General features: G+C 53.7%; 40 protein-coding genes (1 of these 40 cut by a window edge). 9 read left to right on the top strand and 31 right to left on the bottom strand.

Annotated features, from left to right (window positions below):
• Window positions 1-168 precede the first annotated feature (168 nt).
• The gene (locus tag V5J35_RS00600; protein ID WP_354011528.1) at window positions 169-387 is read right to left on the bottom strand and encodes a hypothetical protein; all 219 of its coding nucleotides are present in this window, start codon (window positions 385-387) and stop codon (window positions 169-171) included.
• A gap of 212 nt (window positions 388-599) precedes the next feature.
• Here V5J35_RS00600 and V5J35_RS00595 point away from each other — a divergent pair, with 212 nt between their 5' ends.
• The 3 genes from V5J35_RS00595 (at window position 600) to V5J35_RS00585 (ending at window position 4,280) form a co-directional block, all read left to right on the top strand.
• On the top strand, window positions 600-794 hold the full coding sequence (locus V5J35_RS00595) for a hypothetical protein (RefSeq protein ID WP_354011527.1): 195 nt from the start codon (window positions 600-602) through the stop codon (window positions 792-794).
• A gap of 84 nt (window positions 795-878) precedes the next feature.
• Window positions 879-3,308 carry a TOMM precursor leader peptide-binding protein gene (locus V5J35_RS00590; RefSeq protein ID WP_354011526.1) on the top strand — a complete coding sequence of 810 codons (2,430 nt, stop codon included), beginning with the start codon at window positions 879-881 and terminating at the stop codon, window positions 3,306-3,308.
• A 15-nt stretch (window positions 3,309-3,323) separates the two neighbouring features.
• A complete protein-coding gene (locus V5J35_RS00585; protein WP_354011525.1) occupies window positions 3,324-4,280 on the top strand; it encodes a Gfo/Idh/MocA family oxidoreductase in 957 nt (318 codons plus the stop codon).
• A 40-nt stretch (window positions 4,281-4,320) separates the two neighbouring features.
• Here the strand turns inward: V5J35_RS00585 and V5J35_RS00580 are convergent, their stop codons facing one another.
• Entirely contained in the window at window positions 4,321-5,658 is a 1,338-nt protein-coding gene (locus V5J35_RS00580) for a hypothetical protein (RefSeq protein ID WP_354011524.1), read from the bottom strand.
• A gap of 224 nt (window positions 5,659-5,882) precedes the next feature.
• On the opposite strand from V5J35_RS00580, the gene V5J35_RS00575 reads away from it, so the two are divergent.
• Window positions 5,883-7,205 carry a replication protein gene (locus V5J35_RS00575; protein WP_354011523.1) on the top strand — a complete coding sequence of 441 codons (1,323 nt, stop codon included), beginning with the start codon at window positions 5,883-5,885 and terminating at the stop codon, window positions 7,203-7,205.
• A gap of 17 nt (window positions 7,206-7,222) precedes the next feature.
• Here V5J35_RS00575 and V5J35_RS00570 read toward each other — a convergent pair whose 3' ends face one another.
• The 26 genes from V5J35_RS00570 to V5J35_RS00445 all read right to left on the bottom strand — a co-directional run bounded on the left by V5J35_RS00570 (window position 7,223) and on the right by V5J35_RS00445 (window position 43,821).
• Window positions 7,223-8,683: a hypothetical protein gene (locus V5J35_RS00570; protein ID WP_354011522.1), complete on the bottom strand. Its 1,461-nt coding sequence runs from the start codon at window positions 8,681-8,683 to the stop codon at window positions 7,223-7,225.
• Window positions 8,684-8,713: 30 nt separating this feature from the next.
• Window positions 8,714-10,924 (bottom strand): hypothetical protein, encoded by a 2,211-nt coding sequence (locus V5J35_RS00565; RefSeq protein ID WP_354011521.1) that lies wholly within the window; start codon window positions 10,922-10,924, stop codon window positions 8,714-8,716.
• A 74-nt stretch (window positions 10,925-10,998) separates the two neighbouring features.
• Entirely contained in the window at window positions 10,999-11,475 is a 477-nt protein-coding gene (locus tag V5J35_RS00560; RefSeq protein ID WP_354011520.1) for a hypothetical protein, read from the bottom strand.
• A 95-nt stretch (window positions 11,476-11,570) separates the two neighbouring features.
• Entirely contained in the window at window positions 11,571-12,776 is a 1,206-nt protein-coding gene (locus V5J35_RS00555) for a hypothetical protein (protein ID WP_354011519.1), read from the bottom strand.
• A 218-nt stretch (window positions 12,777-12,994) separates the two neighbouring features.
• Window positions 12,995-13,387 carry an eCIS core domain-containing protein gene (locus tag V5J35_RS00550; RefSeq protein ID WP_354011518.1) on the bottom strand — a complete coding sequence of 131 codons (393 nt, stop codon included), beginning with the start codon at window positions 13,385-13,387 and terminating at the stop codon, window positions 12,995-12,997.
• Window positions 13,388-13,443: 56 nt separating this feature from the next.
• Entirely contained in the window at window positions 13,444-13,962 is a 519-nt protein-coding gene (locus V5J35_RS00545; protein ID WP_354011517.1) for a hypothetical protein, read from the bottom strand.
• Window positions 13,963-14,036: 74 nt separating this feature from the next.
• Complete coding sequence (locus tag V5J35_RS00540; protein WP_354011516.1) at window positions 14,037-14,594, bottom strand: hypothetical protein; 558 nt, start codon at window positions 14,592-14,594, stop codon at window positions 14,037-14,039.
• A 12-nt stretch (window positions 14,595-14,606) separates the two neighbouring features.
• On the bottom strand, window positions 14,607-14,834 hold the full coding sequence (locus V5J35_RS00535; protein ID WP_354011515.1) for a hypothetical protein: 228 nt from the start codon (window positions 14,832-14,834) through the stop codon (window positions 14,607-14,609).
• A 260-nt stretch (window positions 14,835-15,094) separates the two neighbouring features.
• On the bottom strand, window positions 15,095-16,033 hold the full coding sequence (locus V5J35_RS00530; RefSeq protein ID WP_354011514.1) for a Pvc16 family protein: 939 nt from the start codon (window positions 16,031-16,033) through the stop codon (window positions 15,095-15,097).
• A complete protein-coding gene (locus tag V5J35_RS00525; RefSeq protein WP_354011513.1) occupies window positions 16,026-18,095 on the bottom strand; it encodes an ATP-binding protein in 2,070 nt (689 codons plus the stop codon). The genes V5J35_RS00530 and V5J35_RS00525 overlap by 8 nt, the downstream gene beginning before the upstream one ends.
• The gene (locus tag V5J35_RS00520; RefSeq protein WP_354011512.1) at window positions 18,092-18,505 is read right to left on the bottom strand and encodes a glycoside hydrolase family protein; all 414 of its coding nucleotides are present in this window, start codon (window positions 18,503-18,505) and stop codon (window positions 18,092-18,094) included. The genes V5J35_RS00525 and V5J35_RS00520 overlap by 4 nt, the downstream gene beginning before the upstream one ends.
• A 173-nt stretch (window positions 18,506-18,678) precedes the next feature.
• The gene (locus V5J35_RS00515; RefSeq protein WP_354011511.1) at window positions 18,679-22,044 is read right to left on the bottom strand and encodes a contractile injection system tape measure protein; all 3,366 of its coding nucleotides are present in this window, start codon (window positions 22,042-22,044) and stop codon (window positions 18,679-18,681) included.
• Between the two features lie 3 nt (window positions 22,045-22,047).
• Window positions 22,048-22,518, bottom strand: a complete 471-nt coding sequence (locus tag V5J35_RS00510) for a hypothetical protein (RefSeq protein ID WP_354011510.1) — start codon at window positions 22,516-22,518, stop codon at window positions 22,048-22,050.
• Window positions 22,519-22,557: 39 nt separating this feature from the next.
• Window positions 22,558-29,817, bottom strand: coding sequence for a beta strand repeat-containing protein (locus V5J35_RS00505; protein WP_354011509.1), 7,260 nt, complete (start codon window positions 29,815-29,817; stop codon window positions 22,558-22,560).
• A gap of 69 nt (window positions 29,818-29,886) precedes the next feature.
• A complete protein-coding gene (locus tag V5J35_RS00500) occupies window positions 29,887-32,370 on the bottom strand; it encodes a hypothetical protein (RefSeq protein WP_354011508.1) in 2,484 nt (827 codons plus the stop codon).
• A 24-nt stretch (window positions 32,371-32,394) separates the two neighbouring features.
• Window positions 32,395-35,751: a baseplate J/gp47 family protein gene (locus V5J35_RS00495; protein WP_354016226.1), complete on the bottom strand. Its 3,357-nt coding sequence runs from the start codon at window positions 35,749-35,751 to the stop codon at window positions 32,395-32,397.
• Window positions 35,752-35,810: 59 nt separating this feature from the next.
• The gene (locus tag V5J35_RS00490) at window positions 35,811-36,236 is read right to left on the bottom strand and encodes a hypothetical protein (RefSeq protein WP_354011709.1); all 426 of its coding nucleotides are present in this window, start codon (window positions 36,234-36,236) and stop codon (window positions 35,811-35,813) included.
• Complete coding sequence (locus V5J35_RS00485; RefSeq protein WP_354011708.1) at window positions 36,236-36,640, bottom strand: GPW/gp25 family protein; 405 nt, start codon at window positions 36,638-36,640, stop codon at window positions 36,236-36,238. The genes V5J35_RS00490 and V5J35_RS00485 overlap by 1 nt, the downstream gene beginning before the upstream one ends.
• A gap of 40 nt (window positions 36,641-36,680) precedes the next feature.
• Complete coding sequence (locus tag V5J35_RS00480) at window positions 36,681-38,336, bottom strand: phage baseplate assembly protein V (RefSeq protein ID WP_354011707.1); 1,656 nt, start codon at window positions 38,334-38,336, stop codon at window positions 36,681-36,683.
• Between the two features lie 15 nt (window positions 38,337-38,351).
• Entirely contained in the window at window positions 38,352-39,098 is a 747-nt protein-coding gene (locus V5J35_RS00475; protein ID WP_354011706.1) for a CIS tube protein, read from the bottom strand.
• Window positions 39,098-39,262, bottom strand: a complete 165-nt coding sequence (locus V5J35_RS00470) for a hypothetical protein (RefSeq protein WP_354011705.1) — start codon at window positions 39,260-39,262, stop codon at window positions 39,098-39,100. Before V5J35_RS00470 ends, V5J35_RS00475 begins: the two co-directional genes overlap by 1 nt.
• Before the next feature lie 49 nt (window positions 39,263-39,311).
• On the bottom strand, window positions 39,312-39,809 hold the full coding sequence (locus V5J35_RS00465; protein WP_354011704.1) for a phage tail protein: 498 nt from the start codon (window positions 39,807-39,809) through the stop codon (window positions 39,312-39,314).
• Window positions 39,810-40,256 (bottom strand): phage tail protein, encoded by a 447-nt coding sequence (locus V5J35_RS00460; RefSeq protein WP_354011703.1) that lies wholly within the window; start codon window positions 40,254-40,256, stop codon window positions 39,810-39,812.
• A gap of 43 nt (window positions 40,257-40,299) precedes the next feature.
• Window positions 40,300-41,733, bottom strand: a complete 1,434-nt coding sequence (locus tag V5J35_RS00455; RefSeq protein WP_354011702.1) for a phage tail sheath family protein — start codon at window positions 41,731-41,733, stop codon at window positions 40,300-40,302.
• 86 nt (window positions 41,734-41,819) lie between these two features.
• Window positions 41,820-42,266, bottom strand: a complete 447-nt coding sequence (locus tag V5J35_RS00450; RefSeq protein ID WP_354011701.1) for a phage tail protein — start codon at window positions 42,264-42,266, stop codon at window positions 41,820-41,822.
• A gap of 43 nt (window positions 42,267-42,309) precedes the next feature.
• Window positions 42,310-43,821 carry a phage tail sheath family protein gene (locus V5J35_RS00445; protein ID WP_354011700.1) on the bottom strand — a complete coding sequence of 504 codons (1,512 nt, stop codon included), beginning with the start codon at window positions 43,819-43,821 and terminating at the stop codon, window positions 42,310-42,312.
• 1,631 nt (window positions 43,822-45,452) lie between these two features.
• Between V5J35_RS00445 and V5J35_RS00440 the strand changes: the two genes are divergently transcribed.
• The 3 genes from V5J35_RS00440 (at window position 45,453) to V5J35_RS00430 (ending at window position 49,897) form a co-directional block, all read left to right on the top strand.
• Entirely contained in the window at window positions 45,453-47,441 is a 1,989-nt protein-coding gene (locus tag V5J35_RS00440) for a hypothetical protein (RefSeq protein WP_354011699.1), read from the top strand.
• A 245-nt stretch (window positions 47,442-47,686) separates the two neighbouring features.
• Window positions 47,687-48,904 carry an AAA family ATPase gene (locus tag V5J35_RS00435; protein WP_354011698.1) on the top strand — a complete coding sequence of 406 codons (1,218 nt, stop codon included), beginning with the start codon at window positions 47,687-47,689 and terminating at the stop codon, window positions 48,902-48,904.
• A complete protein-coding gene (locus V5J35_RS00430) occupies window positions 48,905-49,897 on the top strand; it encodes a ParB family protein (RefSeq protein WP_354011697.1) in 993 nt (330 codons plus the stop codon).
• Between the two features lie 75 nt (window positions 49,898-49,972).
• Here V5J35_RS00430 and V5J35_RS00425 read toward each other — a convergent pair whose 3' ends face one another.
• Together V5J35_RS00425 and V5J35_RS00420 are read right to left on the bottom strand one after the other, a co-directional pair.
• Window positions 49,973-51,463 (bottom strand): hypothetical protein, encoded by a 1,491-nt coding sequence (locus V5J35_RS00425; protein WP_354011696.1) that lies wholly within the window; start codon window positions 51,461-51,463, stop codon window positions 49,973-49,975.
• Between the two features lie 359 nt (window positions 51,464-51,822).
• Complete coding sequence (locus V5J35_RS00420) at window positions 51,823-54,789, bottom strand: hypothetical protein (protein ID WP_354011695.1); 2,967 nt, start codon at window positions 54,787-54,789, stop codon at window positions 51,823-51,825.
• 388 nt (window positions 54,790-55,177) lie between these two features.
• Here V5J35_RS00420 and V5J35_RS00415 point away from each other — a divergent pair, with 388 nt between their 5' ends.
• Window positions 55,178-55,966, top strand: a complete 789-nt coding sequence (locus tag V5J35_RS00415; protein ID WP_354011694.1) for an oxalate:formate antiporter — start codon at window positions 55,178-55,180, stop codon at window positions 55,964-55,966.
• A gap of 92 nt (window positions 55,967-56,058) precedes the next feature.
• On the opposite strand, the gene V5J35_RS00410 is transcribed toward V5J35_RS00415, so the two are convergent.
• A complete protein-coding gene (locus V5J35_RS00410) occupies window positions 56,059-57,021 on the bottom strand; it encodes an OTU domain-containing protein (protein ID WP_354011693.1) in 963 nt (320 codons plus the stop codon).
• 221 nt (window positions 57,022-57,242) lie between these two features.
• Here V5J35_RS00410 and V5J35_RS00405 point away from each other — a divergent pair, with 221 nt between their 5' ends.
• Window positions 57,243-57,671, top strand: partial view of a hypothetical protein gene (locus V5J35_RS00405; RefSeq protein ID WP_354011692.1) — the 5' end (the start) only. It continues 885 nt past the right edge of the window; only the first 429 of its 1,314 coding nucleotides appear in the window; its start codon is at window positions 57,243-57,245; its stop codon lies beyond the right edge, outside the window.

Below are 57,671 nucleotides of genomic sequence, written 5' to 3'. Positions count from 1 at the left end.
GCCGGATTCCTGTGCATTTGCATGGTGAATACTCTCTGCGCCAATAAACCAGAATTTTTCTGATTTATTCAGCAGGGAACTTGTGCGCTTACGCGCACAGTCACCTGACCATCGCACTGTGTCGTGGAATTTGGTTGTAGACCTTTGTCTGGTCAGACATCTTACCGTTCAAGGATAGAAACAATGAGTGAAAAAAAACTTGAAGTCCAGGTGAGCCAGCTGACGTCTAAAGTCGAGCAGCTCGAACAGCAGGTGCAGGCTCTTGAAGCCAGGGGTGTTAGAAAGTGCGACACCTGCCAGCAGTGCAACTATCTGTGCCAGCAATACAGCTATCAGTGTGTTCAGTGCAACTATCAATGTCAGCAGTGCAGCTATCAGTGCGTGCAATGTTCATCGCTGCAGTGTACCCCTTGCATTGTGAATTTCTGCGCTGCGCCACAGTGTTCACCCTGTGTGATCAGTTTCTGTGTCCAGTGCAACCCGAATCCGGTCAGTTACTGTGTGCAGTGTAACCCCAACCCGGTCAGCTATTGTGTGCAGTGTAGCCCCTGTATCGTGCAGTGCCTGCAATGCCAGCCAGCTCCGGGACCGGTTTATTTATGCAATGCCGGACCATTGACCTGCAGCCCCTGCACACCCTGTCAGGCTGGCCAGCAAGGCAACCAACCGGTCCTCACCTGTGTGACCTGCCAGCCTGCACAACCATCGTCGTATTGCTGTGTCACCTGCTCGCCTTCTGCCACACCACCACCGGTGTATTACTGTCTGCTCAGCAGTTGCAGTTAACAGCATGAAAATTGGTTGATAAACACCGGCTTTTAGCTGAATCTGTTGTTTGGCTTCGCTAAAAGCCACCCATACATGCAAAGGAACTGGATGTGAGTACATTAAAATTAAGTCCGGCCGCTTCCATTTCAAAAAACGAACAGGGTTTATTGCTGCAATCCGATTTAGGCACCTTTCAACTGCATGGCAGGGATGTCGAAGCTTTTGTCTCTAACGTGATTCCGTTACTGAATGGCGAGCACTCCCTTGAATCACTCTGTCAGGCCCTAAAAGACTACGACAAAGAAAGTATCGCCAGCCTGATCGGCACATTGATGAACCAGGGCATCGTCGTTAAACAGGATGAATTAACCGTCTCTCAGCCACCCTGGCCTTCCCAGCAGCGCTTTCTGCAGGCATGGAACACGGCGGACAAAAAAGAGCTGTCCTCATTAGCCTCAGCCCATGTGCTGGTGATCGGTCTGGAACCCTGGTCCGTTCATCTGGTGGACGAGCTGGCCAGAACCGGGGTAGGGCATATTCATCTGGTCGATGGTTCATCCCTGAGCCTTGACGACCAGATCAATCACAGCGCCTTTCTTCCCGAAGATATCGACAGCCCACGGACGACAGTGGTTGCTGAACGCATTGGCGCGCTTGCCCCCTGGTGCAACCTTACGTCCGAGCCTTTTGCGACCGACGAGAAAGGTCATGTGGTCATCAATTACACCACCGATTACGCATTTGACCTGGCCATTGTCACCCTCGGGCCTGAAGCCCTGTATCATTCACAACAGGTGTCGCTGTCTCTGCAACAGCAACCGGTGCCGACCTTGTTTGGCACCATTGATGGCCTTGAGTCCTGGATTGGTCCGGTGGTGAAAGCCGGTCAGCCCGGTTGCTGGAACTGTATGCGCCTGCGCAGGCTCGGAGCTTCAGACAACCCCCAGCTCAGTCATGTGCTGGAACAAAGCACCCTCGACAGCCGGGAAAACAGCCGCTCACGCAGCCTGTTGGGAGGCATGGCACCCATGCATGGTCATGGTCTTGCCATGGAAGCCCTGAAGCTGTTGTTAAACTACACGACATCAGACATTCATAGCCGGGTCAATGTGCATAATCTGGTAACAGGCGAATCGCGCAAACACCGGATTATCCCCGTTCCCTGGTGCGATGTCTGTGGCGGCACACCGTATCAGCCCCATCATTTTCACGACCAGAAGCCATCCGGCCACCGCCCCCAACCTGCCGCCAATCCATTAAACAGCATTAATACGGTCAAAGAACTGAAGCAGCTGTTTGATGGCTGGCTTGATCCTGTTACCGGCATCATCCGGCAATTAAACGACCACCTTCACACCCTGCCGGATTTTCCTGTGACCGCATCAGCCAGCGTGTCGACCTTTACTCAGGGAACCTTTGATCCCCGGGGAATGGGGCAGGTGGGTTCCGGTAAGGGGCTGGACGCGGTATCGGCTCATATCAGTGCAATTGGTGAAGCTCTGGAGCGTTATTCTGCCGCCCGGTACCAGAAGGATCAGCTGAAATACGCGGCCATCAGCCAGCTGACCGGGGAGTACCTTGATCCTGACGACCTTGTTTTGTACTCCAAAAAGCAATACGCCTCTGAAGGCTTTCCTTTCGCCCCCTGGAAAAGAAAACGGTCTGTTCACTGGGCCAGGGGCTACTGGGTTGGTACGACAACGCCCGTATGGGTACCGGCGCTGGTCACCTACTTTAATTTCCAGTGCCGTTACGAAGAACAGTTCAGCCAGGTCTCTTCAAACGGCCTCGCTGCCGGACAAAACCACGACGACGCGGCGCTTCGGGCCTGTTATGAACTGATTGAACGGGATGCCATGATGCTGACATGGTACGCACAGCAGCCCTGCCAGCGACTTAATATAGACAGCTTGTATGAAGGCAAGATGCGCCTTCTGATTGACGAACTTCACCAGCGGGGCGTTGAGCTGGAACTGTACCTGCTGGATGTGGGCCTGCATGTGCCGACTGTCGTCTGTTTATCACTGGGCGACGGCATCAGTACACCGGCAGCGTCCGTTGCTCTGTCCTGCCATGGCGATATCCGGGTCGCGGCCAGAAAAGCCCTGCTGGAGCAGGGGCATGTGATGCCTTATCTGTGTTATTTGATGTCCACGGGGCAGTCGTTTCCCCGGCAGGCTGACGACGTTCGCAGTCTGGAAGATCATGCTGCCTATTACTTCGCAAAAGACAAGCAGTCCTGCTTTGATTTTATGCGTCAGGACGCTGATAAAGCCATCGATCCGGAAGACTGGACCTACCCGGTGATTAATAACGTTTCGGATCTGAAAGAACGCCTGGCTGATACCGGCGTTGAGATTGCCGTGGTTGATGTAACGGCTCCGGATGTCAGTCTGACCCCTTTCAAGGTAGCCCGTGCGGTAGGACGACATTTGCAGCCTATTCATTTCGGTGAGCAGTTCCGTCGATTTAATAATCCACGCTTAAGGCGCCTGCTGAAAGGGGCTGCTGTTAATCCACATCCTCACCCGATTGCATAAACAAAAGGACTGACCATGAATATTCTGGTGTGCGGAACCAACTATGGGGCAACGTATCTCCGGGCCATCGCAAGCCCTTTCGTTCAGGACTTCAGGCTGGCAGGTATTCTGTCAACGGGCAGCCAGCGTTCACAGGAACTGGCGCAATACTTCTCTGTCCCGCATTTTACCGACCTTGCGCAACTGCCGGTGTCGGATATTGATATTGCCTGCGTTGCGGTTCCCGGCGCGGCAGGGCTGAACCTTATCCACGGACTGCTCAGGCAGCAGGTGCATGTACTGGCAGAACACCCCATGGGGTTCGAAGCTATGGACTCCTGCCTGAAACTGGCTGAACAACACGGCTGTTGTTTTCATGTGAATGGGCATTTTGCTGACCTGAATGCGCCCCAGGCTTTTTTTAACGCCATAAAGACCGCAGAGCACATGAGTAAAGCACTGACATTCAGTGTGTCTGTCAACCTGAGAACACTCTATTCCGGGCTGGATATGCTGGGTCGTGCCATGGGGAGTCTGGAAAACCTTGAGGTCACCTGTGCGGATACTGAAGCCAGAGAGGCGTATTTCAGACAACTGACCATCAAAGGAAAAGACGTCACAGTATCCCTGTTGTGCCAGAACTTTTCTTCTGAACACGACGATGGCAGCGCTAACCTGATTAACCACCGGCTGTCCGCCATCTTCCCCCACGGTAATCTACTGCTGGCAGAAAGCAATGGTCCTGTGCTGTGGTTTCCCACCATGACCTCGGTACCCGCCGAACAGTGGCGCACCGTGATGCCTGTTGAAGATAAGAGCCTCAGCAGCAACGAATTAATGCAGGAGAGGGATTACGCCAACCTGCTCGCACTCCATGCCATTCGGGCGGAGTGTGTGGAGAACCAGAAAACACGTCATCAGCAGCCTGACTATTTATCCAGCCTGGCCCGGCTCTGGGATGCCTGTCTGAAGGCGCTGGCAAACGAAGCTTGAAGTGGGGTTGGATAGCGGGGCTGATAGTGGAACTGAAAAGTTACCAACCATCTTCATTATCGCTGTAAGCCCTGTTTTGTACATCATCTAATGAATTGCTAGTACCAACCCAGTCTGAAGAGGTGTCACCTTCCTGACTACCCCATGATGAGAAGCCCCACCCGGAAGAGGTTGTGTCCTCGTCTGAGGATGACAATCTCCGGGTCAGCTCAGACTCTGGTGCAGTTCTGTCCACTGACACCGCTGAAGTGAAGACACTGCCGCCACCCTGATCCAGGGGCATGGAGGGTTTATTATCGTTATAGCGACGTTTGCGCAGGTTCCGTTCATAGAAGGGTTCTTCATCCCCATTGTGTTCAACACCCGCTGCGTTTTCCTCACCCCTTTCAAAGGTTTTTTTGTCCCGGCCCGGGTTGCCTGAACAGAAATAACAGACTGCTCCAACAATATTGACACCAATAAACCAGCCAGCCACCACCTTCGCTGCAAAATACAGCTTACTCGGCGACGTTTCTTCAGCAACCGGCGGTTTCACTGTCGCTTGTGGCTTTGAATAGGTCGACTTTGGGCGCCTGTTAACGGATTCAGAACCGAAAGCCTCAACATCAGGAAAGTGACCCGCCAGAGTGGTCTGAAACGATTTATAGTCTCTTGCTGGCTTGCCTGCGCTAGTCTTGTCAGGTTTGAAGGTATACCACAGGGTCTTATTGGGATCTGAAGTCAGCGTATTAATAAGATGTTGACGATAGTGAGCAAACGAGGGCTTTCCCTTCGCTTCAGCTTTTGCTGCGTGATACCTGGCGTTCAGGTTTCGTAGCGCCCTGGGTTTCCAGTATATTTCATGCAGTTCAATCAGAATATAAGCCAGCTGGTTTGCCAGCGCCTTATGTGAATAAGGGCTGTAAGGGTATTTTGACAAACCATGTTGTACCGCCAGTTCAACTAACGCTCTTAATGATTCGATCCTGTCACCGGCATGAAATTCATCCAGTACCAGAAAGTCATTCTGGTTATAGGCTCTGATATTTTGCTGGGTTTCCGGTACCACCCTGTCGTAAAGATGTTCCTCCAGAAGATGAGACCGGTGCCTCATATGGTAGTTGGTGTTCTCCCAGTAAATATCAAACCCCGATAGTATAAGGTCGGTCAGCGCTGCTTTCCGTAAGTCTCTGGATAGCCGGAAAGAGTCGATCGTTTTGCCCTGCCGGACATAGGCTTTGTGAATAGATTTAATCTGGTCAATCAGAAAACGTTCATTTTCAGAGGCAAAAACGATGTCCAGGTAGCGTTCAGCAGTATGCCTGTTAGCGTTTCTGATCCCTTTTTCTTTATCAGTCAGCCCCCCAAAGCTGCTGCCTGATACAAAAATAAGGGTCATCAATAACCCGGCCATTATTGTTCGTATTGATAATCCCTCGGATATAACATTGCTCATTTAATTAACGTCCATAAAAAAAAGTACAGAGTGTAGACGATCCTTTTAGCCAGAAGTTCAGGACTTTCTACACCTTTTGTGTAACCATTTCCCGCCCCCCGTGGACGCATTTGTGTAACCGGTGCAACGATGAAACTTCACCACCGGTTGATGCGAATGGGGACGCGATGGGGGCAGGGGGCATACAGAATGCACTGGATATTGACTCAACGGCGGAAGCCGGCAGTTATCTTGATCAGGGGCGTTACGGCTACTTTTCATTGCTGATTCAGCAACTTAACCGCAAACAACAGGTTTCCTATCGTCTGACCGATCTGCACCAGGTTCTGCCACTGGTCGATCCCACCAAAGATACCTGGATCAGCCAGGCTGAGTTCCTGTTACCCAACCGCCGGGTGGTCAACCTGGCACGCATCGGCCTGCTGTTTGTCGATGTCGACACCTACCGCATGCCCTGGGCGAAAGGGCGCACCCCTGACCAGCAGGTCGACAGTTTCCTCTATTTCTGCGAACAGGCCGGGGTACCGCAACCGTCACTGGTGATCTGGAGCGGGCGGGGGCTGCACGCCAAATGGTTGCTGGATGGAACCTTGCCACGACAGGCACTGCCCCGCTGGAACGCCTGTCAGCGATTTCTGGTCGATCTGCTGCACGAAACCGGTGCTGACCCCCGGGCAAAAGACGCTTCCCGTGTATTACGGCTGGTCGATACCGTCAACAGCCGCAGTCAGCAGGTGGCAAGGGTTCTGCACATCACCAGCGGAACGGACGATAAACCAAAGCGTTACGATTTTGAATGGTTGTGTGAAATGCTGTTGCCAATGGCACGGTGGGATCTGGAAAAGGCGGGAAAAAAGCGGAAAAACAGACTGTCGCTGGTATCGGATCTGGCAGGAAAAGGGCAGCGGTCGTTCAGCGGTCGTCGTCTGGCCTGGGACCGGCTGGAAGATATTCGCACCCTGCAAAAACTGCGGATGCTAAAGGGGGGAAAGGAGAAAGATGGAAAGGTGAAGGCAGGGGAGAGGATGAGCCTGCTGTTCTGGCAGATGAACTTCCTGCTGCTCAGCGGGGCGACTCATTCCGGCGGGTTATGGCACGAAGCGGCGGAACTGGCTCGTCAGATGGACCCGAACTGGGGCTATCGGTCATCGGAACTGTCAACCCTGTACCGTAAGGCGAGGGCGTTTGAGGCGGGTGAAAAGGTCGAGTTTAATGGACGACGCTACCCTCCTTTATACACGCCGAAGAACGACACCCTGATCAGCCTGCTGAGCATCGGTGACGATGAGCAGAAACAGCTTAAGACCATTATTTCCCGGTCCGAATCCCGGACGCGTGACCGCTTGCGTAAGGAGAAGAAGCGTCGTGCCGCCGGCGTGGTAGATCGTGCCACCTGGGAAGCCAGCGCCCTGAGTCAAACAAAGCCCTGGGAAGCCCTGGGCATGAGTCGGCGCACCTGGTACCGCAAAGGTAAACCAGCCGTTAATTAACTGGCACAGGTGTTTCCCTATTTCAGGGCATCCGTTTTACCCGACCAGAAATCCCTGTGAGCCTTATCACCCAGCCAGGATACCGTCAGCGCTGAAGTCTTCATGGCGACACCGCCATTACTGGCCGCCCGGGTAACAGACGCTTCCAGCTTACCGGGTGAGGTGTTGCGTCGGGACAGTGCCTCATTGTTCAACAGCGAACCGGCAACGGCATTGTAAGAGTTTCCGTAACCACTGAGACCATTCCATAACTCCCCGGCCCGGACATAGCCAAGCGCCTGTCTGAGCTGGCGAGCCTTGCCGGAATAAGGCTGCAGTCGTTCTTTTGCACTGGCTTTTTCCGGCACAGCGGTGTCGTCTGTGTCGCTGTCTTCAGCCGTGACCTTCTTGTCCAGCAGTTTGGGGAAATCCTCTTTACCGAATCCGGCATCCTGCAACAGCCCTTTAAGACGCGCGAAGCCCGTATGGCCGGCCGACAGCTCTTCCTGCCAGTCAATAGTGCCTTGTGCCACGGCTTCCCCCGCCGACATGGCGGCTATTTTAGCCGGTGCGCCATACAAGCCCTGACTGATACCCCTGTCCAGCGCAGCGGCAGCCTCAAGACTGTTGACCCGGCTACGCAGGTTTGCGGCACTGCCCACCGCCTGCTTCTGGACATTGCTGAGCTGGTCATATTCCACCCGTTTCACTTTGCCAAGACTGGTCAGTACCGTGTCTGCGTCGTCAGTTCGGGTGACATTGCCTTCATTATCCAGATAAGTGGCGGTGATTTTCGGGGCAAAGCCCCGGGTAGCCGACTCCTGACTGGTCGTTTCCTGTTCCGGTAAGACGGGGTCAGGAATCACAGGATCATCGGGTATATTCGGATCAGGTATAACCGGATCATCCGGTATGATCGGATCTGGGATCACCGGGTCATCGGGTATGATAGGTCCCGGGTCTGGAGTGACCGGCTCATCCTGTATAACCGGCTTTGGTTTGGGACCGCCACGAAGCACTACCTTGCCCTTGAACTTAAACCCTTTCACAACGGCTTTCGCTTCAGACAGTGATACCCCCAAAGGCCCCACCAGAAACCACTTCCTGTTTTTATGATCCAGCTTCAGGGCATAGCCCCCGGGCATATTGTTGCTGACAAAGGTGTTGTTGATCTGTTGGGCAAATTTGAACGCGTCGTTACCGGTCAACTCTTTTTTGTTGTAGCTGAACTGGCCCGGCACATAGATTTCAAACTTGGGTTTGTCGCCGGAGTCAGCCGCTACGCTTTTCCGGGCTCGCTGGACCACTGCTGCTGACGGCTGTCGTAACCACTCATTTTGTGACAAGCCGGTTTGTAACAGGGAGTGGTCGCTCATCATCTGCGCTGCGACAGGTGAGGGCGTCGCAGTAACCGGCTTAGGTTTGTGCGTGGTTTCCGCTGGCAGTGGCGGGGCGGGCCTTGCTTCCGGAGGAGCCGTTTCCGTGGCGAATTCAGACATGGTCAGGGTTACCTTGTTCGAGTCAGCAGGCTATTCAATGATCAGCTCAAAAACATTCTGTTCATTGCCGTTTATAATCAGAAGACGGTCATCGAATACCGCCAGCGCCAATCCGCTTGCCGATGTAATCTGGTTGGGAAGGGTGACAACCTTCGTTTTGCCCGCTCCGTCCAGCTGGTAAATGGCGATATGCTCAGACGATACCGGCCCTTCCTGAATCATCATGTAGGGTTGGGTGCCGACGCTGAACAGTTTAATATCACCGCCATTAGAGAGCTGGTCATAGCTGCCAAGGTCGGTGGCAGTAAGGGTAGCGGCAGTGCCATCCAGACTGTGTACCTTACCGGCGTACTCGTTTCCGGCATGAGCGATAATTACCTGTGCCGAATCCTGATAAACCAGTTGTCCCGCCGTGTAGAGCCCACCGGTAGGCAGTATACCTGTGGAAAGGGGGTCGATCGTCGAGGTTCCGGGTTGCACCCGGTAGAACCGGATTTGATCAGAGTCCACATCAATCGTCGTAGCCAGCAGACCATAAACCGGATTGCCGTCCAGATGAAGAACCCTGTAGACAGCGTTTGATGATGCAAGCTGCTCCGTTGGTACCGCAAAAGGTATTTCGCCGACCGGGGTCAGTATATGGGGCTGGTAAGGATCATCCAGGGTAAACAGGTGACAGTTGTCCAGCCGGTCAGCAATGGCAACCCGGAATAACCCGTCATAGGCGACACCGTAGTGGGCATGGGTCGTGTTGGTAAAGGTAAATCCGGAGATCAGACCGGTTTCTTCAAAGGTCGCTGTCTGGGCTTTCCAGGTATACGCTCTATTACCGTCGTACAACACCGTCACCCCGTCAAAATTCATCAGCCTGAATTTGCTGTACTGACCGGAACTGGCAATGGTTTGCACCTCCGTAAAGTAGGCACCATCCCAGCGCAGTACGCGGAGATCAACCGTGTTCCAGCCTTTGGTAAGCAGCAGGTGAGAGCCATCCTGCGTAGTGACATAGTCATTGTAGGTAAACCCATAGGGAAGCATTCCCCTGTTTTTGTAGCCGTTCACGGCACCGCTGAACGGAACCTCGTTTTTCTTGCTGCGGCTACTGGGCCAGACCATGCGCGCAATCAGTGAACGACTGGAGGCAGGCGTCATAACCAGAGACGGACTTTCTGCCAGTAATACATCAGCGGCGGTGGCCAGCTGTACCGAACCTTTGTCGTCAGTAGTAGCGTCGGGGAGGACACTTGTTGACAGTGTATCGCCGGTAATTTTATTGGCGGACAGGTCAGGGATGCGCTCAGCAGTGAATGTATCCGCTGTGATCTTGCTCGCAGACAGCTCAGGAATACGTGCAGCATCTAACGTGTCCGTTGTGATCTTGCTCGCTGACAGAGCAGGGATACGATCAGCATCTAACGTATCCGCTGTGATCTTGCTCGCTGACAGAGCAGGGATACGATCAGCATCTAACGTATCCGCTGTGATCTTGCTCGCTGACAGAGCAGGGATACGATCAGCATCTAACGTATCCGCTGTGATCTTGCTCGCTGACAGGTCGGGTATACGATCAGCATCTAACATATCCGTTGTGATCTTGCTCGCTGACAGCTCAGGAATACGTGCAGCATCTAACGTATCCGCTGTGATCTTGCTCGCTGACAGAACAGGGATACGATCAGCATCTAACGTATCCGCTGTGATCTTGCTCGCTGACAGGTCGGGTATACGATCAGCAGTGAATGTATCCGTTGTGATCTTGGTCGCAGACAGGTCGGGTATACGCTCAGCGCCTAACGCATCCGTTGTGATCTTGGTCGCTGACAGATCAGGTATACGATCAACAGCTAATGTGTCCGTTGTGATCTTGCTCGCAGACAGCTCAGGTATACGATCGACACCTAACGTATCCGCTGTGATTTTGTTCGCGGACAGGTCGGGAATACGCTCAACAGCTAACGCATCCGTTGTGATTTTGGTCGCAGACAGGTCAGGTATACGATCGGCATCTAACGCATCCGTTGTGATCTTGGTCGCAGACAGATCAGGGATACGGTCAGCAGCGAACATATCCGTTGTGACCTTGGTCGCAGACAGATCAGGGATACGGTCAGCATTAATCGTACCTTCAAGCTCTGTAGCGTCAGTACTTAAATCAATCAGCTTAGAGAAATCCTGAGCAGTGGGGATATCTCCCGCCTCAAAATAACCTTTGATCTCTTTTTTTTTCTCGGAATCAGGCATGGTTTATCCTTCCCGTTGGGATGTATGGGTAATGAAGATGGTTGATAGTCGTGGTGGGTGAGTAGAGAGTGACGTCAGCCCTGTTTCCGCAGGCCATGTTGTTTTACGCCGCGTCCACCAAACAGGCGCACCGCCCCGTAATACACAAACCGCAGTTTGAAATCCCCCAACATGCTCAGAAACAACCGGTCGATGTTTTTCTTAGACACCGGCACTGTATCCAGATACTGATACAACGCATCATGAACCAGCGACGCATAATAGGTGTAAGGCTTCATGGTGCGATGGTTAATATGTCCATCGGGTACACCAATAATCCACAGATTCAGCACACTTTTTTTGGGGGTACAGCCATCCCAGGCGTAGCCATTGTCGTTGGCTTTAACGGTGACCCTGCCCGTGGTGGAAATCGACAGCCACTTTGAGTCAAACGCTTCGGGCAATTGCCAGCCGGATTCGCAGGTGTAGTCGGTGGTTATTTTGAATCGGTAGGGGAAGTTGCCGGTGCGTTGGGTTTTTCTGGGTTGGGGGTTGGGTTTTGTGTTGTGCATAAATGTGGGTCTGTTTTTTTATTATTTTCGGGTGGTTATAAACGCTTAAATATTGAAAATTATAAATAATAGTCACACACCGTTGCTTTTTTCACTTAAGGATTCGGCCAGTCCCTCCTTAAAGCCCTCACCGATGTAAGCCTTTCATATTCAGATGAATAAATCTTACCTCCTTCTTTCGGGAAAAGTTGATCGATCTTTTTATCCTCCCAATTATTTGCAGCACGTATCGTGATTCCAGCAGCCTTTCCTCCTCCAGTCGGAGTATAGTCCCAGTTACTACCTTTCACAGTATCATCTCTAATTTTATCATCATCGAATTCCTTACAAACCGATTCAACATCGGCGCGTGAAGTATCAAGTGGCCACAATGTCTTACCCCCTGTAGCAATATCTTTATCTAAATAACGCAGTGCATGACCTCGTAAAAAGTGACCTAATCTGTACTCAGCTTTTGAGCCATTGATAGTAGCAGTGTCATTATTAGCCGGACTTGCTTCTTCACTAACATACGGTAACCAACGAACTGTTTTATTTGTCAAAGGCTCATCCTTAGTCATCTCCAAGAGTACGTCCAGAGAAGGGGCAGCCCTATTCAAATACGTATGCGAATCATGGTCTAGTGTTTTCAACCAAGGAGTTACAGTATTAAATTTAGCTGCGTCACCAGCCCCAATGGTGCGATATTTTTCTATATATTTAGGATATGACTTACTCAGTGGTCCCAATCCACCTAATTTTTCCAGATCCCCCTCTTTTGCCAGATTGCTCAAAGGCTGCATAGGCAATTCACCTGAAGCTATAAGTGCATCTATAGAAGCGTTATCTATTCCTTTACTAATTAATGCATCTCTATCCTTTTCGAATAATCCCTGCAACACCCAAAAGTGTTCCTGGTCACAATTATTTAGCACCTTAGGTCGAAGCGCTTCATTTTTTATCAGCTTACACACCTCATCAAAGTATGCCTGATTTAATTTTACTTTTAGATTGTTAAGTAAATCTTTAGCCTTTTTATCATCGCTATAATATCGACGAATAGACACCCATAGATCAGATGTTAATGCGAGGTTGTTGATGGTTTGTTTGGTATTCACCCAACCACCTACGACCGTTTTTAAATCTTCCGTCTGTTCTTCGGAGAATCCCATTTTGACTATATCTTCTTTTGCTGTTCGTTGAATCACCGGTTTTAAAACAGCACTCAATCCTCGTTCCACCTTGCCGCGCTTACCGTTATTTTTAGCTTGTAATGCCAACATAGTCGCATTAGGATCTAGCTTTTTCTTTGACGCATACATATTGCAGACCTTTTTTAATTAGATTTTAGAGCTTGTGACAAGCTTTCATTCATTGCCTATAAATATCGCTATGCAAGAAAACAGACTTTATTTCCACTATCTCTTTAACAAACACGGCCTTGTAACACCAAGTAAAGTTATTAAAAGGCCACTTCCCCAGACTACCTGCTTCATCAAGCTATAACCGAACTGCTTCAAGCTCTTGCGCCGCAAATAAATCACCCAACCCCCTTGGCCCTGGCTCCCATCACATCCGCCTCCCTCTCCAGCTTCACATCATCATTCACCGGCTTCCCAGCGACTTCTGTCGTAGGCTTCACCCGCCCCTTCGCCTGCTGCACCACATGCCAGGCTTCATGAGCAACATGCTTTTCCTGCCCGGAAGCCACATGAATATCCGAACCCTGCGTATAGGCATGAGCATTCAGCTGGGCAGGCTTGGGAGAGTTATAGTGTACTTTCACATGATCCATGCTCATGCCGGACAGGGATTCAATACCCCCTTTAACATTATCGGGCAGGCCAGTGTTATTTTTCTTTTTCTGAATCAGCGGAGCTGCAGTTTTTGGAGCGGGTTTCTTTGTGGCAGGCTTCTGTGCTTCGGCGTACATAGCGTTATCCTTATTAGATGGCTTTATCTTTTATCATGGTCGTTTATCGTGCGCTTTTATCTGGAAAGCCACTTATTCTTGTCACGACTCGACTGCGTCGTACCAAAAAAGAACTGCATGGCACCGATCCAGGCCGTGGACAGCGCGCCCAGCATGACCTGCATCACTACTTCGTTATTGGGTGAAATTTCCCCCATTGCCATAAACGCGATCACCCCGAAAAAGCCAACGGTGAGCATAATGGCAAGGATGCCGGGCATGGCGTCTTTATGGGCAATTTGCCGGGCGCGGGCGTCGGCCTTGTCGGCATACAAAAGACGGTGTTCACGTATTCCCAGCTCTTTAAGCTGAATACGCACATCCTTTTCCAGTAACTTGAGTTTGTTTAAATCTTCCACACGGGCAGAACTGAGCGCAGTGGCCACATCGTCCTTGCTGGCCTGGGGGTCATTAAGCAGATTTTCCGCCAGCAGGTTAACCGCCACGCCTGCCAGAGGGCCTCCCAGCATCCCTGCAACCGTTGGGGCAACGCTGGCAACCACGTCTTTCCAGTTGGTTTGTTTTCCCTGTTCCATGTCGTCTTCCTCACTCGTCGGGAGGTGGGTGCTGCATCGTCCATAATGCAGCTCAGGCTCGCCCCTTAATAAACCTAAGAGCCGAGCTGATGCGAGAGGTGTGCCAGAGCACAGTCCTCTGCGTCACATAACGCCTGGTAAAGTTGCTCGTACCGGGACAGCCATCGACGTTCCCAGTTGCGTTTATCAATGCCCGCCATCCGGTAGCGAGCCCTGGCACTCATCGGATGTCGTCCATACCCACGACACACCCGGCACGCTTTACCCGCCTGGCTGTAACCCCGCCCACCACAACTTTTACACAACTGGGTGTCCAGGGATTCATAACAGGCCAGATGCGCCAGAGACTGTAAAGTGTCCTTACGCGCCTGCCACCGGTTAGCCTTTGCCAGAGCGCTGGTCTCCTTCAGCACCAGCGCCAGCAGAGGCTCAACCGAGCTGTCGTCCTGACAGTACTTGGCCCGGACCAGGTAATACGACAACGGCGCCAGCTGGCCAGCCCCCAGCGCCGAGGCCACATCTTCCCAGCGCAGCTGGGACTGTACGGTTCCCGCTTTGCCCGCATTCCGGGGAGCAGGAGACCATGACTGCCCTTTGGGATTGAGCAGCAGCATTAACTGTTTTGGATTCATGGATTTCCCCGGTCAGGATTCAGAAGCCTTGCGGCTTTGCCGCTCGCGGTATCGGGCGTAGGGTTTGTAGATGCCTTCCCAGCTGACTTTTCCCTGGGTCTGCTTAATGATGTGCATGGACTGAACCGGCCTGGGCGCCCGCTCCATCCGTCGCCATGCGGCGATGGTTCGTTTGGTGACACCAAACAACTCGGCGGCGGCTTCGTCCGAGTACTTTTGAATATAAACTGCCAACTCCATCGTACCTCCGGTATCTCTTGCCCGGAAACCGGGACAAGTACTCCGTTATTGTTTTTTTACAGAGAGGCTGGCCATTCCCTCTTCGAGTTTTTATCCCGAGGACTGGGTTTGTTCAATTGGTCAGGAACGGTGGAGGGTTAATAACAACACGAACTGTGTTTTTTAGTTTCTAATTGCCGGTTGAGTCATCAGATAATGCCTTTTTACACGCTCATTCCAGAGCGGCTTTCTTTCCAGAGCAGTTTTCTTTCCAAAGTGGGTCAGAGTGTTGAAAAATCCACTTCCTGCGTCTCAAATTCGCCTTCACTGTTACGCTGCACTGTCGCATAACCCGTCTGGATGGCGGAGCCAGTGGTGTTGTTCATCAGCCGTATCATATATTCGCCCGGTTCCAGCACGTTAAAGGCATAGAGTCCAATAGGATTAAGGGTTCGCTGTTCAATCGACAGGTCGCTGGTACGAACGGCCTGCACCGAAAAATTCTGGTAATCCAACCCGTTCAGCGCCACCTGACCGGCCAGGGCCTTGGTCTGTGGAGTGGGTGGAGTTTCATCGTGCATCAGGGTGTCGTAATCCCGCAGGTGACGATTAATGTCGAGAACAATTGGTGTATCCTCTGGCTCGTGTACCGGAACCGGCACTGTCAGCTGCAGGTTAAGGGCCGGACGCGGTGCTGACCCCAGGGCATTCCAGAACTCCCCCTGTGAACGACGATCGTCGTCACTCAGCATCTGCAGCATCGTCACCCCATACAGGTAATTTTCAGCAATCATCAGCTCTTCCGGAACCACCTCGTGTTTGCCCAGACTTTGCAGCAGGCGCGACAACAGATACTGCTCGGTCAGGGCGCGTTCCTCCTGACTACGACTCCACACCGACACCATATAAAACAGGTCGATATACTTGGGACGCCTTACAATTGTGCCGCGCCCTGCGGGTTTGTCGGTGCTTTTAAGTTGAAAAGGCTCACTCTGCCGCCGGGTAGTGTTTTCTGAAAAACTGGTCAGGTAGACGTTCACCACCGGAAACTCAGGCAGACTGTTAATAAAATCCTGATCCGGCACATCAAAGCGGATCTCGATCTGGTCGCCGTGGTTTTCCTGATTCAGGGCATCCCGCCGAATCAGGGCTTTCAACGCCCTGGACGTGGCTTCAAAAGGGGCAATATACAGTTCAGCGGGAACGGCTTCTTCACTCATGCCATGACTCCTGATCGTTCATCTGTCGGTCAGCCGGATCACCCGAAAGCTTCAGGTCGTGCCAGCTGGCCAGACGGGTAGACATTAAAAAGCTGTTGTCGTTTTTCTGGGATTCCCGGTAAATAGCACGAGCCAGGATGTCCCGGCTGATCATGCCCGTTCCGGTACCAATCGCCTGCGAGGCGCTGTGCTGGACAATATTGCGAATCTGCGCGCCAGACAGCTCCAGCTGCGTGGCAAGCCAGGCTTCATCAAGGTCACTATCTGCCTGCACCTTGCCCAGCCAGTGTCGCCAGATACTCAACCGGTCATCAGCATCAGGCTGAGTGAACTCCACACTGAAATGCATACGTCGCATAAAAGCGGGGTCCAGATTGCCTTTGAAATTGGTCGCCAGCACCAGCAATCCATGAAAATGCTCCATACGCTGCAACAGATAACTGACGCCGAGATTAGCGTTTTTATCATGGCTGCTTTCAACCTGGCTCCGCCGTGAGAACACTGCGTCGGCCTCATCAAAAAACAACAGGCCGTTGTGCCGTTCCGCATCATCAAACAGGGCGGCAAGATGCTTTTCCGTTTCACCAATCCATTTGCTGGAAATGGACGCCAGGTTGGCTTTATACAGGGGCAGGTTCAGGGCATCGGACAAGGCTTCCGCCACCATGGTCTTACCTGTACCCGGTTTACCCCAGAACAAGGCCAGCAGCCCCCGGGTAGCGCAGAGTTTCTGCTTATAAAGGTTCTCCCGCTGCTGGTAGCGGTGAATAATTTCCTGCAGATGCCGGTGGGTATCGTCGTTAACAATCACATCATCAAGGCCGTAGACCGGCGTTACCCGGGTCGCCAGCCCCGACAGGGTGGCGGGGGTCTGGTTCAGGCATTCCCGGAAAACTACAGAAGTCGTCAGAGGCTGGTCGTCAGTACGGGCCTGCAATGACAGAACCACCTGCAGCATCGTACCCGGCAACAGCTGGTAGTGCTCTGCCACTGTCGCCCACAGGGAGGGGTCTGCCGGATCGCTGTCAGATAAATAGTTATCAGATAAATAGTATCCAGCCATTGCCTGCCACAGAGCTGCGCAGTGTTCCCGGTCAGGCCGGTCAAACCGTATAGTTACCGGCAACAGCGGTGCCAGCGCCGGAGGCCAGGAAGATTCTTCCGCCTCAACCAGCCAGCAGCGCGACCCGGTTATACCCAGCCACTCAACCAGAAGGGCTGACAGGGCTGTTTTTTCCCGCAGCAGTGTCATGCCACCGGGCCAGAGCAGCTCGCCCCCATGCAGGGAAATATGACACAGACAGTCGACCAGCACCCTGGTGTAATCACTGTGCTGCATCAGTCGTTCACCGTCCAGCTGGAACACCGGCCTTCCTTCAGCCACGGTTTGAGCAAAGGTACGCCGGCCACTGCCGGTTTCACCCTGAAGCTGCACCAGGGCAGCAGACGATGGAGGTCGCTGGTCAGTTACCGGCGGGCAGGGATGTTCAACCACTGCCAGTCGGGTCAGGCATTCATCGGCAGATGCCAGGTCGCAGGCATCACTGCCCATCAATCGCATCAGCAGGTCGGGAGAGAGCCACAGCGGCGTTGTCAGTACATAGGCTTCCGACACATTGTCATCAGCAAAGCGCAGCAACCGCCAGCGAAACAGACTGCTGTCGTCCAGCAGGTCACGCAGCCATTGCCGCTTCCTATGGGGAGCCGGACACAGAAGGTTCAGCAACAGTTCCAGACAGGCGACCGGCTGACCGGCAGGATTCAGGTCGGCAAACACTTTCTGGTAACGGGGATCAAGCTGGGGCAGGGCGCACAGCCCTGCCAGCGCCAGCTCCCAGTTGTTCAGGTGAAACCGGGTTTTCAGCTGTTCCATCACCGGGCTTTGCCCGAGGCTGGCCAGCGCCTCATCCCGCAGAGTCACCCAGGTCTGCTCATCCATTTCCCGGTCATCACTCTCATTCGTGCTGCAGGCCAGATGCCAGGCACCATCCACAAGCCGGGCCAGTGCCGCCATCTCTTCCAGCAGGCGACTGTCGTATTCAGGGTCAGCAGGTCTGTTCATACTCTCCCCCGTTCGATCCGGTCAGCCAGTTCACTGGCACGACCATGCACCTGGGTCGCCCAGCGGGAATCCAGCATTTCCTTTGCTGCCTGTTCAAAGTTTCTGTCCTGCAGGGCTGCAAGCATTTTCCGGAAGCCGCTGAAAGCGGGCAGGCCAAGGTTAAACACCATATTCACCAGGGCGTCCTGACGAACCGGATTCAACTGCTCGACCCAGGGGTAGCAACGTATCAGCTCGGAACGGGCGCGGGCGATGTCATTCGCCAGCAGCACCAGGGCTTCATCACGGGTGATACCAAGGTCATCAAGGTTCCGGCCCACACCGATGGTGAGCTTGCCCACGGTATCGGTGTAAGGTCTTAGTTGTATGCCTTCGTGGCGTATAAGCGTCTCGGTCAGCGATTCTGACATGGTTTATTCCTTGAAATTGTTTGTTACTTGAAATTGTTTATTCCTTGAAATTCAGGTTCCTTTCCTCACTCCTGTTTCAGGCCGCAATCCCTTGCCAGTCAAGGGATAAGGGCATTTAAGGAGATTTATTTCAGACTGAAATCCTCAAAAAATTCAGCGGTTTATCAAGCCAGTTATTGAAACGGTCGCCACAGCCCACCGGGGCCGCTATCCCACTCCACTGCCAGTAACGAATCCATCCACGGCAGCCGCACCACCGACACCGGCCATGGCAACGCCTGCAACAGAATGTCCTGGGGCTTGTGTTCCGTGGTCAGACGCCAGCCATTGGCAGTCTGGTCGAGATAGCCGGTACGCTGAATAAACAGTTGTTGCAGACTCTGGCCAGACATGCCTTTCAGCGCCTGCCACTGCTGTACGACGGTGGTTAACAGAGTGGTGCAGTCGTTACGCTGCTGTTCGTTCAAAGCGGGCAGGCCCGTTACCGGAGTATCCACCGGGAAGCCGGTCAGCAGTGCCGCCACCGGGTTCAGGCCATCTTCCGTTTCCGTCAGCCCCCCCAGAGTCATCAGTTGTGCCAGCGCCAGCCACTGATGCTCCGGCGACAACCACTGCTGCCGGTCATTGAGTAACGGGGCAAACAGACGACGCAGGTGTGGCCAGAACAGCACCAGTCCGGCGCCGGATACCAGCAGGTCGTTTTCCATCGGGTGATGGTGAACGGCAGGACGAAGCGCCTGCCTCAGAGCTTTCAACAGTTTCTCACCCTGTTCCCGGAAGGTGTCGGGCAGGGGAGTCACCTCATCGTCCTGCACAGCTTCTCCGGGCGGTTCCGGCAGTGATACGGAGCGGAAGCGGACTTCAAGGTCTGAGCCCGGAGGCGAACAGAACACGTCGGCGGTCAGTTGCCGCAGCCGCTTCAGCTGGTCGGTCCGCTGTCCGGTTTCTGTATTCAGAGCCTGTTCAGCCTCCTTTACGATGTTCCGGATGGTGTCCGGGGTCAGCGGTTCGGGCCGGGCCAGCAGCTCTTCCATAGCTTGCTTCAACGAAGCCGGGCCGGGCGGTTGCAACTCCAGCCAGGAACGACAGGCTGTGGGCAGATCCACAGGCTGGTCAATATTCACCGCCAGACATCCCTGCAACAGAATGGCGAGCGGTTTACGGGAGCGTTTGCAATGGTCCAGCTGTCGCCGCTGCCGGTCGAGTTGCCGGTCGAGTTCAACGATCAGCGCCCCCGTTGGCCAGCCGGACAGAACAGGCTGGCGGTCAGTCCACAGGTGTTCCCGGTTAATAAACGACAATTTCTGCGCAACAGGGTCAAGCTGCCCCAGCCATTGCCGCCAGCGTTTGCGGTAACGCCGCAGCCAGCCTGCCATATCGGTATGCCGCTCTGCCGCTACCGAGATCACTACAAACAGACGCTGTACGGCTTCCGACAATGCCAGCCGGTGTTCAGCCTGCACCAGCGCCGCCCCGAATTGCTGAACAGTAGTCGTCCACTCCATAGCCAGTGAATGAACCGGAGCACTCGCCCAGCTGGTAACAAACTGCCGGTACAGCCGGTGATAGTCCCGATCGTTGGAAGTGGCAACCGGATGATGGAGTTCATGGTCAGAGTCCGGTTTCTTAACGGCTGGTCGATGTTGCAGCCGTTGATGCAAAGCCTCCAGCCAGCGATAACGGGACAACGGTGGCAGGCGTTCAAAGCGCTGCTGCCACAGGCTTAAGTCCCGGGCAAGGTGGCAGGGCAGGGTCGGGTCTGCCAGCAGCGACTCCACCATCCAGGCGATACGGGTCGCTGATGGCAGGGAGGGCATTTCTCCCGACAGGGTTTTGTCCCGGCCACTGTCTAGTGGCAAGGGGGTTACTGCTGCCTTTTTCCTGTCAGAGTCTTTGTCTCCATGGTCGGTTGTCGCACTGGTTGATGAAACGCCGCGATCAACCCTTGTTCCTTTGTGCGGAACTGAGGCGCTATTAGCGCCAGAGGCATCCGGTAGGTCAGGAAGTGACCGTCTGGAAGAGGTTGTACCCGTTACCGGGCTGTGGTCTTCCTGACCACCGGATGTTTGTTCCCCGGCAATAAGAAGTGATGAATTAACCGGGGGGGTGTCCGAGGGTTGCCCGTCCATGATTTCAACCTTGTCCCGGCGTTCTTCAAAATTACCGGACAGGCTGGGCGCAATCGTAGCGAGCGGTGTCGCTGTTTTTTTGGGTGTTCTGGCTCTGTTTGTATCAGAACGGGTCTGACCGTCATCATCCTCTGAAGACAAATCTGTGGCTTCAGGCAATAAACGGCTTTGTCTTTGCTGTTTGTGAAGCGCCGGAAGATCGTCTTCAGGTGTGAACGACGAGGATAAACCGGATGCCGGTACATCGTTTATTTCGCTCTGCCCCGCAAAGGCAGGCAGGTCGGTCAATGGGCTGGAGGCTTCAGGGCGCTGCCTGAGATAACGGTGCAATGCCTGCAACCTGCGAATGCGCAGGGGAGCCGACAGCGTTGCCTGCCGTGACAGCCAGAGTCCCAGCTTCGCTGCCAGTGCCGGAGCCAGTTGACGACGGACGATCAGAGCGCCCAGTGCCGCTTCCAGTGCAATGCACGACACTTCCACCTGATTCGCCTGATCTTCTGATGCCCGGAAAGGTTTATCCAGCACCGCCAGAATCTGCTGCTCATCCGTCACCAGATGGTTCGCCCTGCTGAACCGGGCAGCCTGTTGCAGAGGTCGCAGCAGTTGCGCCAGCTGCGGTATTAACTGTTCGGTGGCAGGCGTTGGGGCCAGCCACTGCTCAAGGTCGCTGACCAGTTCTGCCAGCACCCGGCGCAGAGCTTCAGGCAGGCTGGGCGACTGACCCGACCGGTGCAGTTCGGCAGACAGGGAAGCCAGTGCTCTCCTGCTCGCCAGTGGTGCAGAACGGGTTGTGCTGACACCGGCTTGTCCGGGTTGGCTTCCCGAAACAGGCAGTAAAGCCAGCAGCCGTTTCAGGGGCGTTGTCACCGCAGCCACAGCCGCCAGACGCTGACGGTGTGAAGGTGATAAATTACTGCTGGATGAAGAGCCGCTGATGGTCGGGTTCTCCGGTGAACCGACAGACAGCCCAGCTCCTTCTGGGAGCAGGTCAATGTTCTCCCCCGTACCCGTTGCAGAGGTTGTGACCGGCCCAGTAATAACCGAAGACTGTCGTGATTGTCGGGACAGCCCCCTGCCATCTGATTGCTCATTTGGCCGGGCGACAGAAGACGCCTGCTTCAGCAACGCCAGCAGTTGCTGCCGTAACCGTTCCTGAAACAGCCCTTCCAGCCGGTGCCAGTGGCTCAGGTTGCCCGGATCAAAATCGAAGTTGCCAAGGTCCAGGTTAAGTGTCCCCAGATGCACCGGCTCATCGGTCTGTGGCAGTAGCCGGTCGGGAATACGGGTCAGGCTGTGCCGCAGTGCCTTTTCGAACCGGCGACTCAGCCGCTGGTTTTCAGGCTGGCTGTCGGGGAAAGACAGGTTCAGTTCGGTCCGGCGAATACGCACCGGGGCAGGAGGCGTCGCCATGGTTTACGCCTTCTGGCGGATGGCTTTAATCTCTTCCACCGCCTGCCGGTAAGCCTGATAGCGGGAGTCGGTGTTGTTGTTGACCCCGAGGTTCAGAAAGGCTTCTTCGCACCCTTCCGGCTGGCTGGTACACCACTCTTTGATCAGGCGGAAGGTTTCAATATCGTGCTGCCGCTCCTGAATATCCTCAAGATACTGCCGGGCAGACAGGCCACTGATGGAGTGCTGCCACTGCCCCTGGCTCTCAGTCACCACCGCCGGGTTCATACCGTTACTGACGGGCAGGTTCTGGTACACCAGAAACGTCAGCTGGTCTTCCGGGCAGTTAGGTCGCCAGCTGGGATGAACACCCGCAGGCGGTTCCTGTACCTGTACCCAGAACACGTTGGTATTGCCCAGGGATTGCGGCATCTCGAACAGACGCTCGCTCATCACCAGCCCGCCTTTGCGGGCGCATTTGATGTATTTGGCCATGGTTGGTCTCGGAGTTTTATAAAGAGGGGAAAGGAGGTATTACAGGTTGGTGCTGCGCCACTCGCTGTGAGAGAAGGTCAGGCGAGTGCCTACATAATCGCCCCGCCAGAAATGCTCCTCTTTGCTGTCGCCGCTCTGGTGGTTGTTGGCGAAAATGTGTTTGTAGCCGGACAGCCCGGTGTTGCCGGTCCAGTAACCTTCACACAGCATATCGTTGCAGAAACAGGCACCGCCACCACGTTCGCTGGCAGCGCAGTCCCGGGCATGCACACGACACATGTCGCACCGGAATACACCACCGCCAAAGGTGGCGCTGCAATTCATGGCAATGATATGGCTCTCGGTACAGCTGGCGGCTCCGCCACCGTGTACAGACTCACAGCCATCGACCCGGATCACGGAATCGTGCAGGCCGAACACCCCGCCACCGTAGTTGTCGCTGCGACAGGCTCGAATGTGTTCGGCACGAATCCGCCGGGCATTGGTGCCAGACACCGCACCGCCATTACCGGTAACGTAGTGGCCGATCATGGCGCAGTTCAACACGCAGTTTTCAACGTTAACGAGACGGAAGGCTCCACCGTCCACCGCGCCGGTCTGCGCACCACCGTTAAAGGTCCAGCCTTCACAGTGAACGCCGTAAACCGTGTCCGAGGCAGACGAACCTTCCAGAATAAACCCGTGGCGGGCCTGCTCTTTAACGACAATGGTTGTTCTGGTGTTAAAGCCGATAATACTGACGCCGGAACTGAGCCGGACGCTGTTTTTCAACACATAACTGCTAACCGCCGGCCATTCGCCGGGAGCGGCCAGCCCCGGGTCATTGCCGATAACGACCGGATTGTTCTGGTTCGACTCTGCCGGTGGCATCAATAAAATGGTGGTGTAAGGGGCGATGGTGGTGTCCGAGCCGCTGCCAAAGACCTGTTCGAAGGTGGCCTGATCCCGCACCGTGTAAGTGCGCCCGCCAAAGCCAAAGGGCGAGGAGTGCAGGTCCACATAATCCTTGACCGCTTTCTGGGTAGGCAATCTCTGGTGGGAGCTGCTGCCCCCGCCCAGATCGATATCATTGTCGATGCCGGAGACCTGGTGGTTATCGGCAAAGTTCAGGCTGCCAAGCACCTGTACATTCTCACGGAACAGCCCGTTGCGGCTTACCTCGACGGTATCAGACACCAGGGTGCCGGTGGGAATATCCAGCCCCTGATTAAACGTCGCACGTCTTGTTATTGTGGTCTCTCCATCAAGAACCACCTTGCCTTTGGCTTCAAGAGCCTGTCCACTAAACGGGTCGGCGTTGACGGTGATGCCCTTGGTGAAGTGGCTGTCCCCTATAACAGTCAGATCCCGTCCAACCGTGGCATCGTCGCTGACGGTGAGGCTGTCTTCTACAGTCACATCGCGGGTGACCACCAGTTCCCCGTTCATACGGCTATTACCCACTACTGTCATAGCGTCATTCAGGGTATTGCTGCCGGTAATGGTCAGTCCGTCCTGGGTATACAGCGCGCCGTCAAGAGTGATGTCGTCCCTGAAGTGGCTGTGACCTTCAACGGTCAGGGCATAAGAGGCGTTACCGGTGTTTTTGACGGACAGGGTCCTGTTGGCCGTCAGCGGCGCATACAAACGACTTTCGCCGTAAATATCGACATCCTGTTCAGCCTTGATATCACTCCGGAAGGTGGCGCTGGCATACAGGGTTGCCTCGCCCATGGCGTTCAGCGCATTGTTAACCTGAAGCTGACTGGCCTGAAGCTGGTCGTTGACCTGCAGTTTGCCATTGACTTTCAGGGCAATATCACCGGGACTGACCGGCTCCACTACCATGCCTTGCGTGGTCCGCAACACCCCGTCAAGGGTCATATCATTTTTGAAATGACTGCTGCCTTCAACGGTCAGGGCCGGATCGTCGCCATCGCTGCCAATCAGGTAGGAAGTACCGGTGACCTGCAGATTATTTTGAACGTAAGCGTCTTTGGCGAAGGTGGCATTCTCCAGCATATCCACCACGGAGAAAAACTCTGCCGACCCCCGGAACTCCGATTCGCCCATGGCAAACAGGGTGTCCTTGACCTTCAGGTCGCCCTGCACATTCAGTGCCGGGCCGTCCTGACTGCTCGGGTTGATTTCCAGTCCGGCGGTGGTGTTCAGGGTACCGTTCAGGGTGAGGTCGCCGTCGAACAGGCTGTCGCCGGTCACGGTCAGGGCGTGTTCGCTGTCGCTGGCGTTCTGAACACTCAGGGTATCCTCAGCGGTTACCGCCCCGGCCAGACGACTGGTGCCTTTGTTTTCCAGATGGTCGCTGACTTCAACCCCCTGCTGGAAGGTTCCCATGTGTGCCACGCTGATGCCGTTCTCAAGGGTGGCAAAACCGGTCAGAGTCGCGTCGCCTCCAATGGTCTGGTTACCAGTGACCTCCATATTGCCTTTGACCTGAAGCGCGGGAGCCGTGTCGTCGTCAGGGTCGATGACCATGCCCTGATCGGTTTTCAGAATCCCGTTCAGTGTCAGGTCGCCATCCAGCTGAACATTGTCTTTCAGATGGCTTCTGCCGTTTACTTCCAGCAGCACTGCATCGTCGGGATCGTTGTCTGAAGGGCTGGCTGTCAGGCGTGACGCTGTCACCCGGCCTTCCACATCGGCATTCTTTTTAACGGTCAGGTCCTGGGAGGCCACGATATCGTCTTCCGGTACCCGCAACACACCGCGCACCGTCACGTCATTTAACGCCTGCAACCAGCCCTCAACGGTCAGCTCTTTCTTAGTGTGCAGCTTGCCTTCAAGGTGTGTGTCGCCGGTGACCGTAAGGGCTTTGTCCGCCAGCGCGTCGCCACCCACGGACAGCACACCGCTTATCTGGCTATCGCCGGTCACGCTCAGCTGTTTGTCCGCTATGGCATCACCCGCAATGGACAGGCTGCCATCCACCTGCTCATTGCCGTTTATCTGGCTGTTACCAGTGACCGTAAGAAGACCACCGTTGTTTATGGTCAGGTCTTTATTAAAGTCAGCGTCCTGATTCACCACAACGCCGGAGAGAGTACTGGTTCCCGCCACGTTCAGGCTGCTGTCCAGCCCGGCAGCACCGGAGACATTCAGGGAACCGGCACGCAGGTTGTCCTCAATCTCAGCGCCGCCATTCACGTCCAGATAGCCACCCACCCTGGCGATTTTCTTCACTTCCAGATCGCCATCCATCACGCTGTCGCCTTCGATATCCAGGGCCAGCAGGTCTTCAGTGGTGTCAGACACTCGGATTTCCAGACCTTCGTCAAACTGTCCATGCCCTTTTATATGGGCTGCGTCGTTAACGGTCAGGTCGGCGGTGATGCGGGTATCGCCCCGGATATGGGCGTCCCCATGAAGGGTCAGGGCAGCAGTGCCTTCCTGCGCCTCGCCACCAATCACAACATGATCATTGACTGTCGCAGAATCGGACGACAAGGCACCTATGATATCGGTATTGCCGGCGATGTCTGTCTTGCCGGTAATCTGTGTGCTACCGGTGACGGTCAGGCTGTCGTCAAGCGTCACCTGTTTTTTAAAGTCAGAGGCACCGTTGACCACCAGGGCAGTCTGGTCGGCTTTATCAGCCGGTACCGACAGGCTTAATGTGTCCTGTGCGTCAACAGTACCTTGCAGTTGCGATGCACCACTGATCACAATCGCCTGCTCGTCGCCGCTGGTGTTGTTAACAGAGAGAGTACCGGAAACCTGTGTGTCTCCGTCCACCGCCAGGGTGATCTCATCCTCACCACTGTTCTGCACGGCCAGGGTGCCACTGACAGAGGCGTCACCGCTGACGCTGGCATTGCCACTGACGGTCAGGGCGGTGTCATTGTCGCCGCTGTTGTTGATGGCGAGGGTGCCGGAAAGAATTTCCGAGCCGGTCACACTGACTTCACCGGTAATGTTGACATCGCCGGTAACGTCCACCGCCGTGGCGTCGTCTTCGGTGTTCTGGACGGTCAGGGTTTTGTTCACCCACAGGGTTTCGCTGACGCTCAGGTCGCCGGTGACATCGGTAGCGCCGGTAAGCTGGCTTGCCCCTTTGACCTCCAGCGCCAGATCACTGTTGTCGGTGTTTTCAATCACCGCCTGCTGGCCGATGGTCACGGTGCCATCAATCACGGCGTTGTCGTCTACCTTGATGTGTCCCTGGGCGTGAATCGCATCGTCGTTGACCAGGTCGCCAGTAACGGTCAGTCCTTTGTGAACCGTAGCGCTTTCGGCAATGGTTGCGCTTTTGCTGATATTGATATGGCCATTGATCGAAGTGTCGCCAAGTACAGACAGCGCCTTATCCGCCTCTGCCGTCGTCCCCACCGCCAGTACACCATTCACCTGAGCATTGTCGTTCATCACGCTGTCGCCGGTCACCACCAGACCTGCTGTCAGGTCGGCCTTACCAGTGTTGACCTGCAAACCGTTATTCAGTGTCGTCAGGTCTGTGACATCCAGAGTACTGTGCAGTGCGGTGGCACCAAACACAGTAGCTCCGGCAGGTGTAACGGTGTTGTCGGCAGGCGCTTCACCCACGGTCAGGTCTGACTGGATATGGGTATCCCCGACAACATCAAGGGTTTCTGTCAGCTCGGTATGACCACTGGCAACGGTAAGGCCGTTCAGCACGGTGGCGCTGTCACTAAGAGTGGTCGCACCCTTAACATTTAATTTTCCGTTTATGGTGGCGTCAGCGGCTTCGCCTTCACCAGTTCCACCCACGGTCAGGTCGTCTTTCAACGTTGTATTGCCAGCCACTTCCAGTTCATTACCCAGCGTCGCCTTGCCGGTAACATCCAGAGTGCTGTTCAGGCTGCTGGCGTCTTTAACGTCCAGCTGTCCGTATATCGTGGCGTCGGCGGCTTCACCAGCAGCGCTTCCGCCTACGGTCAGGTCATCTTTCAACGTTGTATTGCCGGTGACCTCCAGTTCGTTGCCCAGCGTCGCCTTGCCGGTAACATCCAGAGTGCTGTTCAGGCTGCTGGCGTCTTTAACGTCCAGCTGTCCGTATATCGTGGCGTCGGCGGCTTCACCAGCAGCGCTTCCGCCCACGGTCAGGTCGTCTTTCAACGTTGTGTTGCCGGTCACTTCCAGTTCATTATCCAGCGTCGCCTTGCCGGTAACACTCAGGGTGCTGTTCAGGCTGCTGGCGTCTTTAACGTCCAGCTGTCCGTATATCGTGGCGTCGGCGGCTTCACCAGCAGCGCTTCCGCCTACGGTCAGGTCATCTTTCAACGTTGTATTGCCGGTCACTTCCAGTTCATTACCCAGCGTCGCCTTGCCGGTAACACTCAGGGTGCTGTTCAGGCTGCTGGCGTCTTTAACGTCCAGCTGTCCGTATACTGTAGCGTCGGCCGCTTCGCCCTCACCGCTTCCACCTACGGTCAGGTCGTCTTTCAACGTTGTATTGCCGGTCACTTCCAGTTCATTACCCAGCGTCGCCTTGCCGGTAACATCCAGAGTGCTGTTCAGGCTGCTGGCGTCTTTAACGTCCAGCTGTCCGTATATCGTGGCGTCGGCGGCTTCACCAGCAGCGCTTCCGCCTACGGTCAGGTCGTCTTTCAACGTTGTATTGCCGGTCACTTCCAGTTCATTACCCAGCGTCGCCTTGCCGGTAACACTCAGGGTGCTGTTCAGGCTGCTGGCGTCTTTAACGTCCAGCTGTCCGTATATCGTGGCGTCGGCGGCTTCACCAGCAGCGCTTCCGCCTACGGTCAGGTCATCTTTCAACGTTGTATTGCCGGTGACCTCCAGTTCGTTGCCCAGCGTCGTCTTATCAGAGACGACCAGCTTGCCGTGTACGGTGGCATCAGCTGCTTCACCGTCCTCTGTTCCACCCACGGTCAGACCGTCTTTCAGCGTCGTATCGCCGGTGACCTCCAGCCCGTTGTCCAGCGTCGCCTTGTCGGTGACATTCAGGGTACTGTTCAGGGCAGTGGCACCGTAAACGGTTGCTCCCGCTGGTGTGACACTGTCATTGTCAGGTACTTCCCCCACTTCCAACCCAGCCATGAGGTAGGTTTTATCGGTCTGAACCTCCAGCCCCTTCTTCAACGTCGCTTTATAATCGGTTTGCAAGGTACCGTATACCCGGGCCTGGCCGTGTACCGTCAGTTCAGTATCACTATCCGGCTCACCAGCAACGGCAAGGCGTTCGGCAATCCGGGCATCGCCGCTGGTTACCTGTAAACCCGAGGCGACTTTGGCACCGGCGGTCATATCCGCTTCGCCTTCCACCACAAGCTTGTCTCCCGCCGTAACCTGTCCGTCAACGGTCAGGGTGCTGCCGAGCGTCGTACTGCCATCAATGGTGGCTTCCCCGGCCAGGCGGGTTTTGCCCGAGACACTGAACATCACGTCAGACAGCGGGTTCGGCCCTACGTGCAGATGATTGTCAACCTGTCCCTTGCCCTTGATTTTCATGGCATTAGTCATGGGCGAGGCGGTATCCACTTCCAGTCCGTTGCTGACCACCAGAGAGGACTCGGCAGTGACCGGTGGCTTGATCACCACGCCGGACTCTTTAGCGGTCAGCCATGCCTGCCCGGACTCCTGGGCAATACGCAGGGCTTCCTCATCCTGTGCTGCCTCGATATGCAGCTGTGCCTGTGGGTTGGCGGTGCCAATACCGGTACGACCGGAGTCGTCGATGATCATGGGGGTGATGTCGTTCACTTCATCATCTACCCGCAGGGCATTGCCCCCCTGGCTCCACTGCACATGCAGTGCCGCGTCCGGCGACGCAACCCCCAGCGCCAGACGACCACTCTCGTCCAGAAGCATATGCCCGGTGACACTCAGGGATGGGCGATCGCCGGACTGTGGATTCAGGTCGAGCAGGGCTTTTCCGGTTTCAGAGCTGTTGACGTGTACCTTGTCGCCAATCACCAGATGATTACTGAGGGTGGCCGACCCGGCATCAATCCCTTTGCTGACGCTCAGACTGTCAGAGCTGGCAGCGCCGGAAGCGGTCACCGTGGTGGCGTTCAGGGTGTTAATGGTGCCGGATGTGGCCGACACATTCCCCGCCGTCAGGGTGTTGTCAACGGTCAGGTTGCTGTCGTGTACCACCACATCGCCGTGCAGGTCGGTGGTGCTGTCGATACGGGTATTGCCGTCGACATGCAGTTTTGCTTCAGGAGCATTGGTGCCGACACCCAGCTTCTGGTTGTCCACATGGATATTGTCGTCCAGCTGATTCAGGCCGGAGTCAATCAGGCTGGCAAAATCGTCCTGGTCCGGAATTTCGTTATTAGAAAACCGGGCTTTCAGATCGTCTTTGGTTACCTTGGCCATATAAAAATACCTGTCCTTAAGTCATGGAGGTGAATGTCGAATGAGAGACGTCAACGGCTACAGGGGCGATCAGGCATCCCGGGTGGAATGCGCAGGACCGATCTGGACAACCAGAGGGTTGTCACCTGAACTGACCCGGGTCTTGCCAATCAGGCCATGGTCCGGGTCGTCGCTGTCGGGGTTGTACCTGAGGGGTTCAACCGGTTCGTAGCCAATCGCCCACTGGCCAATCCTTGCTTCATCAGCGTTGATCGCCACCGGGTCGAGGGACCACTGGGAAATATCCGCACTGCCGTCACTGAGAATAAAGGTGCGCAGGCTGGCAGAAAGCGTCTGCGCCAGTTCGGTGCGGTACTGTTTTTCCTCGTCCGGCTCCGGGCTGTAGGCACCGGGCAGACGGGTCATGGCGTTACGCCAGGCGTTGTACACTTTTTCAAAGTCCGCCATGGCCTTGCGATCCAGCCAGAGCCAGTGAGGGTGAAGATGAACCGGCAGTTCCTGTTCAATGGTCTGCCGGAACAGCTGGCGAAAATCGTCGTCTGCCAGACGGGAAGGCCACACCGGCACCACCAGATACACCGTATTAACCGACAATGGGTTTGTATTGTCGGAAATGCCGTGCCGCAGCAGAGTGTCTTCTACCAGATGAAACCCTTCGGTGTTACTGGTTGACAGCACCGTACTGGCCAGCGTAGCCAGCCCCAGTCGTCTGTAGAGGCGCTGCTTCAGGCCGGACAGGTTGCCACTGCCCCAGATGCTGCGATGGGTGTAGTGTATGCCCCGGGCCCGTTCGCTCCCGATCACCACATCCCGCAGGAACAGGGCGCGGTCCACCGCTTCCTTGAGCAGCGCCATACGCTGGGTCAGTTCGTCGGCGTCCAGTCCCGGCAGGGCGTGGCGATTCCGCAGCAGGTCGGGAGCGTAATGGCGGAATATTTCTTCGTAACGGAGCTGGGCAGCGTCGGGCAGCTGTTCATGACTCCGCGCCAGCAGATGATTACCGGCGCGGATCAGGCGCTGCAACTGTTCCCGGCTGAACGGTGCCTCGGTCAGTGCCTGCAAAGGCGGAGACTGATAATCGTTCTGATGTTCACCCAGCAGGGCAGGCAGTTCCTGCAACTGTCGACCCCGGCCGGTCAGCGGGTCGATGGTATCCACGGGTTGCGCCACATGAGAATGGGGAATCAGCTCCAGCGTCTGCCAGAACAGGCTGAACTGTGCCTCGCTGAGGCTGGCGCTGTTAAGCATGTTTTCCAGCAGTTCGCCCAAAGGCTCCAGCCAGTCCTGACCGGGCTGCCCCAGCAGCACCCGCGCCTGTTCCATCTGCGCAAACTGGTTGCCCAGCACCTGGTCAAACAGCAGTAAAAAACCCTGTAACTGTCGTACTTCGCTGACCCTTTGGGCGCTCTCGCCCGGTGCCAGCCCCAGAGTGCCGACACCATACATGGACGGTAATTCCTGCTGCAGGCTCAGGTATTCACCCGGATGACGGTAACGGCCGGGATTCTGCCAGGGGGGTTCCCGTCCGGGGGAGTCCTGCTGGAAACGCAGGGCGTGGTAACGGGCCATCAGCCGGTCCCGGGGAATATTGATGGGAATACCGTTTTTGCTCGCCGTCAGGTAATCCAGCGTGTGTTCAATATTCAGAACCGGCGCCTCCTTCTCTCCCTCAGACTCCTCAGGGGTGTAGACCCAGCTTTCAAAATTGCCGACATCCGGGGGGCTGGTTTCTGTGTCAATGGTAGCGATCTGCAACGCATTGAGTTCACGGACACCCGGATGGTTCAGCACGCGGGTCATAAGGTCCGACACAAACACCCGCTCCACCAGTGCCGGGCGTTCCAGTTCACTGTCGGGCAGATAGCCCCGGTTCAGCCATGGGCCAGTCTGCAGGGTTTCCCGGTGATGCCCGGCGCGCTCAAGGGTGTCGAGGTCGTGAAAGCGCACCTGAGGTGCGATCAGGTTCGCCAGCTCACTGTAAATCTGCGCCAGGGTTTCGACCGGGTCGGCACTGTCTTCCAGATCGAGGTGCATTTGCAGCACAGTGTCGTACGTATCGGTGACGCTCAGCTGGTCAAGGTCTTCCCCCAGATTACGGCAGGTCAGAAACACCTCCCGCACCTGTTCCGCCAGTGCATAAGAACCGGACTGGTCGAGGTTGGCGTCAGGAATCACCTGAATAGCCCACAGTCCCGGAGCGCTCTGTGCCACCAGGGCGTTGCGCACGCCGGGGATATCCAGAATCAGACGTCGATAGTCGCTTTCAGTCACCGGCTGGCAGGGCAGCATGTCCCGGGGCTGGGGAAAGGCGTCGGGTTCCTCCCCGGAGGCTTTCGCGACCAGGTCCTCAACGGGAAAGTCGAGGCGGTAGCCAAGGTCGGTCATCACAAAGCACAGGGCTTCGAGCAGGGTAATGCCCGGGTCGTGTAAGTTATGGTCGGTCCAGGTGTCACCCGCCAGCTGCTGCAACGTTGCCACGGCTTCGTCCCGCAGGGCAAAAAAGTCCTGGGACGTTTCTTCGGGGGGCTGGTTGGGAATGATGAGGTTGCTCATGGGGTTTCCACAGGTAATTGATGATCAGTCAGCCACTTCAAAGTCCAGCTCCACTTCCATGCGCCCGATGCCCTCAAAGATCACCACACCGGCGGGCAGGACATTAATGGTATGCCGCCGGGCAGGAACAAGGATGACTTCCTGAGGGTTACCCAGCTTGTCATCCGGGGTGATCACCGTCTCCGGTACCGCGCGGAACACCAGCGCCCCGGCGGTGTCGTCCCACTCCTGCCGTTCTGCCGATATTTTCAGCACCCGGCTGATATAGGGGCGGCTGGCAACAAATCGGGCAATAGACGTCAGTGAAATACTGTTCCTGATCTCGGCGCTGTCGCTGTTGGTCCATGGACTCAGATGCGTGACCAGTTCGTCGTTTAAGGTCTGAATGGTGATGCCCTGGTCATAACCCTCACGAATGTTGATCGCGACGCCGAAACGTACTTCCTGAAAGCGCGGGGAACTGACCCTGACCTGAGCCTGGGGCGGCATCAGCGGTTGCAGAAAATCCCGGATATTGTTTTGCAGGAACAGCGGCGCCCTGGGTTTGAGCAGGGTGGGGTCGGTGGTGTTGGGAATGACCTGCATCACCACATCGCCCTGCACTTCACCCCGGACACAACGTGCCATAAACAGTTCCGGGAACTGTTGCAGCACCAGTCGTTCATAATCCCAGGTGGTGATGGCTCGCCCCCGGTGACGCAGACGTTCGCTGACCCGGTTGTTAAAATACACCGAGGCTTCCGGCGCCCGTCCGCCAAAGGAGGGCAGGGGCTGGGACACGCTGGCAATAGCTGGATTATTTGTATTCAGGGCAGTAATGGTTTCCGGTGGCAGGGGCTCCGGCAGATGCCGGGGCGTCCGGGCCTGACCGGTAATGCCATCGTCGTCGCTGAATACGACGGACGCCGCCTGAGTATAAATGCCGTTGAGCCGTGACCAGATGCTCTGCACATTGCCGGTCACGCCTTCCAGCGAACCCCGCAGCCAGAGCTGGTTATCCCCGGCAAACGCCCCCTGACGACGCATGTCGCTGATCAGCTGGAAACGGATAATGCCGGTGTTGATCAGCCCGTTGGTGCCATCGGCCAGCACCATGGCGCGCAGGTTGCCCTCCTGCTGGCGATCGGTGCTGAACTTGGTCCAGCCCGCTTCAGTCAGGTAATCCCAGCGCACAGTGGCACCGGACAAGCCTTCCGGGCTGTCCACAGCGGCCACGTCAAACAGCAGGGAGAGGGTGCCGTTGTCCGGCGTGTTGCCCAGCCCGATATAGAGATAGCCGGACTTGTCCAGGGACGGGATAAACGCCTGTTCACCGGATGTTCGCAGCTTCTCGCTGCTGGCGAGCACCTGGGTTCCCACCGGGTGCAGGTGCATCAGCAGCCGGTCATCATCACCTTTGGCATTGCTGACGGTAAGCTCGGTGCGGGCTTTGTAGTTAATGCCAAGCCGGTCGGCCAGGGGCACCAGGGGCTGGTTCACTTCATACGGTGTGTAGGACGGCACCGGTTCAACCGGCTCAGAACCGGGAGGGGCAACTTCTTCGGGTTCCGGCGACTGCTGGTCTGACGCCTCCCACTCGCTCAGATCCTCCTGATAATGTTCATAGGCCGCTTTGCGGGCGGCGTAGTCCTTCAGGTCATCGTGGTACTGGTCGGCGGCTCCGGTGGAGGGCAGACCCTGCTGGTAACGCACCAGATTTTTACTGTTTTCCGTCGATGCCCAGGTCAGTACATTGTTGTAAAGGCTGTGACCGAAGTCACTGTTGTCCAGCGTGACCTGATACCAGAAGGGCCACTCCCGGGGTTCGGGGCTTTGCAGAGGGAGGTTCCGGTACAGTGTCCACGCTAACCCCTCGGGATACACATCGTAAGAGGCAGCCGTGGGAGTATTATCGCTGTCATTAACATAAACCCGGCTGATGGTGGAGGCAGAGTCATTACCAAACAGGTCGGTCATGGTCAGGCTGTCACCACTCCAGGGCGAGCCAACGCTGACCTTGTGCAGTGGCCACTCGGAAGCGCCGGGTTGTCCCTGGGTCTCCAGGTATTTGCGGTAGGCGTGGTAATAATCCCCGATGCTGTCGGGTTTGTTTGACCAGTCAATGCTGACCTCAACAGACGTCAGCGGCTTAATGGCAAGCTCCGGATGGCTGAACTGAAAGTTGGAGCCCACCCTGGGCCGGGAGCCAAACAGTTCCATGGGGCCGCCGGGATCAAGGGGGGCGAGGTCGTTGCGGATCAATACCTGTCTCAGCCCGGAAACCTCTACCGACAGTTCGACCTTCTGCAATGCCACCTCTTTCAGTAACTGGTAGCGGGGAAAACGACGGGTGTCGCTGTCAGCCTTAAGGGTCAGCTGCACAAACGGCGCGGTCACCTTATTGGAAACCGGCTCGGGTACCTGTTCCAGTGACGGGAACAGGGCATCGAGGGTCAACGTAAAGGAGGCATGGCTGCCCTCGTTTTCTATTGAAACCTGTTGTGGTAACAGTGTGACCGGACCTTCAGCGGTGCTGACGGCGATATCAAACAGGTCATCCATGGGGTCAGGGAAATCCCCGCCGGTTTCCGGGCTGCGGTGAAAGGTCAGGGTGATGGTGCGCTCGCCTTCTGACAGCCACAGCAGCGGCGAAGTCAGCAACAGCCCCATATCGGGGCGGCTCTGACGCAGCTCCGGGTCTTCCTCGTACCCGGTAAATTCCCCGAAAGTCAGCGCCCCGCCATCAGGGAACAGCAGCCCCTGTTCTTCATTGACCAGTTCGGTGCGCAGGAAACCGGTATCGTTATCCACGGTATCCAGTCCGAGAGTACGAAGGCTGGTGACCCGGGCATGGTTAATGCCGGTGGTGTCGGCCAGCCGGTAAAAACGCAGGTCACCGTCAGGGTCGGTGCCAGCGTTAAACAAGGTGCCGGCGAGCAGGGTCTGTACCGGAGCGCTGTCTTCCAGAGTCAGTACCAGATGCGCCTCATCGCCCAGCGCCGGCAGCTCGGAAAAGCCCAGTACCTGCCGGTAGTAGTACGACAGGTGTTTCTCGGTGAGACGACGGAACTGGCCCCGGGGGTGGCGCAGCAGTTTCAGGAAAGCCAGCAGCAGCGCCCGGTCGGGGGAGGCGGTGCGCTGTTTGACCGCGTCGGAGACGCCCGGCTCCTGCTCCAGCCATCGTACCCACTGTTCCAGACCTTCCGGTTCATTAAGCAGTGCCTGCCAGTTACCCCGGGCGCCGTCAGGCGTGTAGAAGGTCAGCCAGGTGGCAAAGGTGTTCAGGTAATCCAGCCACTGTCCGGTATCCCGTTCTTCCACCGAAAAGGCGTCGGGCAGCAGGTCTTCAAGCTGGCGCTGGTTCTGGCGGGTGCCAGCGGCGAGGGTGTTGGTTTGTGACATAGTATTTTTCTATGAAAATGCCATTTGCGCTCATGGCTGTTTGAAGTACGGGTCAGGATTCAGGAAGGCGTGAACTTGACGTTCGTGGTAATAAACTGTCCCTTGCCGGTGTACTTGGGCGTACCATCCGGTACAGGGCCGCCCGGGGTGGGCTGCTGGGCGGGCGCGGTGACCTGCATCTCGGCGTCAAACTGCGCGCCTTTAAGAATGACTTTCTTGCCGTTCATAAGCTTTTTCGACAACTGGTCACCCGCCAGGGCGGTAATCTTCAGCAGCCCCATACCGGGAATGCTGTAGGGTCCGGCAATATAGGGGATGGGCATCTGGACATTTTTTTCGTCCCCCTCCAGACACACCGGTTTACCCATCACCGCCAGCGTACCGGTGCCGCTGATAGGGATGATGGCGGGTGCCATCAGGGTGGCGGCACCCTGGGCAGGAAGAAACTGCACCTGGTCGCCGGTGATAATGGCAGAGTCGGGCATCAGGTACGCTGCTCCTGCAGGTAGAAGGGGTAGACCAGGTTGTCCCGGGCGTTGGTGTCACGGATCATGTAGACGACGTTGATCGTCAGCAGGCCGTCGGCACCGTTACTGGCGTCCACATCGACCCGTTTAAGGTTGATGCGGGGCTCCAGCCGGTCGATGGCGTCGCTCATGCGCTCACTGAGCATGGAGAGGCTGTCGTAGTCCAGACTGGTAAACTGAAATTCCGCCAGGGGGGTGCCAAACCCGGGTCGCATAATGCGCTCGCCCAGGGCGGTGCCGATCAGGATACGTAGTGACTGTCGTATCTCTTCTTCAGCCTCAACCATCATCGGGCCGTTGGCAGGCGAGGAAAAGTAAGGGGGAAAGTGCCAGCCCCGACCGGTTAACTGCGACTCGCTCATGGAAATAGCCTCATAGAAATCGTTTTATGGAAATCGTCTCTTACTGAATTTCTGTTTTTGCCGCCTTGATGGCGCAGTTGCCGCTGGCTTCTACCGCCACATCGGCTCCGGCCTTCAGCACAGCTTTACCACCCGGTTTGAGGGTGACATCCTTGTCGCTTTCCACGATCACTTCCTTGTTCAGCGTGACCGTGTTTTTATCCTGACTGAGCAGCTGCCCATCGGTTTCAGACAGTACGGTGGAGACCTTGTCACTGGCGGTGAGGGTGAGGTTTTTCTCTTTCTCGTCAAACAGCCAGGTCAGGGCGTCCTTGGTAATGACCAGCCCGCGCTTTTCCAGCTTGTTGTCGAATTCCAGCGGCGGTTTGTTCCTGGGGTTATGCAGGCTGCCGAGGATGACCGGCTGCCGGGGATCGTCATCGCACCAGCCCAGCACCACCTCATCGTTGGGCTTGGGGGGCAGGAACAGCCCGGCTTCAGCACTGGCGTAAGGGGCGCCGAGTCGCGCCCAGAGGATGTTGTCTTTGGCACCAAAGGCAGGCACCAGAACCGGGAAACGAAACTGTGCATCCGGGTCGTCCTTGTACGCCTGCACCTGTCCGATCAGCAGTCCACGCACCCTGGGTGCCTGTTTATGTAAACCGTTGAAGAAGCGGGTACGGGTCAGGGGCAGACCGATACTCAGCGTTGTCGTCCAGCCGTCACCATCGACCCGGTGATTGACGCCGGTGACCATATACTTGCCGTTAAACAGGGCGCCAAAGTCTTCCAGTTCGATGGAGTCACCGGGTGCCGCTTCCATGCCTTCCACCGACAGGCTGCCCCGGTAGCGGTCCAGCTCCCGGTAGACGAGTTCTGCCGTACTCCAGCCGGTCAGTTCACCCGCCTGCAACAGGCTCCCGGACACTGTCGCCCACTCTTTGCGGCCCAGTGCCTTGGCGGCGGAGGCGGCAGTCTCCTTGCCTCCGGCAATATTGGTGGGGGCAGCGCCCTTGGCGGGGCTTTCGGCTTTCTGGTCTTTTACGCTCCAGGCCGAAGCGGAGACCTTTTCCAGGGCATTGGTGTCATCGAGATCGAGACTGACGGTTTTGAACTGGTCAATCCTGAGCTTATGGTCCTTGCCCTTGAGCTTGGCAGGGGCATCGATGGTGACCCCTTCCAGTCCCGGCATCACCAGCAGGCCGTTGGCTTCTGCCAGGTATTTAATAAACGACCATGGGCTTTCGTCGTACACCGCCAGCTGGGTATGTTCAACCGTAGTAGCTGCCACGGCTTTGGCAGTAGCACCACCGTCGGTGATCAGTTTTTTGATGATGTCCCCGTCCTTGCTTTTTTCCGGAAAGACCTGACTCAGCCGGGGTTCAACCAGTTTGATCAGGTCGCCATGAAGTTGCAGGGTCAGGAAAGAGCCACCGGTGGACGCTTTCAGCGACTGGCCGGTGATCAGCCCTTTAAACAGGGTGACTTCGCTGGCCTTGTCGCCCAGGAAGCTGGCCTTGATATCGACCTCTTTGCCCGGTGCCAGTTGTGGCAGTTCCGAGTTTTCCCATTTGCCGGTGGTGGTTTCTCCGTCTGCCACCACCAGGGTGGCCCGGGGAATGTCGTGGCACTGCCAGTGGGCTTCCACCGACACGACCCGCAGTTTTGGGGTCAGCTCTTTGCCCCCGGCGGTTACTTTGACACTTACAGCCGACATGCGCAGTCCTCCGCCTTATTGACCGACCGGGGGAAACACCAGGGCGGTTCCCGGTTTCAGACGACGGAAGTTGTCCAGTCCGTTGACCCGCGCCACAGCGATCATATAGGCGGGGTCTTTGTAGATTTCCCAGGTTTTATGGGCCAGGGTATCCCCGGCGTTCACCTGCCGGGTGTGGGTGAGGTCCGGTGAGTTCTTGCCTTCCTTTTTTTCCAGCGCCTTGGGCGAGAGGCTTTCAATAAAGGTGCAGGTGACTTCCGCCGCCAGCGGCTCGCCGTTGGTGCCGACAATGCTGTAGGTGATGTCCATCTCTTCCAGCACGCCGTAAAAGGCGCCGGACTTGCTGTCACCCATGGCCATTTCGCCCCACTTCAGCAGCAGGTAACGGGGTTCATGGGTGGAGCCTTCCATGGAGTACATCATGTCGGTGAGGGTCTGCACCCACTCTTTCATGGGCATGCTTTTGCTGCCGGGGGGGAGCAGTTTTTTGCCCGCAGTAAATGAGGCGATATCCCGGAACATCGTGGTGTCGTGCTGGAAGGTGACGGTCATTCTGGCACTGTCGCCCCCTTCGTAACCGGCGGTGCCACTGGATGTATTGAGGGTGTCGTCAGACTTGAACCGGTTCGCCAGTTTGACCTGCAGGGTTTCGGCCTTGTAGGGCAGTTTCATCTCCTGCTTGCCGGCACTGCGGTCGGCGTCGGTGTAGCTTTCCAGTACCATCGCGGCTTCACTGCCGAGCAGAGTGCCGAGAATACTCATCAGGGCCACCTCTTGGCGTCAAGCGCACGTTCCAGCAGTTCCAGTACCACGGGGGGCGGAACCGGCGCATGAGACAGGTCTTTTGTCGTCTGCTTTTTTCTCGCCTGGGCAGTTTCACTGCGTACTCTGGCGTTGACATTGAGCTGGTCAATCAGGATGGGCATAAAGTAACTCTCGCAGGTTGGGACGTCCCAACACGGGAACAAAATAAAATCAGTTCGCCACTGGAACAGGAACGGGAATCAGGGACGAATAGCTGTAGGTCATGCTTTCGATCATGACGCTGTTTTCCTCGCCATTCAGGTCACCCCATTCCAGCCCCGTCAGGTAGGCTTCCCGAACCACCCAGGCGTGGAGGGGGTAGGGGATCTCCTTGTCGCTTAACAGGACCACCAGAATATCGGTCTGCATCAGGCGCGAATTCCAGAAAGCCTGTTCCAGCAGGTGGGTCACCTGCAGCGGGGTGGGCAGGCGGGGCAGCCCCCGTTCCAGCACCAGATCCCGGCGGTTGACCGAGGGTTTGAGCAGAAAGTCGTTGCGGTCTTCCCGAAGTTCCCGGGTCACTTTCAGCCCGGTTATTTTCTGGAAACGCATGTCCAGGGGCATGATCTGTGGTGCCAGCCCCGTCAGCAGGACCGCAACGAACCGGTAGCCCGGCAGCGGGGGCAGGCTGCCGGTGAGGAAATCACCGGCAATATCAAGGGCGGACACTTACGCGAACTCCAGCTGTACGTCGTCGGCACGCAGTTCGAGGGTTTCCACCGCCACTTCGTTAGAGTTGCCGTCCAGGGTCGGGGCGGTGAGCTTGGTGGGGAACGCGCCCAGCACTTTCCAGGTCACCAGCGGGTCGCCGCCTTCCTTGTCGATGAGTGAGATGGTCAGGTCCTTGCGCTCGCCGTAGTTGAGCTTGGTTTTGCTGATCCAGTCCCACAGCTCTTTTTTGCCCACCATAATGCCCCGTTTCAGGGTGATGTTGACGTCGGTGGCCATGCCGGGCATGTGTTTGGTGCCGAGGCCGTCTTTGTAGGTGATCGGGTCGTATTCCACATCCAGGCCGCTGACTTCGGAGAAGGTCATCGAGTCGTCGTCGCCCAGTGCCACCACGAACCGGTAGGCCGGCAGTGGATAAGCGGAGTCAAAGGTTTCTTTATCAGCCATGGTCAGGCTCCATTATCAGGTGCTATAGGGTTTTTAATGAGGGTCAGGCGGAGATGGATTTATGGGAGAAGGTCAGCACGATAAATTCCGCCGGGCGAACCGCTGCCATGCCGATTTCGATGTTCATAATGCCGTTGTTGATATCGTCTTCGGTCATGGTCTGGCCCAGTCCCACGTTGACGAAAAACGCCTGGTCGGCGGTAGCGCCAAAGAGCGCGCCCTGCTTCCAGAGGTTTTCCAGATAGCTGCTGATCATGGTGCGCAGTTTCAGCCAGGTCAGGGGGACGTTAGGCTCAAACACGGCAAAGGCAGTGGCTTTCTGTACCGACTCTTCCACCATATTGAACAGTCTTCGTACAGGCACATAGCGCCATTCGTTGTCGTTGCCCGCCAGTGTCCTTGCGCCCCAGACCAGGGTGCCTTTATCAGTGAAGGCACGAATGGCGTTAACGGATTTGCCGGAACTGTGGACGTTCATATCCATCTGGTCATCGTTGGTGATCTTGCGGGTCGGGCGGGCCACTCCGGACAGTGAGACATTGGCCGGGGCTTTCCAGACACCACGGTTGCCATCAACCCTTGAATACACCCCCACGATGGACGCCGCCGGTGGCAACTGCATAAAGTTGCGTGACAGGGCGGTTTTCAGCATGGCGTGAGTGGGCTTGCCTTCCAGGCTGCTCATAGTCTCGCCATCCAGGGTGACTTTGGATTCCTTGTAAGAACGTGGGCTACTGACGACCAGGTTCGGGTAATAGGTGGCCCCGTATTTCAGGTTGGCCATACCCACGCCGCTGGGTCCCCGCAGGGTTGAGAGGTCGTCCGACATCTTTTTGGTGTTGGCGGGGGTCATGCCGTCGAAGGTGTCGATCACGTCGATGACGGCAAAACGGTCCTGGTTTTCATCGCACTGACTGAGAGCCAGCTGACCCAGGTTGTAGTAATGGATATGGTCTGTGGCGTCGTACATGCGGGGAATAGCGTCGGACTGAACCAGCAGGGTGACTTCGTCAATTTTCGCCACGGCCGCCAGGGCATCTGCAAACAGTCCCTTTTCAGCAGCAGCCGTGGGATCTTCCTCAACTTCATCGCCGTCTGCATTGGTGGTGGCGTAGCCACCGACACTGACCACGTAACAGGCACCGCCACCATTGGCAAAGAACTGCGCCAGCATGTGGTAGAGGATAAATTTGGCTACGGGTCTGGTGGGATTGAGCTTTACACCCACGATCGCGTCGTCCTCATCTTTGACACTGGTAAAGTCAAAGCCTTCCAGGTAAGGCCCGCCAAACCATTTGGCGTACTCCACCATGGAGGTGATCCGAATGGGCTTTTTGAGCAGGGAGGCGTCGGCGCCGTAAGTGGTTTTTTCTGTCCTGCCAATAAAGGCGGGGATGGCGGTTGCCACTTCAGCCACCGACGGCGGAAAGATGGATTTTTCCTGAACGTAAACGTTCGGTGTTTTGTATTGAGCCATGATCTCTGTCCTTTGAGATAACCCCCTGCTCCAATGCGAGTCAGACGGTTAAGGGAATGGGGTGAAGTCGGTAAAGGGTCTGAACGTCAGGCGAACTCAATCTGTACGTCGTCGGCACGCAGTTCCAGCGTCTCCACCGCCACTTCGTTGGAGTTGCCGTCCAGGGTCGGGGCGGTGAGCTTGGTGGGGAACGCGCCCAGCACTTTCCAGGTCACCAGCGGGTCGCCGCCTTCCTTGTCGATGAGTGAGATGGTCAGGTCCTTGCGCTCGCCGTAGTTGAGCTTGGTTTTGCTGATCCAGTCCCACAGCTCTTTTTTGCCCACCATAATGCCCCGTTTCAGGGTGATGTTGACGTCGGTGGCCATGCCGGGCATGTGTTTGGTGCCGAGGCCGTCTTTGTAGGTGATCGGGTCGTATTCCACATCCAGGCCGCTGACTTCGGAGAAGGTCATCGAGTCGTCGTCGCCCAGTGCCACCACGAACCGGTAGGCCGGCAGTGGATAAGCGGAGTCAAAGGTTTCTTTATCAGCCATGGTCAGGCTCCATTATCAGGTGCTATAGGGTTTTTAATGAGGGTCAGGCGGAGATGGATTTATGGGAGAAGGTCAGCACGATAAATTCCGCCGGGCGAACCGCTGCCATGCCGATTTCGATGTTCATAATGCCGTTGTTGATATCGTCTTCAGTCATGGTCTGGCCCAGTCCCACGTTGACGAAAAACGCCTGGTCGGCGGTAGCGCCAAAGAGCGCGCCCTGCTTCCAGAGGTTTTCCAGATAGCTGCTGATCATGGTGCGCAGTTTCAGCCAGGTCAGGGGGACGTTAGGCTCAAACACGGCAAAGGCAGTGGCTTTTTGTACCGACTCTTCCACCATATTGAACAGTCGTCGTACAGGGACATAGCGCCATTCGTTGTCGTTGCCCGCCAGTGTCCTTGCGCCCCAGACCAGGGTGCCTTTGCCGGTAAAGGCGCGGATGGCGTTAACGGATTTGCCGGAGTCAGCGTCTACGTTCATATCCGCCTGCTCACTGTTGGTGATGGTCTGCACCGGGCCGAGTACGCCGGATACACCCACATTGGCCGGGGCTTTCCAGACGCCCCGGGTGCCGTCGACCCGGGCATAGATGCCTGCCATGGCAGCGGCGGGTGGCAGCACCATTTTGTTGTTGTTGAGTTCGGTTTTCAGCAGGGCGTACATGGGTGTACCGACATGGTCGCCCATGATGACATCACCGCTCAGGTCGATATCGTCGTCACCGTCTTCCTTGCCCTGCATGGTGCCGGTAATCGAGATGATCACCTGGTCTTCGTTGTAATAGCGCGGCGCATTGACTTCCAGATAGGGGTAATAGGCCGCGCCATAGATCAGGTCCTGGGTCAGGGCATTTCTCATGACGCCCATGTCAGTCCTGAGGGTTCCCTCTGTTCTGGTGAACGGGTCAGTACTGTCGAGGGTATCAATAATGGTGAACCTGTCCTGATTTATACGACACTGGTTCATGGCGCTCTGGCACAGTTCGTAATAGTCGGACGCCCCGAGACGGATAGCATCGGACAGTACCAGCAGGGTGACCTCATCCACCTTGGCGATTTCTCCCAGCGCCTCGCTGAAGGCTTTCTTTTCCTTAGCAGCGTCGTTTATGTCCGGGTCGACGTAACTGCCGATACTCACCACGTGGCAGGCACCGCCGCCATTGGCAAAGAAGTGTTCCAACATGGGGTAGAGCAGATGGTCAGCGACCGGCTTCAGGGTTTCGTCTTTGTCTTCACCCTGTTTGTCGGTCTTCATCTCGATACTCTCGACATAATCTACCAGTGCTTTGGTTTTGGTGTCGCCGAGGTCGAGTTCTGCATTGTGAGGGATGGCACCCTTAACTTCCGCGAAGAAATTAAAGGCTTCCAGCCCCGGACCGCCAAACAGCGCGGCGTACTCCACCATGGAGGTAATGCGCTGGGGTATGTTTTTCAGTTCGCCTGAGATTTCCGTGCGCCCGATAAACGCCGGAATGGCGGTGGCCACTTCGGCAACGGACGGCGGAAAGATCGACTTTTCCTGAACGTAGACGTTCGGTGTTTTGTATTGAGCCATGATGGTTTCCTGATCTCATTCAGTGGGGTGTGCCTATTGGAATCGCCTTGCTGGTCTGTCAAGGAGATGCCAATAAACACAGGCTGGCTGAATGCAGTGGGTGATCCGTGTTAAACCGGCCTCCCGCTTTCCCGCCGGGGAGGGGAAAACGGGAGCAGCGCCGGAACCCGGGGAACGGGGCCATCACCGGGGCGGTGATGTGACATAACCGTGCGAAGGGAGTTTTCGGTCATGCTAGAAATTTTATAGGGGAAAACGGGGGTCTTTCTCAAGGGCTGCGGGGAAATGGTTACACGCTTCGTGTAGGCCGGTGCGGCACGGGTGTGTCTTTAATACTAATGGCGTAGCCTTGTGAGCCTTGGTGTGTAATGTTGCAATCTTGCTTGCAGGGCTTGTTGTCCAGATATCTGGATATGATGACCTCTACCCTTTGCCTCGATGCTACTGGTTAGCATGAAAAAAGTTATAAACATTGATTTTCATTATGCCACTTTATACAAGCCAACCATGCTTTCTTGCCTAACTTATTGAAATAAAAAGCATTTTAAAAATAACCATTTATCAGAAAAAACTGACTTCATGGCCAGTAAAAAGTGCCTTTATCTCACTTTTTGGCGAAATATTGACTGGACGACCGTAAAAAAATGGCATTTCAGGGGCCAAAAACGCTCTGAAATCACATTGTCTGATTTGTACAGGCTGACCATGGATGCAACCGGGTGATTTTGCCTGAATACCTGAAAGCACAAGGGCTGAGGGGTAAAATTGTGGCGATGAAAAAATGTACAAGCTGACCATGCTAAAAAAAAAGTGGTTACTTTTGTTAAAAACTTCTTGTTTGTACAAGCTGACCATGGATTAAAAATGCCTGTTTGTGCCGGTTTCCCCAGTCTGCAAGGCCCGGAGCGCCAAATTAAAACAGGCCGTCAATGTACAAGCTGACCATGCTTTGCAGAATTGGTTACTTTTTGTACTTTTCTACCGTTCTGTACAAGCTGACCATGGATTGAAAAAGCAGTTTTGCCCGGGTGTCCAGATTTTATAAGGGTTACAGCGATGTTTGAGAATGTACAAGCTGACCATGGTTACAGAAAGTGACCACAATATGTACTACCGCTCTGTTTTGTACAGGCTGACCATGGATTAAAAAGGCGGTTTCAGCCAGATATTCAGGTTTTACGCGGGCTGCACCGAGATTTTAAACTGTACAGGCTGACCATGGTTATAAAAAAGTAGTTGGCGTTTCACTTTATGTTACTTTGTACAAGCTGACCATGGATGGCAAATGGGTCGATTGGGCTTCAGACCAGAAACCGTCAGAGTTAAGAGCAAATATTGGCTGTTCAATTTGATGTACAAGCTGACCATGCTTTTTTTTCTACTTTCGGTCAGGTTTGTACAAGCTGACCATGCTTACCCATTAAGCGTTTTGCAAAAAACCTCGATTCATGCGACCTGTAGAGGTATCCGGGAAAATACAGGGTGACCATGGTTTGACAAAAGTAGTTTTCTATAAAAAAAAGACTCTTCTCTTAACAACACTTCCAGTGTTGTTTATTGAGTTGTTAATTTTTTTTTTTTTGTTAGATTAGAGCTAACGTTAAAGTACAGATCAGGATTACGGATAACCCATGGCTCTCGTAAGTGAATTAATTCCAAAAGCCATTGACTCGTCGGCTTCTGCTGGATCACTTACACTGGAATACCAGCGCAATACCCGGTCAGGTGTCGTGGCCCAGCTATCAAGAATTCATATTCCGGAAAAAGGCGCGCTCAGCAAAAAGGCTGCAGAAGAACTGGCGGCATCCCGCAAGGCTTCCACAGTACACACCGAGCGGGTGATGGAACAGATCATTACACAACTGGTGGTGTTTTTTAAGACGCCTGCAGCCCAGCAGCTGGATCTGGACAAACCCGATACCAGCATGGTCATTGACCTGGACTCCACCACGCTGCAACCCCGCCCGAAGAGCCTGGGTAAAAACATGGATATTGGCTGGATTTACCGGTTATCGGTGGAATCTACCGCGGCAATGATTGGTTATAACCGGCAGAAGCTGAAAAATATCAAGCTGGAACTGCAGATTTATAACCTGCTGAAAGTGATTCAATACGTCTGGGTGAGCCTGGATGAAAACTTAAAAGTGATGCCCCCTACCCGCATGGATATTTTCATGCAGCCCAACTTTCTGGATGACCAGAACGCTTTTTTTTTCAATATCAATAAAGCCTGGGTCAATGAATTGTTGTTGTCCGATAACGCTTACATGCTCTATCACGAGGAGCTGACAAAAAAGCTGACATCGACACCAAGAATCAAACTGGCTGTTTTTCTGCTGGGTTTGTTTGACCTGGAAGCGTTATCGGACCCGGACCGGGTGGGAGAAATACAGAATACGCCACTGGAAAAACAATCGGGCCTTTTGCACGCGTTGTACAACGGTGAAAAAGAGCAGCCGGACTGGAACGAGTTTAAACACACGTCAATTATCAAACCACTGCCGTTTGTTAAAAAAGCCCTGCAGATGTCGCATCTGGAATTTCATACCAACGGCAAGAAAGGGGACGCGATGGACTGCTGGTTTGCCTATGCCGTTAACCGCGCCACTCCCTATCCAGCGACGTATGAATCCAGGGTGCCACAACTGGCCCTGAACCTTGACAATGATGCCAGGGAAGCGCGCCAGCCAGCTGCGGTTTCCTCCGGTGTGTTATCGCCCAACGCATTGCCTGACTCATTGCACTCCTCATTGAACAACTCATTGAACAGAGAGGAGGCTGAGGACGATGAATTTTCCCCGTCCACAAAATACGCCTGGCAGGATATTTCAACCCGGCAGCGCTTTGTTGCTGACCTGTCCAAACTGCTGGAAAGCCTGGGACTGGGATTAACCACCGGAGAAGTGATTTCGGCCTACACCGGCAAAGCGTCCAGACAGATCCCGAAATCCCTGAAGGCCTGGTTATACCCGATCCGGCGCTGGCTGACCGGCAACAAGAGCCCGTTCGGGCCGTCCGGTGAAACCGCTGTTGCGTCGGTTGCTGAGCGGATTAATGAACCATCCGGCACCGTCAAAACACCCCCTCAGGCTAACGCTAAAAAAGCGATCCGGTCGTGTAAAGTGCCATTAAGCAGGGCGCTGATTGATGAAAGCACGGTGAAAAAAGCCGTTACCCAGGCGCTGGCGGCTAACCCTGATTTTGAGCAATACGAAGGCGAGACAGAAGACTTTGCGGTCTGGACGATTTCCTTTTTTATTGACCACCACGACAACGCCTGTTCCGAGCCACAAACCCCTGCCCGCTGGAAGGGATTATTCTGCGGTTATGTCAAGAACCGGATCTTAATGGACGACATGGTCTATGCATTCCGGGCGCAGGAGTTTCAGCTGAACATGATCACTGATACCTCCCCCTTCAGGGAAGAAATTACAAAACTGACGGATATCGAAGAAAAAATTCTGCTACGCACCCTGGCCCTGTTTAAAATCGAAAACGCCGAGAAAAGGCTGACAGTGACCCAGTGGTACCGGAAAGCATGGAACTGGGTGGTGATTGATGAGTTACTGCCACAGGACAAACTCACGGACTTCTACGGTATCAGGGCGGTTCGCAAATAGAGCAGGCTTCGCTCCCCACGGGAGCCTGCCAGATCCTCCGGCAGATTCCCGACTTCATACATTCACAACCTTTCCTTCCTGCCCGTGACGGGTTCCCTGCTTACCGCTCCAACGGCTGTGCGGCTTCTGTTTTTTGCATTAAACCGGCATGGGTGTAATAATCAGACCATGTGTCACCTATCAGCCTCATGTGCTGGTTTATAGAACCCTTACAAACAAACCGGCACATACTGGAAAACACGACCATGAGAAAAGATGCCAAAAGGCAGATGGAACGCTTTAAGCGCCGTTCCGAGCGGATGTTGCACAAGCTGGTTCGGGATATCGACAGGCAGAAAAAAGAGCTGGGCATTGGCGGTTACTACCGCACCTACAGCAAAGGTGAGTTAACCAGCGAGCTGGGCATTTCCAAGCGCATTGCTGAAACCACCCTGAACGCCATGCAGGAGAGCGGCATTGCCCTGCACCGGGATGAGAACAAGGCGACACGTCCCTACAAACTGACCATTGAGGATGTGGCCGAGTTCTATCACTTCCGTGGCGAACCCAAGCTCAGGGACCAGTACGACAAAGCCTGGGTGGTGTTTATTGGTAACCTCAAGGGCGGCATCAGCAAAACGGTCAGTACGGTGTCCATTGCTCATGGTATGAGAACCCACCCCATGCTGCTGAAGCATGATCTGAGAATCCTGGTGGTTGACCTTGATCCCCAGTCCTCGGCCACCATGTTCCTGTCCCATAAACACTCGGTTGGCCTGGTTGAGACCACCGGGGTTCAGGCTATTCTGCAGGACCTGCCCGCTGAAGAGATAAAAGAACACTTTATCATTCAGACCCAGGTGCCGGGCGTCGATGTACTGCCAGCGTCTATTGATGACGGCTTTACCGCCGCCTTATGGGAAGAACTCTGTGCCGAACACCTGCCCGGTGTAAACCCCAATGAGGCCCTGCGTGACTGTCTGATCAAAAAGCTGGAAGGCGATTACGACTTTATTTTCCTCGACACCGGCCCGCATCTGGATGCGCTGCTGAAACAGTGCGTTGTTGCGGCCGATATGCTGGTGACGCCTATTGCCCCGGCCCAGGTGGATTTTCATTCCTCCCTGCGTTACACCTCCCGCATCCCGGATATCGTCAAGATGATTGAGAGTACCGGCACCGAGGTGCGTTACCACACCAATATCCCCATGATGACCAAGCTGGCTAACAAGAAAGACCAGCTGGTTGCCTACAGCCAGGCCAAGGAAGTCTTTGGTGGCGACATTCTGGATGCCACCTTCCCCCGTCTGGACGCCATGGAGCGCTGCGGTGAGACGTTCGATACCGTGATCACCATCCCCCCTTCCAATTACGATGGGTCAAAGGACGCCCTCAAACGTGCCAGTACATCGGTTTACGAGGTGTCCCAGGCCCTGTTTGAACGTATCGAGTTTATCCGCTCAGAATTTCAGGAGAATGCATAAATGGCCAGAGCGACGGTTGGCAGAACCATGGGGATCGAGGACGATGCCCTGTACGACGATATTGATCTGGCTGAATGTGAGATTACCCTGAAAGACCATGAAGGCCATGATCGCAGCATTTTCTTTAACTCGATACGGGTCAGGGCGGGTAAGGTAAAGACCGCCACCTTTGTTAACGCAGAGATCAATGGCCGTGACCAGAATACGCTGACCCCGGAGTCGGTGGCGGATATCACCCGTACCATCAGGACCCATCAGTGGTTTCCTGCCATTGGGCGGTACAGCAAAGGCGGGAAAATAGAAATTCTTGATGGCTCAAGACGCAGGCTGGCTGCTATTGAGGCAAAAACCGGGCTGAATATCCTGGTCGCGGAAGAAGACACAGAACTGACGACGGACGACGCCCGCGCCATAGCCCGCGAAGTTCAGACCGCCCGTGAACACTCCATCCGTGACCTCGGGGTCAGCCTTCTGCCCTTGTGGGAAAGCGGCATGAAACAGGCCGAGATCGCCAGAACACGACAGCTGTCCGTTGCCAAAGTAAACCGGGCGCTGACTGCGGCACGGGTTCCCCTGGCAATGATCAGAGTCTTTCCTGACCCGAACGAACTGTCGCACCCCAACTACAGCGAGCTGCTCCGGTACAGTGAAAAGCTTAGTGACAAGGGTGTTGAACTGCCTGACCTGCTGGAACTGGTGGACGACAACAAGCAGGATATTCTGGCTGAAGACCTGAGAGCCGATGAAATCAAAAACCGGCTGATGGAATCCTTTAAGGACAACCTGAAATACGTTCTGGATATTCCGGACCCGGTCAAGGCAAAGACCACCCATTACTTTGACTTTGACAATAAAAACCAGTTTGCCCGCAAGCGCACCCGGGGCAGGGCCTTTGCCTATGAGTTTGGCTATATGCCCAGGGGGGTTCAGAAGGAGTTGGACAAGGCGATTGAAGACGTGCTGAGCAGGCATTACGAGGAAGCGAAAGGGTAATGGTTTCATCCTGATTTCAGGCTTCAACTCCCTGGAATTAAAGGGGTTACAGCCTGGAATCAGGGTTTATAAAATTTATAGAGCCGGTACCAGAACCTCAAAGGTTTTTGATTCATCGATCGAGTGTATATTCTCAACGCTTGCTAATGATGATCGACAGGTATCCGTATTTTGGATGACTTGTCCGTAACGATAAATGTAGTTATCGACATACCGGCAAAAATAGACGCGCTCGGTTTTTATGATTTTGGCGTTGGCATAGCTCAAACCGGCGATGATGGCATTATAAGGAATAGCGTTTTTAAACGTTTGCCACCGGACAGTTTCTTTAATACTGGGCCTGAGAAAGTCAGACTGAACACTGCCGTCTGGTTTTTTGTCAACATAACCGGCATTGCCTTTTGCGTTAATGTAACGGCAAAAGCGATGCTCTCCCACTGAACCGAGTATGAATTCCTTAAAAAGCTTTTTGGGCGCACAAAAATTAGCCTGAACTTCATCATTCACTGCGGAACCGTGATCAGTGGTCGTCTCTTTCCAGTCAACCCGGGCCGGGTAGTCAACTTCTCCGGCAATGCGACGGTGAGGTACGAAGTAACCACCAAAGTCTATATCAGGAGGGGCAGCAGACAATTCCCTGCATGGGTCAGCTCCCCGTTCTCCATTACTAAGATACCATTCGGTTCCCGGCCCCCCAGCTTCCCGGCAAAGGGTTTCGTGCCGAATGTGACCTTTGTAAAATACCGTTGACGCAAATGTAATATTTTTCGCCGGTTTCTTATTGAATTTGTAGGTTTGCGCTGGGGTTATCACATTAATCTGGTAGTATCGCTTGTCAGTCAGCAGAGCATTTCTGGGAAGTCTTCTTCCATAGTCCAGATCATCTCTCCACCCTAATTGACAACCTGATACATTGTCCGATGTATTAGCCAGAAGGCCGACGAGTGTGCGTTCCTTCCCGTTTTGTTCAAACTTGATAAGACAAAAGCCCGTTAGATGCCCATCGTTGCATCGTGATTCTTTTTTGAAAGGTTTGGGAAGTTCTGACATACAAGCACTACTGGGACTTTTAGCATCGTACCAACTGTTAAATGGAAACAGTGCCGGTTTGATTTTATCCTTGAATTTATCGTAGTTGTCCAGAAATGTCGCCCTTGCCCACAGGTAATGGCTTGCTGTTGTGTCTGAGTAATTATCTTCACTCTCCTTGAAAGGAAGAAGCTTCATTTCTTTAATGATTTTTTTCTGATAATCATCATCCGGTTCCGACAGATCCTCCAGTGTTTTATATTCCTTTATTCTGGATTCAGGCGATGTGGAACGGGTGTTGTCAGGAGGGGAGGTTGGATCCGGTTTTGAATTACTCGAAGCAATGGTACCTCCAATGATTCCGCCTGCCGCTGCGACTACCAGAACACCCACCACAGTTAATCCAACTCTCACAGAGCTATAACCCTTTCCATCACTGGTCATCCAGGGTGAACTCCACCCGGCTTTTGCGCTGTTAAGCTGCAAAAGCATAACAACCAAAATAGGTATCGACAGGATTTTCAGAAGAGGTTTCATCGTTGACTCCATAAGAGGTTATAAAGGGCTAAATGGAAATGGTATCTATTTATAAACATGTATTTGTTGAGAACATAAACGGTGAATAGCTGCGTAGTTTGGCTTTGAAGGTGTTACTTTCATCGCACTTGCCGTTTTTCACCAGGAAGTGCCAAGTTTAGTTCAAAAGATTTAAACGGATGTGTTTTTTTGGCCATGAATCAGATGCATTGATTTCGTGTATCTGACGATCACGTTTTGCTGCTATTCTGTCAATTTTCCTATGTCAGCCATTACAGTTGTATGTGTTCACTGTAATACCACAGATGAGGTCGTAAAAAACGGTAAAGCACCTTCTTACGAAGGTGATATCAACCCGTTTAAAACATGACCGAAAAATCGGCAGCACTTGGATCTAAGGTGATATCATCTAAATCAAAATCACACTTTAAACTTTCGATTTCTTTATCCTTAGCCTCTATTTTTGTCGTTAATTCTTTTTCTTTGGCTCGCAGTTCTTTTATTTCTGTTTTAAGTGATTGATTTTCGTTGAATGTGGACATCATTGAGAATTTATTAATTTCACTATTGGCCTCCTGGTTTTCTATTGCTTTATGTAGTTCTCTGTTTTTCTCCTGTAGTTGCTTTATTGTTTCCTCATGGGCGTCATTCGCATCTTTTAACAAGTCAATTGAATGATCGGCGCATTCAATATTAGTTGCCTGTGTTTCTTTTGTTTTTTCCAGTTCTTCATTTTTTGCTTGCAACTTCATTATTAATTCGCTGTGAATTTTAGCCTGTTTTTCAAGCAGTTTATTCATGCGGTTAATCGATTTGATTTCGCTCTTCTGATTTTTTCTCGTCTCACGTAGATTTTTGTTTTTTTCTTTTAGATTCGCTATTTCTTGCTTATAGGTATCAACCTGATCTTTCAAATCGTTGACTGAATGTTCGACACGTTCAATCTCGGCTGCCTGGGTTTCTTTTGTTTGACGTAGCTGTTTGTTTTCTGCTTGTAGCTGCATCGCTATTTCTTGTTCTTTTTCGTTATTTTCTTCCACTGGTGTTTTTTTCTGGGCATTTTTCAGTATTGATTTTAGTTTCTCTTTATCAACAGATAGTTCTTGTTTTGACTCAAGGTTAATAGTTGTTTGTTGCAAACTTTTCCCGGTCTCTCCCGGCGAAGTACTTTTTTGACCATATTCTTGTGGCATTTCTTCCTTAACTAAAGACTCATTATTTTGCTCTAACATACTGGCCATTGTATTAATTTGAGCTGTAAAACTTTTGACATTTTCTTCGGCCAATAAATCTAACCTCGCCTTTTCCTTTAAGGAATCATTAAGATCTTTGCACGTTTTAGTATACTTTACGCTTAAAACCCCATAGTCTTCGTTCAGTTTCTTTAACTTTTCTTTCGTGTGCTCATGAGTCTTCACCCAGCTCTTTTGTAGTTGGGAATTTGTTTTTTTTGAATGACTGTACTTCTTTTTACTAATCGCCAGTTCTGATTCCAGTTCTTCTATTTTTTTCTGTTGGTCGAAAAGCTGTTCTTTCTGTGAGGCCAGTTTTAAGGAAGTCTCATCGGGAGTTGCGATAGACGTTTTTGTTGAAAACTCAGTCTGAGAAGTTTTATCCGTCATACTTTTCTTATCTTCCAGATAATCTAACACCGGTTTATAAGCCCTGGTAAGAAAAATATCATCTTGTTTGTGCATTAATTCTCTGACTTCCTCTCTGTTATCTACTGCCATTTGCAGTCGTATGAGCTGCAATTTTATCTGGGTGCTTGATGTTAACTTACATTCAGACAGGCTTTTAACAACATCGTCTCGCTGATTGCCCTCCAGATGATAACTCAGGGCCATCAACAGGTTAAGAGCCTCTTTTTCAAGAGGCTGATATTCAGAATTAAGAGCCGTTTTTATTTTTTCACGAGCCTCTTTGTAGCGCTTGAGGTTTATCAGCTCCAAAGCGTCAAGATAGTCTGTTGTCAGGGCAACCGCACAATGTTGTGCCATAGTGGCTTTTACTCTTTTGAAATTATCCGGGCTCCATGATGTGAGCAAAACCTTTAGCAATGGTGGAAACAACCTCGGGTAGTCCTCTATGGGAATATTACAGCGCCCTAATGCCTTCAGGGATTTACATGTACTTTCGATATCGCTACTGCAGGAGCCCAGACCCAGAAGTCGGGCAGAATAAAAATAAGCCCCGGATAGCTCTCTAAGAGGTTCAAACTGACCTCTGCTATTAGCATATTCCCTGGTAAAAACATTGGCAGAGCAGGCCAGAGAGACAAGGGCGAGTGGTGCAAATTTTTGTTCACGTACCCAGTTAAAATGCTCATGGAGTATCTCCATAGCCTGTTTTTTATCGTTAGCACTCTGAATTGCTGTTATCGTCTTTTTACAGGTGTTAAAAAACTGCCCTTCTTCTGACTGCAAAAATGATTCACCCAGGCTGACTTTTTCCTCACAGGCTTTCAGGTAGTTTGTCTGCCACATTGAATGAAAACCGGCATTCAGCATTTTGCTTTCAAGTAGCCATATCAGGTGTCTGTAAGCGGTATTGACTTTGCGTCGTTCAAAGTCCTGATTGTCGGTTTTAAAATCAGGGTTTAAAAGAAATTTATCGACAAAAATCATGCCCTGTTGCAATTCCTGATAGTTTGACTTTAATTTACCGTAGTTTTCGTGCAACCTTGCAGTCGGCAGCTCTAACCCGGGTGGTGTAGAAGAAAATCGGCCTGTTTCTTCCAGATCCGGGTGGTGAATGCGTATAAATTCCAACGTTCTGTACAAGTCGGATAATTCAAAAAGCGTCTTTTTTTCTTCTTTGGTGAATTGATAACGTTCAGCTGTTTTAGCGGGTTCCTTGTGCCAGTCCGGGTAGGTTCGGGACAATCGATACAAGCCGTGTCTGGCATCTGAGTAACGATTGCCTTTCATGTCAGCGATGCATTCTTCATAGTGCGTCTGCAATGATGGTACGTTTTTTCCCGTTTTGTGTGTGTTTGTGTTTTTTCCAGTCCCGGAGGCTCTGCGACGTTCTGCCTGCCGATCCGAACCGGGCTTTATGTTTCTGGTTTTGTGCTCTGAATAACGACTATCATGAGCAGACACTTTCCGGCGTTTACTGCCAGAGCCCTCCTTTGCGATGGAGTCATCTGACCTGCGCTTTGTCGCTGTTTTTTCGGATTTAGTCGTTGCATGCCCTTTGGTTGTACGGCCCTTAAATGAGGCTGCTTCTCCTGATGAGCTATCAGAATACTCTCCGGGTTCTTTACCACCGGGATATGTTGTGTTTGTCTGGACAGACTTTGTTATGTTTCCGGGGGACATCATTATTATTTTCCTGAAAAAAAACGTGGGTATGCAACTGAGATAAGGTTCATGCCAGAAAGTTTCCGATCTGTTACGACTGTTGTTATTTCAGATAACAAAAATGACAGGAGGGCTAACGAAGAGGAGCTGTCGATGAAATGGTCCGCTTAGGGTCAATGGCACTGACCTAGTTGGGGGGCTGAAGCCCGGTGGTGAAATACGACCCGGGCAGCATCAGGAACATTGAAGCCACGGCAGCAACAGATAGACGACCAGAACAGAGGCCGTACGCAGTCTTACGAATGGTTCAGGCAGCATAAAACCCATTACCCTATAATGCTGTTTGAAATTCTTACAGACATCATGTTGACGATGATGAACACAAACCGTAAGAGTTAAGTGCTTAAACATGCAATTTCCAAGCTCACTTCCCGCCCTGCACAAAGAATTTATTCAACAGGCCCTGCCCAGGCTGGCTGAAAACCCGGGAATCGCAGGTGTTGCGGCTTCGGGTTCCTACTCCGACAATTCTCTGGATGACTTCAGCGACCTGGATCTGGTGGTCGCTGTTGAACCGGACTCGTTTGATGCTGTTATGAAGGATCGCTTCTCAATCGTTTCAGGTCTGGGTGATATGGTCGCCGGATTTACCGGTGAACATGTGGGCGAGCCAAGGCTGGTGATTACCCTGTTCGGCCCGGAAGCCTTCCATGTTGATTTCAAGTTTGTAAACATTGAAGACGCTGCCCGGCGTGTCGATGAACCTGCGATTCTGTGGGCAAGGGACGACCGGCTCAGACAGGCTCTGGATCAGGGCAGGGGCGAATACCCCAAAGTCGATGAGCAATGGGTCGAAGACCGGTTCTGGGTATGGATGCATTACGCAGGCACTAAAATCGGGCGTGGTGAGTACTTTGAGGCGCTTGAGTTCCTGAGTTTTTTAAGAGTTCAGGTGTTAGGCTCCCTGGCTTTGCAGCAGGGCGGTTTTGAAGCAAGGGGTGTCCGTAAAATTGAACAGTTACTGCCCGACTTTGCCGAAAAACTGAAAAGGACTGTGGCAACGCCGGAAAAAGCGTCTTTGCTGAACGCAACAGAATATGCGGCAGAGCTTTACCTTGAACTGCGAAGCCCGGGCGTCAGCCCATGCGACAAAGCCCGCACATTAGCCATGAACTATCTGGCCGGAGTGCGAAGCTGATCAGTAATGTATGAACCCCTGTCTGATTTGGCTATATGGCAGGGGTCAGTTGCTCGTCCCAACCTACAAGTCAAATGTAATGAAACGATGTACTAGTCTTTGAAGATAGCGCTGTAATGCTGTTTACGATTGGCAATATACACAACCCGGGTATTCTGTTCAGACCAGTGAAGTTTTTCATCTTCACGCTCAACAAACTGGTTTAACCATCCTGCCTCGTAACTGCACCCACCTTTCAAAACCAGGTTAAAGCCCAGCTCTTGCGCCAGAATTTTACCTTCTATGGCGTGACGCCCCCAGAATTCTTCTGGCTTATCAACTTTATTCAGGTAGTCCTCAAGGCTGTCGTAATCGCCGTTAATGCTATGGTTGTTAGCCATGATGTCATTGTTGTATTTTCCTGCTTCTCGTTTCAGGACTTCTTTTAATGCCGTGTAATTGTCTTTTCCGGTCTCCTGCTGCAGTTTTTTCTGCTCGTCCTTGTCCAGACCCTGCCAGATAGCGTCGTACAGGCAGTCGCCATTATCGATGGTTGGGGAGGTTTTCCAACCCTCGTTCATTCTCATGGTTTGTTCTTTCGCCAGATCAAGCTGGTAATGATTGGCAATACCTTCAAGAATGTCATTGCACCGGCTTTTGTCTTCAAATATAAGTCCGGAAAAAGGGTTTTTCTTAAAGTAGTCAGGAAACGCTTCCTTGAGGGAATTTATCAACCCGATCTGCTCGTCAATACCGGGTTGTGAAGTTTCTGGCCAGTAACTGCTGCTGAAGTTTTCAAAAAACTCAAGTGCCTCCGGTGTTACCTGACTGCCTCTCCTCGACTCTGCGGTATAGGTCATTACGCCATCGTCATCGAGAATACTCGCCTGCCGGCTGAACAGACGGGTTGCCAATGCCTGAAAAGCCTCGGGCAGCGTTCTACACACAAACCGTGTAACACGCTGACACATTGAATCCGGCTGGCTCTCTGTAGCATCCAGAAGCGCAGTGTTCGGATTATCAAAATCGGCCTGGTTGCTGGTATCAAGTTGAAAAACAGGGTTTTGAATTTGCATGCATTCTCCTTAAATTGAGTGGTCCTTCCAATGGGAGTCACCAGTTAAGCAGAAAATGACGAGACCGGTGTTAGCAGGCGTGACTGCGTGGACAGAAGCGCTGACAAAGAGGCGATAACTACGCCCTGTCCCGGTTTGAACTTTATTTATACATACGTGTCGGATCTTAGATATAACGATAGGAATAAACGGAATCGGGCAATAGATGGAGCTGAGCAGTTATGAATCTATATCGTAAAATTATTGGCATATTGGTTTTTTTGTTTTTTGCTTTAGATATTGCACCTGCCTTGAGTAATGATACTCAAAACAAGCCGGTTGTTATTATGTTCATGAATTTGAAAAATTATGGCTATACCGCTCTGGCTCAAAGAGTGTATAAAGTTGTAAATGACAACTTCCCGGAAAAAAAGATAACCATAATATCAAAAGGTTTAACGGAAAGAGATTTTGACTATTTTGATTCAGAGAGGGTCAGTATTGTTGATCTTGGTAAACATCTGGAGGGTATTCATTCTTACACAGATGAAATAAGGGAAGAAATAGATCAAATTCTCCACAGTGCATCAGCGATTATTACTATCAATGGTACAGACCAGTTCATAAGAACTGTTTTTGATCAGCAGGCATTCTGTAATCTCCAATTTATA

The organism is Endozoicomonas sp. NE40, from assembly GCF_040549045.1.
Taxonomy (GTDB): domain Bacteria; phylum Pseudomonadota; class Gammaproteobacteria; order Pseudomonadales; family Endozoicomonadaceae; genus Endozoicomonas_A; species Endozoicomonas_A lisbonensis.
The sequence above is the reverse complement of the archived record's forward strand: the minus strand, read 5'-3'. Positions and strand labels throughout refer to the sequence as shown.

What these genes read in the sequence shown, in the direction of transcription:
- V5J35_RS00510 (WP_354011510.1), bottom strand. Translation starts at nt 22,518, where the DNA reads ATGGCCAAATACATCAAATGCGCCCGCAAAGGCGGGCTGGTGATGAGC.
- V5J35_RS00470 (WP_354011705.1), bottom strand. Translation starts at nt 39,262, where the DNA reads ATGCCCATCCTGATTGACCAGCTCAATGTCAACGCCAGAGTACGCAGT.
- V5J35_RS00460 (WP_354011703.1), bottom strand. Translation starts at nt 40,256, where the DNA reads ATGGCTGATAAAGAAACCTTTGACTCCGCTTATCCACTGCCGGCCTAC.
- V5J35_RS00455 (WP_354011702.1), bottom strand. Translation starts at nt 41,733, where the DNA reads ATGGCTCAATACAAAACACCGAACGTTTACGTTCAGGAAAAATCCATC.
- V5J35_RS00435 (WP_354011698.1), top strand. Translation starts at nt 47,687, where the DNA reads ATGAGAAAAGATGCCAAAAGGCAGATGGAACGCTTTAAGCGCCGTTCC.
- V5J35_RS00545 (WP_354011517.1), bottom strand. Translation starts at nt 13,962, where the DNA reads ATGGAACAGGGAAAACAAACCAACTGGAAAGACGTGGTTGCCAGCGTT.
- V5J35_RS00475 (WP_354011706.1), bottom strand. Translation starts at nt 39,098, where the DNA reads ATGAGTATTCTCGGCACTCTGCTCGGCAGTGAAGCCGCGATGGTACTG.
- V5J35_RS00515 (WP_354011511.1), bottom strand. Translation starts at nt 22,044, where the DNA reads ATGGCGACGCCTCCTGCCCCGGTGCGTATTCGCCGGACCGAACTGAAC.
- V5J35_RS00585 (WP_354011525.1), top strand. Translation starts at nt 3,324, where the DNA reads ATGAATATTCTGGTGTGCGGAACCAACTATGGGGCAACGTATCTCCGG.
- V5J35_RS00430 (WP_354011697.1), top strand. Translation starts at nt 48,905, where the DNA reads ATGGCCAGAGCGACGGTTGGCAGAACCATGGGGATCGAGGACGATGCC.
- V5J35_RS00450 (WP_354011701.1), bottom strand. Translation starts at nt 42,266, where the DNA reads ATGGCTGATAAAGAAACCTTTGACTCCGCTTATCCACTGCCGGCCTAC.
- V5J35_RS00580 (WP_354011524.1), bottom strand. Translation starts at nt 5,658, where the DNA reads ATGACCCTTATTTTTGTATCAGGCAGCAGCTTTGGGGGGCTGACTGAT.
- V5J35_RS00500 (WP_354011508.1), bottom strand. Translation starts at nt 32,370, where the DNA reads ATGAGCAACCTCATCATTCCCAACCAGCCCCCCGAAGAAACGTCCCAG.
- V5J35_RS00410 (WP_354011693.1), bottom strand. Translation starts at nt 57,021, where the DNA reads ATGCAAATTCAAAACCCTGTTTTTCAACTTGATACCAGCAACCAGGCC.
- V5J35_RS00415 (WP_354011694.1), top strand. Translation starts at nt 55,178, where the DNA reads ATGCAATTTCCAAGCTCACTTCCCGCCCTGCACAAAGAATTTATTCAA.
- V5J35_RS00445 (WP_354011700.1), bottom strand. Translation starts at nt 43,821, where the DNA reads ATGGCTCAATACAAAACACCGAACGTCTACGTTCAGGAAAAGTCGATC.
- V5J35_RS00595 (WP_354011527.1), top strand. Translation starts at nt 600, where the DNA reads ATGCAATGCCGGACCATTGACCTGCAGCCCCTGCACACCCTGTCAGGC.
- V5J35_RS00555 (WP_354011519.1), bottom strand. Translation starts at nt 12,776, where the DNA reads ATGTATGCGTCAAAGAAAAAGCTAGATCCTAATGCGACTATGTTGGCA.
- V5J35_RS00420 (WP_354011695.1), bottom strand. Translation starts at nt 54,789, where the DNA reads ATGATGTCCCCCGGAAACATAACAAAGTCTGTCCAGACAAACACAACA.
- V5J35_RS00570 (WP_354011522.1), bottom strand. Translation starts at nt 8,683, where the DNA reads ATGTCTGAATTCGCCACGGAAACGGCTCCTCCGGAAGCAAGGCCCGCC.
- V5J35_RS00440 (WP_354011699.1), top strand. Translation starts at nt 45,453, where the DNA reads ATGGCTCTCGTAAGTGAATTAATTCCAAAAGCCATTGACTCGTCGGCT.
- V5J35_RS00495 (WP_354016226.1), bottom strand. Translation starts at nt 35,751, where the DNA reads ATGTCACAAACCAACACCCTCGCCGCTGGCACCCGCCAGAACCAGCGC.
- V5J35_RS00485 (WP_354011708.1), bottom strand. Translation starts at nt 36,640, where the DNA reads ATGAGCGAGTCGCAGTTAACCGGTCGGGGCTGGCACTTTCCCCCTTAC.
- V5J35_RS00490 (WP_354011709.1), bottom strand. Translation starts at nt 36,236, where the DNA reads ATGCCCGACTCTGCCATTATCACCGGCGACCAGGTGCAGTTTCTTCCT.
- V5J35_RS00560 (WP_354011520.1), bottom strand. Translation starts at nt 11,475, where the DNA reads ATGCACAACACAAAACCCAACCCCCAACCCAGAAAAACCCAACGCACC.
- V5J35_RS00550 (WP_354011518.1), bottom strand. Translation starts at nt 13,387, where the DNA reads ATGTACGCCGAAGCACAGAAGCCTGCCACAAAGAAACCCGCTCCAAAA.
- V5J35_RS00535 (WP_354011515.1), bottom strand. Translation starts at nt 14,834, where the DNA reads ATGGAGTTGGCAGTTTATATTCAAAAGTACTCGGACGAAGCCGCCGCC.
- V5J35_RS00425 (WP_354011696.1), bottom strand. Translation starts at nt 51,463, where the DNA reads ATGAAACCTCTTCTGAAAATCCTGTCGATACCTATTTTGGTTGTTATG.
- V5J35_RS00505 (WP_354011509.1), bottom strand. Translation starts at nt 29,817, where the DNA reads ATGGCCAAGGTAACCAAAGACGATCTGAAAGCCCGGTTTTCTAATAAC.
- V5J35_RS00540 (WP_354011516.1), bottom strand. Translation starts at nt 14,594, where the DNA reads ATGAATCCAAAACAGTTAATGCTGCTGCTCAATCCCAAAGGGCAGTCA.
- V5J35_RS00530 (WP_354011514.1), bottom strand. Translation starts at nt 16,033, where the DNA reads ATGAGTGAAGAAGCCGTTCCCGCTGAACTGTATATTGCCCCTTTTGAA.
- V5J35_RS00575 (WP_354011523.1), top strand. Translation starts at nt 5,883, where the DNA reads ATGGGGGCAGGGGGCATACAGAATGCACTGGATATTGACTCAACGGCG.
- V5J35_RS00565 (WP_354011521.1), bottom strand. Translation starts at nt 10,924, where the DNA reads ATGCCTGATTCCGAGAAAAAAAAAGAGATCAAAGGTTATTTTGAGGCG.
- V5J35_RS00525 (WP_354011513.1), bottom strand. Translation starts at nt 18,095, where the DNA reads ATGAACAGACCTGCTGACCCTGAATACGACAGTCGCCTGCTGGAAGAG.
- V5J35_RS00520 (WP_354011512.1), bottom strand. Translation starts at nt 18,505, where the DNA reads ATGTCAGAATCGCTGACCGAGACGCTTATACGCCACGAAGGCATACAA.
- V5J35_RS00480 (WP_354011707.1), bottom strand. Translation starts at nt 38,336, where the DNA reads ATGTCGGCTGTAAGTGTCAAAGTAACCGCCGGGGGCAAAGAGCTGACC.